Annotated in this window: 61 protein-coding genes (2 of these 61 only partly in view); 16 read left to right on the forward strand and 45 right to left on the reverse strand. The window is 62.1% G+C overall.

The genetic code is table 11. The features are described from left to right. The 20 genes from rpsQ to J2X15_RS10830 form a co-directional block, all read right to left on the reverse strand. On the reverse strand, positions 1–59 hold the start of the coding sequence (gene rpsQ, locus J2X15_RS10735; protein WP_105261715.1) for a 30S ribosomal protein S17. 211 nt of this gene lie to the left of the window's left edge; the window shows 59 of its 270 coding nt (coding positions 1–59); it begins with the start codon at positions 57–59; the stop codon falls past the left edge of the window. A 10-nt stretch (positions 60–69) separates the two neighbouring features. Beyond that, on the reverse strand, positions 70–279 hold the full coding sequence (gene rpmC / locus J2X15_RS10740) for a 50S ribosomal protein L29 (RefSeq protein WP_310342506.1): 210 nt from the start codon (positions 277–279) through the stop codon (positions 70–72). Positions 280–295: 16 nt separating this feature from the next. Then, positions 296–712, reverse strand: coding sequence for a 50S ribosomal protein L16 (rplP, locus tag J2X15_RS10745; RefSeq protein ID WP_029708121.1), 417 nt, complete (start codon positions 710–712; stop codon positions 296–298). A 2-nt stretch (positions 713–714) separates the two neighbouring features. Then, positions 715–1611: a 30S ribosomal protein S3 gene (gene rpsC, locus J2X15_RS10750; protein WP_310342522.1), complete on the reverse strand. Its 897-nt coding sequence runs from the start codon at positions 1609–1611 to the stop codon at positions 715–717. A 16-nt stretch (positions 1612–1627) separates the two neighbouring features. Beyond that, positions 1628–1957: a 50S ribosomal protein L22 gene (rplV, locus tag J2X15_RS10755; RefSeq protein WP_075585605.1), complete on the reverse strand. Its 330-nt coding sequence runs from the start codon at positions 1955–1957 to the stop codon at positions 1628–1630. 10 nt (positions 1958–1967) lie between these two features. After that, positions 1968–2246: a 30S ribosomal protein S19 gene (gene rpsS, locus J2X15_RS10760; RefSeq protein WP_094476242.1), complete on the reverse strand. Its 279-nt coding sequence runs from the start codon at positions 2244–2246 to the stop codon at positions 1968–1970. Positions 2247–2257: 11 nt separating this feature from the next. Then, positions 2258–3082 carry a 50S ribosomal protein L2 gene (gene rplB, locus J2X15_RS10765; RefSeq protein WP_105261718.1) on the reverse strand — a complete coding sequence of 275 codons (825 nt, stop codon included), beginning with the start codon at positions 3080–3082 and terminating at the stop codon, positions 2258–2260. Positions 3083–3084: 2 nt separating this feature from the next. Further along, on the reverse strand, positions 3085–3408 hold the full coding sequence (gene rplW, locus J2X15_RS10770; protein WP_105261719.1) for a 50S ribosomal protein L23: 324 nt from the start codon (positions 3406–3408) through the stop codon (positions 3085–3087). Positions 3409–3416: 8 nt separating this feature from the next. Next, on the reverse strand, positions 3417–4037 hold the full coding sequence (rplD, locus tag J2X15_RS10775; protein WP_310342534.1) for a 50S ribosomal protein L4: 621 nt from the start codon (positions 4035–4037) through the stop codon (positions 3417–3419). After that, on the reverse strand, positions 4037–4711 hold the full coding sequence (rplC, locus tag J2X15_RS10780) for a 50S ribosomal protein L3 (protein WP_310342537.1): 675 nt from the start codon (positions 4709–4711) through the stop codon (positions 4037–4039). The genes rplD and rplC overlap by 1 nt, the downstream gene beginning before the upstream one ends. 200 nt (positions 4712–4911) lie before the next feature. Beyond that, positions 4912–5226 carry a 30S ribosomal protein S10 gene (gene rpsJ / locus J2X15_RS10785; protein ID WP_068674876.1) on the reverse strand — a complete coding sequence of 105 codons (315 nt, stop codon included), beginning with the start codon at positions 5224–5226 and terminating at the stop codon, positions 4912–4914. Positions 5227–5249: 23 nt separating this feature from the next. Continuing rightward, positions 5250–6440, reverse strand: coding sequence for an elongation factor Tu (tuf, locus tag J2X15_RS10790; RefSeq protein WP_310342543.1), 1191 nt, complete (start codon positions 6438–6440; stop codon positions 5250–5252). A gap of 111 nt (positions 6441–6551) precedes the next feature. Next, complete coding sequence (gene fusA / locus J2X15_RS10795; protein WP_310342546.1) at positions 6552–8654, reverse strand: elongation factor G; 2103 nt, start codon at positions 8652–8654, stop codon at positions 6552–6554. 144 nt (positions 8655–8798) lie between these two features. Further along, the gene (rpsG, locus tag J2X15_RS10800) at positions 8799–9272 is read right to left on the reverse strand and encodes a 30S ribosomal protein S7 (RefSeq protein ID WP_310342548.1); all 474 of its coding nucleotides are present in this window, start codon (positions 9270–9272) and stop codon (positions 8799–8801) included. A 166-nt stretch (positions 9273–9438) separates the two neighbouring features. Beyond that, on the reverse strand, positions 9439–9816 hold the full coding sequence (gene rpsL / locus J2X15_RS10805) for a 30S ribosomal protein S12 (RefSeq protein WP_011466063.1): 378 nt from the start codon (positions 9814–9816) through the stop codon (positions 9439–9441). 115 nt (positions 9817–9931) lie between these two features. Further along, a complete protein-coding gene (locus J2X15_RS10810; RefSeq protein WP_310342575.1) occupies positions 9932–11116 on the reverse strand; it encodes a D-alanyl-D-alanine carboxypeptidase family protein in 1185 nt (394 codons plus the stop codon). Positions 11117–11160: 44 nt separating this feature from the next. Then, positions 11161–11790: an alpha/beta hydrolase gene (locus tag J2X15_RS10815; protein ID WP_310342578.1), complete on the reverse strand. Its 630-nt coding sequence runs from the start codon at positions 11788–11790 to the stop codon at positions 11161–11163. A gap of 69 nt (positions 11791–11859) precedes the next feature. Next, positions 11860–12210, reverse strand: a complete 351-nt coding sequence (locus tag J2X15_RS10820) for a (2Fe-2S) ferredoxin domain-containing protein (protein WP_310342580.1) — start codon at positions 12208–12210, stop codon at positions 11860–11862. A 9-nt stretch (positions 12211–12219) separates the two neighbouring features. Further along, a complete protein-coding gene (locus tag J2X15_RS10825) occupies positions 12220–13314 on the reverse strand; it encodes a VanZ family protein (RefSeq protein WP_310342582.1) in 1095 nt (364 codons plus the stop codon). Positions 13315–13322: 8 nt separating this feature from the next. After that, positions 13323–13751 (reverse strand): CopD family protein, encoded by a 429-nt coding sequence (locus J2X15_RS10830; RefSeq protein ID WP_310342585.1) that lies wholly within the window; start codon positions 13749–13751, stop codon positions 13323–13325. A 252-nt stretch (positions 13752–14003) separates the two neighbouring features. Between J2X15_RS10830 and hemB the strand changes: the two genes are divergently transcribed. The 3 genes from hemB to J2X15_RS10845 are packed head-to-tail and all read left to right on the forward strand — an operon-like array spanning position 14004 to position 16931. After that, positions 14004–15017 (forward strand): porphobilinogen synthase, encoded by a 1014-nt coding sequence (gene hemB / locus J2X15_RS10835; protein ID WP_310342587.1) that lies wholly within the window; start codon positions 14004–14006, stop codon positions 15015–15017. Between the two features lie 5 nt (positions 15018–15022). Beyond that, positions 15023–16144, forward strand: coding sequence for a magnesium transporter CorA family protein (locus J2X15_RS10840; protein WP_310342590.1), 1122 nt, complete (start codon positions 15023–15025; stop codon positions 16142–16144). 43 nt (positions 16145–16187) lie between these two features. Beyond that, entirely contained in the window at positions 16188–16931 is a 744-nt protein-coding gene (locus tag J2X15_RS10845) for a substrate-binding periplasmic protein (RefSeq protein WP_310342592.1), read from the forward strand. Positions 16932–16961: 30 nt separating this feature from the next. Here the strand turns inward: J2X15_RS10845 and J2X15_RS10850 are convergent, their stop codons facing one another. The 3 genes from J2X15_RS10850 to J2X15_RS10860 are packed head-to-tail and all read right to left on the reverse strand — an operon-like array spanning position 16962 to position 19411. Further along, entirely contained in the window at positions 16962–17636 is a 675-nt protein-coding gene (locus J2X15_RS10850; protein WP_310342593.1) for a dienelactone hydrolase family protein, read from the reverse strand. Positions 17637–17647: 11 nt separating this feature from the next. Continuing rightward, a complete protein-coding gene (locus J2X15_RS10855; RefSeq protein ID WP_409034275.1) occupies positions 17648–18631 on the reverse strand; it encodes a Bug family tripartite tricarboxylate transporter substrate binding protein in 984 nt (327 codons plus the stop codon). Positions 18632–18664: 33 nt separating this feature from the next. Then, positions 18665–19411 (reverse strand): MgtC/SapB family protein, encoded by a 747-nt coding sequence (locus tag J2X15_RS10860; protein WP_310342595.1) that lies wholly within the window; start codon positions 19409–19411, stop codon positions 18665–18667. A 43-nt stretch (positions 19412–19454) separates the two neighbouring features. Between J2X15_RS10860 and J2X15_RS10865 the strand changes: the two genes are divergently transcribed. Both J2X15_RS10865 and J2X15_RS10870 read left to right on the forward strand, forming a co-directional pair. Then, positions 19455–20201 carry an SDR family oxidoreductase gene (locus J2X15_RS10865; protein ID WP_310342598.1) on the forward strand — a complete coding sequence of 249 codons (747 nt, stop codon included), beginning with the start codon at positions 19455–19457 and terminating at the stop codon, positions 20199–20201. Between the two features lie 42 nt (positions 20202–20243). Next, complete coding sequence (locus J2X15_RS10870) at positions 20244–20876, forward strand: MarC family protein (protein ID WP_310342600.1); 633 nt, start codon at positions 20244–20246, stop codon at positions 20874–20876. A 28-nt stretch (positions 20877–20904) separates the two neighbouring features. On the opposite strand, the gene J2X15_RS10875 is transcribed toward J2X15_RS10870, so the two are convergent. The 5 genes from J2X15_RS10875 to J2X15_RS10895 are packed head-to-tail and all read right to left on the reverse strand — an operon-like array spanning position 20905 to position 25201. Then, complete coding sequence (locus J2X15_RS10875; RefSeq protein ID WP_310342603.1) at positions 20905–21561, reverse strand: LON peptidase substrate-binding domain-containing protein; 657 nt, start codon at positions 21559–21561, stop codon at positions 20905–20907. Positions 21562–21564: 3 nt separating this feature from the next. Next, positions 21565–22230 carry an ABC-type transport auxiliary lipoprotein family protein gene (locus J2X15_RS10880; protein WP_310342606.1) on the reverse strand — a complete coding sequence of 222 codons (666 nt, stop codon included), beginning with the start codon at positions 22228–22230 and terminating at the stop codon, positions 21565–21567. A 17-nt stretch (positions 22231–22247) separates the two neighbouring features. Continuing rightward, complete coding sequence (locus J2X15_RS10885; RefSeq protein WP_310342609.1) at positions 22248–23258, reverse strand: MlaD family protein; 1011 nt, start codon at positions 23256–23258, stop codon at positions 22248–22250. 12 nt (positions 23259–23270) lie between these two features. Then, positions 23271–24068, reverse strand: a complete 798-nt coding sequence (locus tag J2X15_RS10890; protein WP_310342611.1) for an ABC transporter ATP-binding protein — start codon at positions 24066–24068, stop codon at positions 23271–23273. Further along, positions 24065–25201, reverse strand: a complete 1137-nt coding sequence (locus J2X15_RS10895; protein ID WP_409034276.1) for an MlaE family ABC transporter permease — start codon at positions 25199–25201, stop codon at positions 24065–24067. The genes J2X15_RS10890 and J2X15_RS10895 overlap by 4 nt, the downstream gene beginning before the upstream one ends. A gap of 268 nt (positions 25202–25469) precedes the next feature. Between J2X15_RS10895 and J2X15_RS10900 the strand changes: the two genes are divergently transcribed. The 3 genes from J2X15_RS10900 to J2X15_RS10910 all read left to right on the forward strand — a co-directional run bounded on the left by J2X15_RS10900 (position 25470) and on the right by J2X15_RS10910 (position 29507). Further along, positions 25470–26747, forward strand: a complete 1278-nt coding sequence (locus J2X15_RS10900) for a putative Na+/H+ antiporter (protein ID WP_310342616.1) — start codon at positions 25470–25472, stop codon at positions 26745–26747. Next, entirely contained in the window at positions 26744–28459 is a 1716-nt protein-coding gene (locus tag J2X15_RS10905) for a GMC family oxidoreductase (protein ID WP_310342618.1), read from the forward strand. The genes J2X15_RS10900 and J2X15_RS10905 overlap by 4 nt, the downstream gene beginning before the upstream one ends. A 286-nt stretch (positions 28460–28745) precedes the next feature. Next, on the forward strand, positions 28746–29507 hold the full coding sequence (locus J2X15_RS10910; protein WP_310342622.1) for a TSUP family transporter: 762 nt from the start codon (positions 28746–28748) through the stop codon (positions 29505–29507). A 2-nt stretch (positions 29508–29509) separates the two neighbouring features. On the opposite strand, the gene mrdA is transcribed toward J2X15_RS10910, so the two are convergent. From mrdA to J2X15_RS10930, 4 genes are all read right to left on the reverse strand, one after another. Continuing rightward, entirely contained in the window at positions 29510–31459 is a 1950-nt protein-coding gene (mrdA, locus tag J2X15_RS10915; protein WP_310342624.1) for a penicillin-binding protein 2, read from the reverse strand. Between the two features lie 96 nt (positions 31460–31555). After that, entirely contained in the window at positions 31556–32086 is a 531-nt protein-coding gene (gene mreD / locus J2X15_RS10920) for a rod shape-determining protein MreD (RefSeq protein WP_310342627.1), read from the reverse strand. Next, positions 32083–33003, reverse strand: a complete 921-nt coding sequence (gene mreC, locus J2X15_RS10925) for a rod shape-determining protein MreC (RefSeq protein ID WP_310342629.1) — start codon at positions 33001–33003, stop codon at positions 32083–32085. Before mreC ends, mreD begins: the two co-directional genes overlap by 4 nt. 24 nt (positions 33004–33027) lie before the next feature. Continuing rightward, on the reverse strand, positions 33028–34071 hold the full coding sequence (locus tag J2X15_RS10930) for a rod shape-determining protein (protein ID WP_029709391.1): 1044 nt from the start codon (positions 34069–34071) through the stop codon (positions 33028–33030). A gap of 202 nt (positions 34072–34273) precedes the next feature. On the opposite strand from J2X15_RS10930, the gene gatC reads away from it, so the two are divergent. The 3 genes from gatC to gatB are packed head-to-tail and all read left to right on the forward strand — an operon-like array spanning position 34274 to position 37614. After that, on the forward strand, positions 34274–34573 hold the full coding sequence (gatC, locus tag J2X15_RS10935) for an Asp-tRNA(Asn)/Glu-tRNA(Gln) amidotransferase subunit GatC (protein WP_310342634.1): 300 nt from the start codon (positions 34274–34276) through the stop codon (positions 34571–34573). A gap of 12 nt (positions 34574–34585) precedes the next feature. Continuing rightward, on the forward strand, positions 34586–36124 hold the full coding sequence (gatA, locus tag J2X15_RS10940) for an Asp-tRNA(Asn)/Glu-tRNA(Gln) amidotransferase subunit GatA (RefSeq protein ID WP_310342636.1): 1539 nt from the start codon (positions 34586–34588) through the stop codon (positions 36122–36124). Positions 36125–36126: 2 nt separating this feature from the next. Continuing rightward, complete coding sequence (gene gatB / locus J2X15_RS10945) at positions 36127–37614, forward strand: Asp-tRNA(Asn)/Glu-tRNA(Gln) amidotransferase subunit GatB (RefSeq protein ID WP_310342638.1); 1488 nt, start codon at positions 36127–36129, stop codon at positions 37612–37614. A gap of 51 nt (positions 37615–37665) precedes the next feature. Here the strand turns inward: gatB and J2X15_RS10950 are convergent, their stop codons facing one another. Then, on the reverse strand, positions 37666–38319 hold the full coding sequence (locus J2X15_RS10950; protein ID WP_409034277.1) for a DUF4124 domain-containing protein: 654 nt from the start codon (positions 38317–38319) through the stop codon (positions 37666–37668). Then, on the reverse strand, positions 38316–38999 hold the full coding sequence (gene pyrE, locus J2X15_RS10955) for an orotate phosphoribosyltransferase (RefSeq protein ID WP_310342639.1): 684 nt from the start codon (positions 38997–38999) through the stop codon (positions 38316–38318). The genes J2X15_RS10950 and pyrE overlap by 4 nt, the downstream gene beginning before the upstream one ends. 11 nt (positions 39000–39010) lie before the next feature. Here pyrE and J2X15_RS10960 point away from each other — a divergent pair, with 11 nt between their 5' ends. Further along, positions 39011–39802 (forward strand): exodeoxyribonuclease III, encoded by a 792-nt coding sequence (locus J2X15_RS10960; RefSeq protein WP_310342642.1) that lies wholly within the window; start codon positions 39011–39013, stop codon positions 39800–39802. A 57-nt stretch (positions 39803–39859) separates the two neighbouring features. On the opposite strand, the gene J2X15_RS10965 is transcribed toward J2X15_RS10960, so the two are convergent. The 3 genes from J2X15_RS10965 to gntR form a co-directional block, all read right to left on the reverse strand. Next, on the reverse strand, positions 39860–40495 hold the full coding sequence (locus J2X15_RS10965; RefSeq protein WP_310342645.1) for a PEP-CTERM sorting domain-containing protein: 636 nt from the start codon (positions 40493–40495) through the stop codon (positions 39860–39862). Positions 40496–40608: 113 nt separating this feature from the next. After that, positions 40609–41457, reverse strand: coding sequence for a M48 family metallopeptidase (locus J2X15_RS10970; protein WP_310342647.1), 849 nt, complete (start codon positions 41455–41457; stop codon positions 40609–40611). After that, entirely contained in the window at positions 41454–42506 is a 1053-nt protein-coding gene (gntR, locus tag J2X15_RS10975; RefSeq protein WP_310342649.1) for an HTH-type transcriptional regulator GntR, read from the reverse strand. Before gntR ends, J2X15_RS10970 begins: the two co-directional genes overlap by 4 nt. A 173-nt stretch (positions 42507–42679) precedes the next feature. On the opposite strand from gntR, the gene J2X15_RS10980 reads away from it, so the two are divergent. The 3 genes from J2X15_RS10980 to J2X15_RS10990 all read left to right on the forward strand — a co-directional run bounded on the left by J2X15_RS10980 (position 42680) and on the right by J2X15_RS10990 (position 46187). Further along, a complete protein-coding gene (locus J2X15_RS10980) occupies positions 42680–44008 on the forward strand; it encodes an AmpG family muropeptide MFS transporter (protein WP_310342651.1) in 1329 nt (442 codons plus the stop codon). 179 nt (positions 44009–44187) lie between these two features. After that, positions 44188–44904 (forward strand): response regulator, encoded by a 717-nt coding sequence (locus J2X15_RS10985; RefSeq protein WP_310342654.1) that lies wholly within the window; start codon positions 44188–44190, stop codon positions 44902–44904. Positions 44905–44906: 2 nt separating this feature from the next. After that, on the forward strand, positions 44907–46187 hold the full coding sequence (locus tag J2X15_RS10990; protein WP_310342657.1) for a sensor histidine kinase: 1281 nt from the start codon (positions 44907–44909) through the stop codon (positions 46185–46187). Here the strand turns inward: J2X15_RS10990 and J2X15_RS10995 are convergent. The 4 genes from J2X15_RS10995 to J2X15_RS11010 form a co-directional block, all read right to left on the reverse strand. Further along, positions 46184–47443, reverse strand: a complete 1260-nt coding sequence (locus J2X15_RS10995) for an ROK family transcriptional regulator (protein WP_310342659.1) — start codon at positions 47441–47443, stop codon at positions 46184–46186. The two genes, J2X15_RS10990 and J2X15_RS10995, sit on opposite strands and share 4 nt — an antisense overlap. A gap of 104 nt (positions 47444–47547) precedes the next feature. Further along, positions 47548–48345 (reverse strand): ATP-binding cassette domain-containing protein, encoded by a 798-nt coding sequence (locus J2X15_RS11000; protein WP_310342661.1) that lies wholly within the window; start codon positions 48343–48345, stop codon positions 47548–47550. A 1-nt stretch (position 48346) separates the two neighbouring features. After that, positions 48347–49303 (reverse strand): ABC transporter permease, encoded by a 957-nt coding sequence (locus J2X15_RS11005; protein ID WP_310342664.1) that lies wholly within the window; start codon positions 49301–49303, stop codon positions 48347–48349. Between the two features lie 110 nt (positions 49304–49413). After that, entirely contained in the window at positions 49414–50400 is a 987-nt protein-coding gene (locus J2X15_RS11010; protein ID WP_310342665.1) for a sugar ABC transporter substrate-binding protein, read from the reverse strand. A 135-nt stretch (positions 50401–50535) separates the two neighbouring features. On the opposite strand from J2X15_RS11010, the gene J2X15_RS11015 reads away from it, so the two are divergent. After that, positions 50536–51186 (forward strand): nucleoside/nucleotide kinase family protein, encoded by a 651-nt coding sequence (locus J2X15_RS11015; RefSeq protein WP_409034278.1) that lies wholly within the window; start codon positions 50536–50538, stop codon positions 51184–51186. Between the two features lie 242 nt (positions 51187–51428). On the opposite strand, the gene J2X15_RS11020 is transcribed toward J2X15_RS11015, so the two are convergent. From J2X15_RS11020 to waaF, 4 genes are all read right to left on the reverse strand, one after another. Continuing rightward, a complete protein-coding gene (locus J2X15_RS11020; RefSeq protein WP_310342667.1) occupies positions 51429–53012 on the reverse strand; it encodes a methyl-accepting chemotaxis protein in 1584 nt (527 codons plus the stop codon). 9 nt (positions 53013–53021) lie between these two features. Continuing rightward, positions 53022–53513 carry an Lcl C-terminal domain-containing protein gene (locus tag J2X15_RS11025; protein ID WP_310342669.1) on the reverse strand — a complete coding sequence of 164 codons (492 nt, stop codon included), beginning with the start codon at positions 53511–53513 and terminating at the stop codon, positions 53022–53024. A 35-nt stretch (positions 53514–53548) separates the two neighbouring features. Beyond that, positions 53549–54535, reverse strand: a complete 987-nt coding sequence (locus J2X15_RS11030) for a substrate-binding domain-containing protein (protein ID WP_310342671.1) — start codon at positions 54533–54535, stop codon at positions 53549–53551. 206 nt (positions 54536–54741) lie between these two features. Beyond that, on the reverse strand, positions 54742–54812 hold the 3' end of the coding sequence (gene waaF, locus J2X15_RS11035; protein WP_310342674.1) for a lipopolysaccharide heptosyltransferase II. Its footprint extends 934 nt past the window's final position; 71 of the gene's 1005 nt are visible here — the last part of the coding sequence; its start codon lies beyond the right edge, outside the window; its stop codon occupies positions 54742–54744.

Consider the following 54812-nt stretch of genomic DNA (forward strand, 5'->3'; position numbering starts at 1 on the left):
TTGTCGCTGACCACCTTGCCAATCAAGGTGCGCTTGAGGGATTTTTTAGCTTCCGTCATTTATCGCTCCTTATTTGGCGGATTTTTCAGCGCTTTGCTTCTCGACAAGAATAGTCTTGGCGCGAGCAATATCACGGCGCGCGGAGCGCAGCGTAGCGGTGTTGTTGAGTTGTTGCGTGGCTTTTTGCATACGCAGGCCAAAGTGGGCTTTTTGCAGCTCTTTGACTTCCGTAGTTAGTCCGGCGATGTCTTTGGTGCGCAGTTCAGCAGCTTTCGTCATGTCGATATCTCCTGAATTACTGGCCAATCATGCGTGCCACGAACGTAGTACGCAGAGGCAGTTTGGCCGCAGCCAAACGGAATGCCTCGCGTGCCAGCTCTTCAGGCACACCGACGATTTCAAAAACGATCTTGCCGGGCTGGATTTCAGCCACGTAGTACTCGGGGTTACCTTTACCGTTACCCATACGCACTTCAGCAGGCTTTTGGGAGATCGGCTTGTCAGGGAACACGCGAATCCAGATACGGCCGCCACGCTTCACGTGACGGGAAATTGCACGACGTGCAGCTTCGATCTGGCGAGCCGTCAGACGGCCGCGGTCAGTACATTTGAGACCGAAGTCACCGAATGCGACCGAGCTTCCTCGGGTAGCAATACCGGTGTTACGGCCTTTTTGCTCTTTGCGGTATTTCCGGCGAGCGGGTTGCAACATGGTTATTCTCCTTTACCGTCAGCTGCTGCAGCTGGCGCGGCGATTTTACGAACGCGCTTAACGGCTGGTTTGTTTGCATCAGCACCCAGTGCTTCTGCGGGCTTGTCGCTGCCATCGGCAGGGGCTGCGTTGCCACCCACGGGGCGACGAGCACCACGGGGAGCGGCGCGGTCAGCACCTGGACGGGCACCACCGCGGTCATCGCGGCGGGGACCACGTGGACGACGTTCTTCTTCAGAACGAGGCTCCACAGCAGCGGGCAGATCGTTACGGCCCAAGGTATCACCCTTGTAAACCCAGACCTTCACACCGATGATGCCGTACGTAGTTTTGGCTTCGGAAGTTCCGTAGTCAATGTCAGCGCGCAGGGTGTGCAATGGCACACGGCCTTCACGGTACCACTCGGTACGGGCAATTTCGATGCCGTTCAGACGACCGGACGACATGATCTTGATGCCCAAGGCGCCCAAACGCATGGCGTTTTGCATGGCGCGCTTCATGGCACGGCGGAACATGATACGTTTTTCGAGCTGCTGGGTGATGCTGTCAGCGATCAGCTTCGCATCGATTTCGGGCTTGCGCACTTCTTCGATGTTCACTGCCACTGGCACGCCCAATTGCTTGCCCAGATCGCGCTTCAAGTTTTCGATGTCTTCGCCCTTCTTGCCGATCACCACGCCCGGACGAGCCGAGAAAATGGTGATACGTGCGTTCTTGGCAGGACGCTCGATCAGAATGCGCGAAACCGAAGCATTCTTCAACTTGGCCTTCAGGTACTCACGCACCTTGATGTCTTCGGCCAGCATGCCCGCGAAATCACGGTTGCTAGCGTACCAACGAGAAGACCAATTACGGCTGATCGCCAAGCGAAAGCCGGTTGGGTGGATTTTTTGTCCCATATCTTCCTGGCCTCTTTCAGTTACCAACCGTCACGTACACGTGGCACGTGGGCTTGCGGATTTGATTGCCACGGCCTTTGGCACGTGCTGTGAAGCGACGCAGAGAAGCACCTTGTTCGACGTAGATGGTTTTCACCTTCAGTTCGTCGATATCGGCGCCGTCATTGTGCTCAGCATTGGCAATGGCGGACTCCAGAACCTTCTTGATGATCACAGCAGCTTTTTTCTGTGTGAATTGCAAGATGTTCAGAGCTTGGTCAACTTTTTTGCCACGGATCAGGTCCGCGACCAGACGACCTTTGTCTACCGACAAACGGACGCCACGAAGGGTTGCACGAGTTTCCATGGTCACCTCCTTATTTCTTCTGGACTTTTTTGTCCGCAGGGTGACCCTTGAAAGTACGGGTCAGAGCGAACTCACCCAACTTGTGGCCAACCATTTGATCGGTGATATAGACAGGCACGTGCTGTTTGCCGTTGTGCACAGCAATGGTCAAGCCGATGAAATCGGGCAGGATCATGGAACGACGCGACCAAGTCTTAATCGGCTTCTTGTCCTTGGTTGCCACGGCCTTTTCGGTCTTGGCTACCAGGTGGTGGTCCACAAAGGGACCCTTTTTGAGAGAACGAGTCATTTACCTACCCCTTACTTCTTGCGACGCGACACGATCATGACCTGCGTGCGCTTGTTGTTACGGGTACGGTAACCCTTGGTCAGATTACCCCAAGGATCGACTGCATGACGGCCTTCGCCTGTCTTGCCTTCGCCACCACCGTGCGGGTGGTCAACCGGGTTCATCACCACACCGCGAACGGTTGGGCGAATACCCATCCAGCGCTTCACACCGGCTTTACCCAGGCGGCGCAGGCTGTGCTCTTCGTTGGCGACTTGGCCAATGGTTGCGCGGCAGTCGATGTGGATCTTGCGAACCTCACCGGAGCGAACGCGAACCTGGGCGTAAGTGCCTTCACGGGCCAACAGGGTGGCAGATGTGCCGGCAGAGCGGATGATCTGTGCGCCCTTGCCCACTTGCAATTCCACGCAATGGATGATGGAACCCACTGGGATATTGCGGATGGGCAAAGTGTTGCCAACGCGGATAGGAGCTTCGGAACCATTCATGATGGTTGCGCCGACTTCCAGACCACGGGGGGCAATGATGTACTTGCGTTCGCCGTCTGCGTAGCACACCAGAGCGATGTGCGCAGAGCGGTTGGGATCGTACTCAATGCGTTCCACCTTGGCGGGAATGCCATCCTTGTTGCGAACAAAGTCGACAACGCGGTAGTGGTGCTTGTGTCCACCGCCCTTGTGGCGAGTGGTGATGTGGCCGTTGTTGTTACGACCGGCTTGCTGAAATTGAGGTTCCAACAACGCAGCGTGAGGGGCACCCTTGTACAGGTGGTCACGCGAAATCTTCACCACGCCACGACGGCCTGGAGAAGTAGGTTTCATTTTAATGACAGCCATGATTACGCGGCCTCCCCACCAAGGTTCAGCTCTTGGCCAGGCTTGAGCATCACGTAGGCTTTGCGAACGTTGTCGCGACGGCCATTCGATTTGCCAAAGCGCTTGGCCTTGCCTTTTGTGTTCACCACAGAAACGCCTTGCACTTCCACCTTGAACATCAATTCCACAGCGGCCTTGATTTCGGGCTTGGTAGCGTCTTGCAGCACCTTGAACGTCACAGCATTGGATTTTTCAGCCACCATGGTTGCCTTTTCAGACACGATGGGAGCAACCAGAACCTGCATCAAACGACCTTCGTCGTACTTGACTTTCGACGTGTTGTTCATACGGGCGCTCATGCGAACATCTCCTTGAGTTTGTCCATGGCAGCCTTGGTCACCAACACCTTGCGGTAGTGCACCAACGATAGGGGATCTGCATAGCGAGGCTCAACCACCAGGATGTTCACCAAGTTGCGAGATGCCAAGTACAGGTTTTCATCCACTTCGTCAGCAATCACCAGCACGGACTCAAGGTTCATCGCCTTGAATTTGGCTGCCAATGGCTTGGTCTTGGGAGAATCCACCTTCAGGGAGTCAACCACTGCCAGACGGCCTTCGCGGGCCAGCTGAGACAAGATGGAAGCCATACCTGCGCGGTACATTTTCTTGTTAATCTTTTGACCGAAGTTTTCATCGGGCATGTTAGGAAAAATGCGGCCGCCTCCGCGCCACAGTGGCGAGGAAGTCATACCGGCACGGGCGCGGCCCGTTCCCTTTTGCTTAAAAGGCTTCTTGGTCGAGTGATGGACTTGCTCGCGGTCTTTTTGGGCACGGGTGCCTTGACGCGCGTTGGCCTGGAAGGCCACCACCACTTGGTGAACCAAGTCTTCGTTGTATGCGCGACCAAACACGGTTTCTGGCGCGTCGTATTTCGACGTAGCCTGACCTTGGTCATTCAGGAGTTCGAGCTGCATCAGTTCGCTCCTTTCGCTGTTTTAGCCTTGACTGCGGGACGGACGGTCACAAAACCACCTGCTGCACCGGGGATCGCACCCTTGATCAACAGCAACTGACGCGCTTCGTCGATGCGGATCACATCGAGGTTTTGCGTGGTTTTGGTGACATCACCCAAGTGACCAGTCATGCGCTTACCGGGGAACACGCGACCTGGGTCTTGTGCCATACCGATAGAACCGGGAACGTTGTGCGAACGGCTGTTACCGTGCGATGCACGTTGCGAGCTCATGTTGTGGCGCTTGATGGTACCGGCGAAGCCTTTACCAATGGAGGTGCCTTGCACGTCCACTTTTTGACCAACAACGAACACATCAGCAACGGGCACAGTAGCACCAGCGGTGTACTTTGCGGCTGCATCAGCGGTTACGCGAAATTCCTGGATGATTTCACCGGCTTCAACACCTGCTTTGGCAAGGTGGCCAGCGATAGGCTTGGTCACACGCGAAGCTTTGCGTGCACCGAACGTTACCTGCAAGGCAACGTAGCCATCGTTCTCCTGGGTTTTGACCTGCGTCACGCGGTTGTTCGACACGTCTACCACCGTAACAGGAACTGCATCCCCGTCATCGGTGAATAGGCGCATCATGCCAACCTTGCGACCCAGCAACCCTAAGTGATTGCTAAGACTCATTGTTTTCTCCGTAACTCCCACCGCTGCAACTTCAATTGGCTACAGCGTTTTTGCGTGAGAGACTGTTAATAAAACTCTACCCACGCGCAAAAGCACATGGAGCAGAGCCAGCGAGTATAGCGCGGGCTTGTGATTTGCACAAGCCCCCTGCTTTTCCCGCTAGTCAGAAGCCCTGGACTTGCGTCCATGGCCACTATTTCTTACTGCAGCTTGATTTCAACGTCCACGCCAGCTGGCAGATCGAGCTTCATCAGCGCGTCTACAGTTTTGTCTGTGGGGTCAACGATGTCCATCAGACGCTGGTGCGTACGAATTTCAAACTGGTCGCGACTGGCCTTGTTCACGTGAGGTGAACGCAGGATGTCAAAACGCTTCATGCGGGTTGGCAAAGGCACGGGGCCCTTGACAATCGCGCCGGTGCGCTTGGCGGTGTCGACGATTTCAGCAGCCGATTGATCAATCAGCTTGTAGTCAAACGCCTTCAGGCGAATGCGGATTTTTTGTTTGGCAGCCATCGTAATTCCTTAATGAACGCGAATTACGCGATGATTTTCGCAACCACACCGGCGCCGACGGTACGACCACCTTCGCGGATGGCGAAGCGCAGGCCTTCTTCCATGGCGATGGGGTTGATCAGCTTCACAGTGATCGACACGTTGTCACCAGGCATCACCATTTCTTTGCCTTCTGGCAGTTCGATGGCACCAGTCACGTCCGTTGTACGGAAGTAGAACTGGGGACGGTAGTTGTTGAAGAAGGGCGTGTGACGGCCACCTTCGTCTTTGGACAACACGTAGATTTCGCCAGTGAAGTGGGTGTGTGGCTTGATCGAAGCGGGCTTGCACAGCACTTGGCCGCGCTGCACGTCTTCGCGCTTGGTGCCGCGCAGCAAGATACCGACGTTGTCACCAGCCTGGCCTTGGTCCAGCAGCTTGCGGAACATTTCCACGCCCGTGCAGGTGGTCTTCTGGGTGTCAGTGATACCAACGATTTCGATTTCTTCGCCGACTTTGACGATACCGCGCTCCACACGGCCGGTCACCACAGTGCCGCGGCCGGAGATGGAGAACACGTCTTCCACGGGCATCAGGAAGGCGCCGTCCACTGCGCGCTCGGGCAGGGGGATGTAGGTGTCCAGTGCGTCAGCCAGCTTCATGATGGCGCCTTCGCCCAACTCACCCTTGTCGCCTTCAATGGCGAGCTTGGCAGAGCCGTGGATGATGGGGGTCTTGTCACCAGGGAAGTCGTACTTGTCGAGGAGTTCGCGAACTTCCATTTCGACCAGTTCCAGCAGCTCAGCGTCGTCCACCATGTCGCACTTGTTCAGGAACACGATGATGTAAGGCACGCCAACCTGGCGAGCCAACAGGATGTGCTCGCGGGTTTGAGGCATGGGGCCGTCCGCAGCGGAACACACCAGGATGGCGCCGTCCATTTGGGCAGCGCCAGTGATCATGTTCTTCACATAGTCGGCGTGTCCTGGGCAGTCCACGTGGGCGTAGTGGCGGTTGGCCGTTTCGTATTCCACGTGGGCGGTGTTGATGGTAATGCCGCGTGCTTTTTCTTCAGGTGCTGCGTCGATCTGGTCGTACGCCTTGGCAGAGCCGCCGAACTTGGCTGCCAGCACGGTGGTGATAGCAGCAGTCAAGGTGGTCTTGCCGTGGTCCACGTGGCCAATCGTGCCTACGTTGACGTGTGGCTTGGTTCGTGTGAATTTTTCTTTACCCATTTTTCAATTCTCCAAAAGAGCTATACCCGTGTGTTGGTTTTATGTCTGCACAATGTTGCTGGTTCGCTCCGCACGGGCACAGAGCGGCACACTGTCGCAGACAAATACAAATTACTTTGCGCGTGCTGCCATGATGGCTTCAGACACGTTACGCGGGGCTTCCGCGTAGTGTTTGAATTCCATCGTGTACGTGGCACGACCTTGCGACATCGAGCGCAGGGTCGTGGAGTAACCGAACATTTCGGACAGGGGCACTTCGGCCTTGATGGCCTTGCCGCCACCAACCATGTCATCCATACCCTGGACCATGCCACGGCGAGAGGACAGATCACCCATCACGTTACCGGCGTAGTCTTCAGGCGTTTCCACTTCCACAGCCATCATGGGCTCCAGAATCACGGGGCTGGCCTTACGGCAACCTTCCTTGAAACCGAAGATAGCAGCCATCTTGAACGCGTTTTCGTTCGAGTCCACATCGTGGTACGAGCCGAAAGTCAGAGTCACCTTGACGTCCACAACGGGGTAACCCGCCAGCACGCCCTGGTTCAACGCTTCGACCACACCCTTTTCAACCGCTGGGATGTATTCGCGAGGAACCACACCACCCTTGATCGCGTCGACGAACTCAAAGCCCTTACCAGACTCGTTGGGCTCAACCGTCAGCACTACGTGACCGTATTGGCCCTTACCGCCGGACTGACGCACGAACTTGCCTTCGACTTCAGTCACTTGCTTGCGAATGGTTTCGCGGTAGGCCACTTGGGGCTTGCCCACGTTGGCTTCCACGCCGAATTCGCGCTTCATGCGGTCGACAATAATTTCCAGGTGCAACTCACCCTGACCACCGATAATGGTCTGGCCCGACTCTTCGTCGGTTTGCACGCGGAAAGAAGGATCTTCTGCAGCCAAGCGGCTCAGAGCAATACCCATTTTTTCCTGGTCAGCCTTGGTCTTGGGCTCCACGGCTTGGCGGATCACGGAGTCCGGGAACACCATGCGCTCCAGCGTAATCACCGCATTGGGATCACACAGGGTTTCACCAGTCGTCACGTCCTTCAGACCCACGCAAGCGGCGATGTCGCCGGCACGGATTTCATCGACTTCTTCACGGTTATTGGCGTGCATTTGCACGATACGACCGATACGCTCTTTTTTGCCGCGCACCGCGTTGTAGACGGTGTCGCCCTTCTTCAGAACGCCGGAATACACACGCACGAAGGTCAGTTGGCCCACGAACGGGTCGGTCATCAACTTGAACGCCAAAGCGGCAAATTTTTCGTTGTCGTCGGCCTTGCGAGTGGTTTCCTTTTCGTCTTCGTCAAAGCCCTTGATGGCTTTCACGTCCAAAGGAGAAGGCATGAGTTCGATCACGGCGTCCAGCATGCGCTGCACGCCCTTGTTCTTGAACGCAGTACCGCACAACATGGGTTGAATCTCACCAGCGATGGTGCGCGCGCGCAAACCGGCGGTGATCTCTTCTTCCGTCAAGTCACCTTCTTCCAGGTACTTGTTCATCAGTTCTTCAGTGGCTTCAGCCGCAGCTTCGACCATCTTTTCGCGCCACTCTTTGGCGGTTGCCACCAGTTCAGCGGGAATCTCTTCGAAAGTGAACTTCATGCCCTGAGACGCTTCGTCCCAGATGATGGCTTTCATCTTGCGCAGATCGACCACGCCAGTGAAGTTTTCTTCAGCGCCGATGGGGATCACGATCGGCACAGGGCTGGCCTTCAGGCGCAGCTTCATTTGCTCCACAACTTTGAAGAAGTTGGCGCCAGTACGGTCCATCTTGTTCACAAAGGCCAGACGGGGCACCTTGTACTTGTTCGCCTGACGCCACACGGTTTCAGACTGGGGCTGCACGCCACCCACGGCGCAGTACACCATGCAAGCGCCGTCCAGCACACGCATGGAACGCTCCACTTCAATCGTGAAGTCCACGTGTCCGGGGGTGTCAATGATGTTGATGCGGTGCTCGGGGAAGGACGTGTCCATACCCTTCCAGAAGCAGGTGGTTGCAGCGGAGGTGATCGTGATGCCACGCTCTTGCTCTTGCTCCATCCAGTCCATGGTGGCCGCACCATCGTGCACTTCACCAATTTTGTGGTTCACACCGGTGTAAAACAAAATACGCTCGGTGGTAGTGGTTTTGCCGGCGTCAATGTGCGCAGAAATACCGATATTGCGGTAGCGCTCAATGGGGGTAGTGCGAGCCATGATGGATCCTTGGTTGATCAAATTCTGTAAACCGCCAGCTGCACAGCGCAGCATGGCGTGCGGCCTTCAAAGTGTGGTCGGCCAAAATGACAGCGCCATTGCGCTGCCAAGGCCATCCCGACACTTGAAAGCCGCGGAGTCCGCTTAGAAGCGGAAGTGGGAGAAGGCCTTGTTGGCTTCAGCCATGCGGTGAACTTCGTCACGCTTTTTCATGGCACCGCCACGACCTTCAGTGGCTTCCAACATTTCGTTGGCCAGACGCTGGGCCATGGACTTCTCACCGCGCTTGCGTGCGGCTTCCTTGATCCAGCGCATGGACAAAGCCAGACGACGGACAGGACGCACTTCCACAGGCACCTGGTAGTTGGCACCACCCACGCGGCGGGACTTCACTTCCACCATGGGTTTGACGTTGTTGATGGCCACAGTGAATGCCTCCACCGGGTCTTTGTCAGGGTGCTTCTTGGCGATCAGTTCGAGTGCACCATAAATGATGCGCTCAGCGATCGCCTTCTTGCCGCCTTCCATGATCACGTTCATGAATTTGGACAGCTCTACGTTGCCGAACTTGGGATCCGGCAGAATTTCACGTTTAGGGACTTCGCGACGACGTGGCATTTTTTCACCTCTTTGCTTCAGTTGGTGCTTTTGCAAGCACCGCGAGAGTTAATCAATAAGACTCTCACTTACTCGACCCGAACAGTGGGTCACTTCGTTCATTCACTGCGCCACGCAACAAACAAACACCTTTTATCTACTAAACCCAAGGCTTAGAAAGCCTGGATTATTTGGCCTTTGGCTTCTTCGCACCGTACTTGGAGCGAGACTGCTTGCGGTCTTTCACGCCTTGCAAGTCCAACGAACCGCGGACGATGTGGTAACGCACACCGGGCAAATCCTTGACACGACCGCCGCGAACCAGCACGACACTGTGTTCTTGCAGGTTGTGGCCTTCACCGCCGATGTAGGAAATGACTTCAAAACCGTTGGTCAAGCGCACTTTGGCGACTTTACGCAGAGCGGAGTTGGGCTTTTTAGGCGTTGTGGTGTACACACGGGTGCACACACCGCGACGCTGCGGAGAGTTCTGCATAGCAGGGCTCTTCGACTTGATGGTCTCGACCTCACGGCCTTGACGCACGAGCTGGTTAATAGTTGGCATTGAAAAACGTCCCTAAACGTTTGAAACTAAATGAAAACGTGAATCCCTTCGGAATTTCCGAAAAGCCTTCTAATGTATCAGATCGAGGGTTTACGCGCAATCGTGGGCGACAAACTCAGCGAATCCAGAGGCGCACGGCATCCCAGGCGCGCCCAAAAATGCCAGCCTGCTCCACCGCCTCCAGGGCAAGCAGTGGCACTTCAGCCACAACCTGATCCCCCGCCAACACCCGCAGGGTGGCGACGGACTGACCTTTGGTCACGGGCGCAATCAAGGGTTCAGCGCGCACCACCTCGGTTTTCAGGCGCCCACCTGTACCAGCGGGAACCGCCACGACGATGGATTGCAGGCGCCCGGCCTTGACCGTGGACGATGCACCCTTCCAGACCTTGGGGCTGACCACAGCTTGGTTGGCATCAAACAGCTTGACGGCCTCAAAGGCGGTGAAACCCCAATTCAGCAGCTTTTGGGATTCGTTGGCGCGGGAGTTTTCACTATCGGCCCCCAACACGATGGACAGCAGACGACGGCTACCCGTAGCGCCGGGCGATCCGGCCGGTGCACCGGCAGTCACGAGCTGGGGGAAATCGCGTTTGGCGGTGGCCACCATGCAGTAACCGGCGGCATCGGTGTGGCCGGTTTTCAGGCCGTCCACCGTGGGGTCGCGAAACAGCAACAGGTTGCGGTTGCTGTCGTTGGCCGCGGGGGAACCTGGGTAACGGTACTTCTTGATCGCGTAGAAGCCCACATATTCAGGAAAGTCAGCCATCAAGCGGGTGGCCAGGATGCTCAGGTCACGCGCTGTGGTCGTATGGCCCGCTTCGGTCAGGCCTTCGGGGTTTTTGTAGGTGGTGGACTTCATGCCCAGCAGCTTGGCCTGGTCGTTCATCATCTGCACAAAACGCTCTGCCGTGCCGCCCACCCCCTCGGCCAACGCCATGGTGGCATCGTTGCCGGACTGCACGATCAGTCCCTTGATCAGGTCTTCCACGGGCACCTGCATCTTGGGGTCAATGAACATGCGCGATCCGGGCATCTTCCAGGCGCGTTCGCTCACGGGCAAGGTCTGTTTGAAGTCGATTTTCTTGCTGCGCAAGGCATCAAACACCAGGTAGGCCGTCATCAGCTTGGTCAGCGAGGCGGGCTCTACCGCCATATCCATGTCTTTGGAGGCCAGGATCTGGTTCGAGGTGACATCCAGCAACAGGTAGGCGCGGGCCGCTACTTCCGGTGGCTGGGGCACCTGCGCCGCCACGGCCAGGCTCAGGGAGGCCAACAGGGCCGCAAAAAAATGTTTCATGTGGGGATGGGGCGAGAAAAGGGAGAGAAAGAAGAGCAAAAAACTCAAACGGTGCGCAAATGGCGTGCGACCAGACTGCGCAGAAGTGGCAATTGTCCATGAAAGAAGTGACCGCCACCGGGCACCACCGTCACCGGCAGGGTTTGTGGACGAGCCCAAGCCATGGCGTCGGCCAGGGGCACGGTATCGTCCTGCTCACCATGCAACACCAAGGTGCGGTCGTGCAGTTCGGCCGCAATAGGCGCCACCGTGAAGCGGCTGGCGGCCGTCCCCACCAGCACCACCGCCTCTGGCTGGCGCGGCGCCACAGCGGCTACGGCATGGCTCGTGACAAAGGCGCCAAACGAGAAGCCGGCCAAGGCCAGCTCCCCCTCTGCAGCGCTGTGCGCCACCACGGCCAAGAGGTCCTGTAACTCGCCCTTCCCCTTGTCGTAGGCACCTTCACTGGCCCCCACGCCGCGAAAATTGAAGCGAACGGCGCGCCAACCCGACTGGACAAAAGCCCGGGCAATGGTCTGCACCACCTTGTTGTCCATGGTGCCGCCGAACAAGGGATGGGGATGGGCGATCACGGCGGTGCCACGCGGTGCCACGCCATCGGCTGGCAAGTCCATCAGCGCCTCAATGGTGCCCGCATGGCCAGCCACGGTGATTTTTTGGGTAGAGGTGTTCATTCGATCACTATCAATTACATAGCTGCTCGCGCAGTATTGACGGGGGCTAGAGGCCTAAAAGGCTTTGAATCAACGGCCTAGATGCGCAGGCGTGAGCAAGCGTTCCACCACTTTGCCATTTTTCAGGTGCGACTCGACGATCTCGTCAATGTCCTGGGTGTCCACAAAGCTGTACCAAACGGCTTCGGGATACACCACGGCCACCGGGCCCGCCGCACAGCGGTCCAGGCAGCCCGCCTTGTTCACACGCACCTTGCCAGGCCCGGCCAGACCGGCCGCCTTGACCTGCTGCTTGCAGCGGTCAAACGCCTCCTGTGCCTGGTGCTGGGCGCAGCAGTCTTCACCGTTGGTGCGCTGGTTCAGACAAAAAAAGATGTGACGTTCGTAGTACGAGGTGGGGGGAGAAGTGGTGTCGCTCATGGCCCGATTTTAGTTTTCCGCGCCACGCCGCCCCACCAGCGACAGCAAATACAGCATGGCACCGTAGGGCCACAACCAGCCCAGCCACTGGGCGAGCCCATGAAAGCGGATGAAGCGGCCCTGCTCCCAGTCCTGCAGGGTCTGGGCAAAGTAGGGGCTTTCGGGCGCTTGGTTCAGCAGGCTCAGGTACACGCCCAGCGCCACCAGCGCCAGTGCCGCACTCCCCCGCCACGGCATGAAGGCAAAACCCAACGCCAGCAGCAACCCCACTATCAGCCCCATTTGTGCGGGTAGGTCCAGCCAGGCCCAGGCGTGGGCGGGGCCCCAGCTCAGCGCGGCGGACAACGCACTGGCCGCCACCGCCACCACGAGCGCCAGGAACACCAACACCCAGCGCCGCGCCAGCACCCGAACAATGCAAAAACCCAGCAAACACGGAATCAGCAGGCCCAACGCCACGCACAGCATCTCGGCACTGGGCACCAAGGCGCTGCGCCCAACATCCGGTACAGGCAACCACACTAGATACGGCGAATCGGCCAACCCCTCGACCAGGGCCTGCTGCAGGCGATCCATCACCTGCCCCAGCCCCAACGGGACCGAAGCCGGGAACAGCAGCGCTGCGGGCCACAGCGCCAGCAACACCAGCCCCCCGCGCGACTGCGGCACGAACCAGCGCGCCCGAATACGGCTCCAGCGGTCAATCGCCCCCAGTTTTTCCAGCAAGAGGGCCGCGGTCGACCCGATGGCACCGCCCAGTGTGTTGAGCACAAAGTCCTCCCTGGAAGGCACGCGCACGGGCAAGTAACTTTGCAGGCTCTCCATCAACAGCGAGATCAGGGCCACGCCCACGATGGGCGCCAGCACCGGATGGCGACTGCGCCCGGTGCGCAATGCCCCCAGGGTGAACAGCCCCCCTAGCGGCACATAGCCCACCACGTTCATGCCGACGTCAAAGCCGGTCCAGTAGCGCGCCACGGGCGCCAGCAGAAACTCCCAGGGTGCAATGCCCTGGTCGCGCCAATCGACAAAGGGGTAGAGGCTGGCATACACCACCAGCGCCGCGTACAAGAGGGCCAGGGGCCAGGCGGCGGATTTGTGCATGCTGCCGGTCAGAAGGGTTTGACCACCACCAACACCACGATCACCACCAGCATGAGCACCGGAATTTCATTGAACCAGCGAAACCACACATGGCTGCGCTGCAGCGTGCCCGCTTCCAGCTTGCGCAGCAGCACGCCACAGCCGTGGTGGTAGCCCAGCACCAGCAGCACCATGGCCAGCTTGGCATGCATCCAGCCATTGCCCGGGCCACGCCCGATGCCATAGCCCAGCCAGAGCCAGGCGCCCAGCCCGATGGCAGGCACGGCCAGCAGGGTGGTGAAGCGCATCAGCTTGCGCGCCATCAGCAGCAGGCGTGCGCGCTCGGCATCGGAACCCGGTGGCACCAAGGCGAGGTTGACAAAGATACGGGGAAGGTAGAACAGGCCAGCAAACCAGCTGGCGACAAAGACGATGTGGAAGGATTTGACCCAGAGCATGCGGTCAGTTTAGGGCAAAAAAAACCCCAGCACAGGGCTGGGGTAGTAAGCCTATTTGCTGTCACACATCAAGGCCCCGCTCAGGGAGGAAAAGCGGGGGATAGCAAGCTACCCAAGACAGAATTTACCAATGTTGCGGCCATGTGACAAGCACTTTTTTGTAAATTCCACTTTACCCCGCAGGATATTGGCCCAAACTGACCACATAGTCAGCACAAGAGTGCCCCGCAGGATTCAGGCACAATTTTCCCCATGACCTCTTACGCCCCCTTCCCCGCCGGCCGGCCCCGCCGCCTGCGCCGTGACAGCTTCACCCGCAACCTGGTGCGTGAAAACGCCCTCACCGCCCACGACCTGATTTACCCCGTGTTCGTGGTGGACGGCCAGAAGCAGCGCGTGCCGATTGCCTCCATGCCCGGCGTGGAGCGCCTGAGCCTGGACCTGCTGCTGCCCGTGGCCGAAGAATGCGTGAAGCTGGGCATTCCGGTCATGGCGCTGTTTCCTGTGGTCGACCAATCCCTCAAGACCTACGACGGTGCCGAAGCCCTGAACCCCGACGGTCTGGTGCCGCGCGTCGTGCGCGCGCTGAAAAAGGAATTCCCCAATCTGGGTGTCATGACCGACGTAGCGCTGGACCCCTTCACCACCCACGGCCAGGATGGCCTGCCCGACACCCGCCCTGAGGAAAACGGCTACATCCTCAACGAAGAAACCGTGGCCCAGCTGGTGCAGCAGGCGCTGACCCAGGCGCGTGCCGGTGTGGACATCGTGGCACCCAGCGACATGATGGACGGCCGCATTGGCGCCATCCGTGCCGCACTGGAAGCCGAAAAGCTGGTGCACACCCGCATCATGGCCTATAGCGTCAAGTACGCCAGTGCCTTCTACGGCCCGTTCCGCGACGCCGTGGGTTCGGCCGGCAACCTGGGCAAAGGCAATAAAAAGGTCTACCAGATGGACCCCGGCAACAGCGATGAAGCCCTGCGCGAAGTGGCCATGGACATTGCCGAGGGTGCGGACATGGTGATGGTCAAGCCCGGCATGCCCTACCTCGACGTGGTTCGCCGCGTGAAGGACGAGTTCAAAGTGCCCACCTTTGCCTACCAAGTGAGTGGCGAATACGCCATGCTCAAGGCCGCCGCACAAAACGGTTGGCTGGACCATGACGCCGTGATGCTGGAGAGCCTGCTGGCCTTCAAACGCGCGGGCGCAGACGGCGTGCTGACCTACTTTGCCATCGAGGCGGCCAAAGCCCTGAAAGCCTGATCGCCATGCGCATCTTCCATATCCAGCCCGGCGGCGTGACCGAGAGCCAGGAGCTGGCCGCCCTGAACACCAGCGGCCTGCCCGAGCAGGGCTTTGTGTGGATTGCCTGCGCGCGGCGCGAGTTTGAGGTCACCCAGACCGAGATCCAGGCCACGCTGCAGGCCCTGTGCGGTACCCAACTGGTGGACTTGCATGTCTCGGACCTGATCAACAACCAGTTACCTTCGCACTACGACTACACCTCACAGTACGACGTGCTGGTGTTTCGTCGCCTGGCGGCGGGCAACCGCCCTATTGACCCGGAACACCCCGGCGAGCCCCTGCACCAAGCGCCAGCGCATGGCGGGCCACCCATCCTGCGACGCATAGACACCAGTCCGGTGGGTTTTGCGGTATTCGACCGTGTGCTGCTGACTGTGCACCCCGCCGACTGCAGCGTGCGCGATGCCTATGCCGCCAAATTGCTGCAAGCCGCCACCAGCGAATCGCGCGCGGCCGGCGCACGCATTGCCACCAGCCCTGCCGACCTGATGCTGCGCATCATCAACCAGATGGTGGATGGCTACCTGGCCCTGCGCCGCGAACTCACCCAGCAACTGGACCATTGGCAGTCGGAGTTGCTGAGCCCACGCACGCGATTCAAGAACTGGTCGTCCCTGCTGGACGCGCGCATGGCCCTGCACCAACTGGACGAAACCTGCGAGGAGCAACGCTCCAGCATCCAGGATTGGATTGAAGCCGTGAAGACCTGGCCCGAACCGCCCACACCCGCCGAAGCGCGGGAACGCGAGCTTTTGCAGGTGCGCAGCCGTGACGTGCTGGAGCACATCGAACGCGTGGTGCACCACGTGCGTCGGCTGGAACAAAGCGCTGAGACCGCTGTGCAAATGCACTTCAGCGTGCAGGGTAGCCGCACCAACGACATCATGCGCACGCTGACCGTGCTGACCGCCATCTTTCTGCCCCTGAACCTGATTGCCGGCATCTTTGGCATGAACTTTGAATTCATTCCGCTAATCCACGTGCACAACGGCTTCTGGTGGGCCATGGGCACCATGCTGCTCACCGCCACGGTGCTGGCCGTGTTCTTCTGGCGCAAACGCTACCTGGCGCGGGCCGAACGCTAGCGCCGGGCCGCTACACTGGCGTAGTCGTTACAAGTACCGAAAGATGGCTTCGCAACTCCGCTTCCTGCTTGCCTTGCTGCTGACGGTCATTGGTTTGGTTGGGCATGCGCAAAGCATCGCCCCCTACCGAATCGTCAGCGGACACCTGCCTCCGTTCACCGTGGAGTCCGGGGACGCGACCCCAGGCGCTTTGGGCGCCTTGGTCCGTGAGATGGCATCACGCCTGGGCGAAGCACCTGCGATCCAGTTTTACCCCTGGCCACGTGCATTGACGCTGGCGCAATCGCAACCCCGTACGCTGATCCTGCCGCTGACCCGTACACCCGAGCGCGAGAGCAACTACCGCTGGCTGGTCAAGCTATACCGGCAAAAGTTTGTTTTCATTGCCATGCACGCCGCCGACGTCAAGCTGGACTCGATGGATGCACTGAGCGATCTGCGCATTGGTGTGCTGCGCGGCTCTCCCGAGGGACAACTGACCGGCCTCAATTTCAAACGTGTTGTACCCGCCAACTCAGTCGTGGACTTGGCACGCATGATGGAGCGCGGCATGGTCGATGCTGTGTATGGAAGCGAAGCCATCAACCTCGCGGGGCTCACTGACTACGGCATCGCCCGCGCCAACCTGCAAGTCAGCAAGCCGCTGGACGATGCGGAAATCTGGCTGGGAGGTTCGCTGGACATTCCAGAGTCCGAAGCTGCTCTGTGGCAAAACGCCATGCAACAGTTGGTGCGCGACGGCGTGGTGCGCCGCACCCTGGCCCGCTACGGCCTGCCACCGCCCTAGCCGCCCGAAAACGGCGTCGGTGCCGCCCCACTAATCCTGCAGGTGCTCCGCAAAAAACGCCAGGGTGCGCTCACGCGCCAGTGCGGCCGAGGGCGCGTCAAACGCGGCACGGTGGTCGCAATTGAAGCCGTGCTGGGCGTTATAGATCTCCACACGTACCTCGGCATGCGCTGCCTGAAAGGCCTGCACCCCTTCCAACGGAATCGCATGGTCCTGGTCGCCAAAATGAGCCAGCACCAGGCAGCGTGGCTGGCGCGCCACCTCCGCTGGCGCAGTCATGCCACCACCGTAGTAGGGCACAGCGGCACGAATGCCCGAGACCGAACACGCGGCACGCCAAGTCAACAAGCCGCCCCAGCAGTAGCCCACCACGCCTACCGGGCCAGCCTCGGCCGCCGCATGCACGGCCGCCTGCACGTCCTGCAGCACACCCGGCGGGGGCAAGCCCTCCACCGCGGCCTTGAGCTTCACGCCTGTGGCCACGTCATCCGCCGTGTAGCCTAGCTCCACCCCGGTTTGCACGCGATGAAAGGTGGCCGGGGCGATGACCAGGTAACCCTGGGCAGCATAGCCGTCTGCCACAGCGCGGATATGGGCGTTGATGCCAAAGATCTCCTGCAGCACCACAAGGCCAGCGCGGGGCGTACCCTCAGGGCGGGCCACATAGGCGGGACACACGAAACCGTCGGTCGATGTCAATTGCATGGTGTCAGTCTTCATTGCGCGACAAAGCCGCTGTCTTTGATCAGCTTGGTCCACACCTTGGTGTAAGCCTGCTCGCGCTTGGCCAACGTGGCCTGGTCCATGAAGCCCACCGTCAGCCCCATATTCGTCAGGCGATCTTTCACGTCGGGCTGGGCCACCACTTTGGCCAAGGCTTCGGAGAACTTGTCGATGGCGGCCTTGGGTGTGCCGGCGGGGGCAAAGATGCCGTAGTACGGCATATCGTCAAAGCCCGCTAAACCGAGCTCGGCCAGCGTGGGCACGTCGGGCAACGTCGCCTGGCGCTGCGCGCCCAGCACGGCCACCACACGGATCTTGCCGGCCTTGTGGTTTTCAATGAAATCGGGCACCGAGCCGGTACCCGCGGCAATCTGGTTGCCCAGCATGTCAGCCATCATGGGCGCACTGCCGCGGTAGGGCACCGCTTGCAGGTCCAGCCCGTATTTTTTTCCGATCACGCCCACCAGAAATTCGGGAGTGGAGGCTGGTGCCGGCACGCCCACGGTGCCCTTGCCGCCACCCTGGGATTTGACCCAAGCCACGTACTCGGTGACCGACTTGGCCGGCGTGCCACCGGACACGGCCAGCGCGTTCACAAAGGTGGCAAACCCAGCCACGGGCACAAAGTCCTTGGCCGGGTCAAAGCCGGGGTTCTTCACCACCTGGGGCAGGATGGAGATGGTGTGGTCGTGCGTCAAAAATACGGTCAACCCATCGGGTGCGGCCGCCTTCAGCGCCTGCGCGGCCAGCTGGCCGCCGGCGCCAGCCTTGTTCTCCACCACCACGGGCATGCCAAGCTGGTCCTTGAGCTTGTCGGCCAGCGTGCGTGCAATGGCGTCGGTGCCGCCACCGGGAGGAAAGCCCACCAGCAAATGCACCGGGCCGGTTTGGGCCTGCACCCAGCCACAAGCCAGCAGCGCGGTCACAACCCCCATCCGACGCAGAGAGCGCACCCACGGCTTCATCGACATGCCCATACTGAAACTCCTCATAAGTAAGAAACAAAGAAATCAATTGCGCGCATACGCCACGTGGAAGCGCTGCACCCCCGGAAACTGCCCCATCTCTGAGGCCAGATCCGAAATGGGCGCCATCTTTTTTCGGCTGCGCGCCACCGCCACAAAGTTCCAAGTGAACGAGCCCGCGTCCATCGAAATGACGATGGTGCCACCGGCAATGTCATAGCCCCGGTCATGCGCCATGGCGCGCAGTGCCGCTTCCACCGGTCGGTAGCCCGGGTCAAACGTAAGGCGGATGGCGACGGCCTGGCGCGAAGGCAGCCAGCTCTCCAGTTTGGACACCCAAACCATGCAAAGCGCGCTGAGCAGCGCCAGCGACATGGCCGCCACATACAGGCCCACGCCGACCAGAATGCCGATCACCGACGAGGCCCAGAGCGAGGCCGCCGTGGTCAGGCCGCTGATGTTGAAACCCTCTTTCATGATGACGCCGGCGCACAGGAAGCCGATGCCGGTCAGGATGCCCTGCATCACACGCGACAAGTCGCCGTTGCTGAACAGCGTGGTGCTCATGCCGCCGTACCAGAAGTGGGAATACCCACCCATGACGGCCAGCGCGGCGGATGCCATGCAGACCAGCCCGTAGGTGCGCATGCCCGCCGCGCGCCCGTGGTAGGAGCGCTCATAGCCCACCATGAGCCCCAGCACCAGCGCCCCCAGCAGGTGCAGCAACACAAAGATGTTGGCCTCCACCACCGGAGTGGACCAATAAGCCGCAAAGGTTTCGGTATTGAGCATGGGCGCAAACATACCCCAAAAACCGGCGCGCTACCATGGCGCCATGCAAGCTATCGCACTCATTACTGGCGCTTCCCGTGGCATTGGCGCAGCCACCGCCCTCTCCCTGGCGCAAGCCGGCTACGCCGTGGCCGTGAACTACCGCGACAACTCGCTGGCCGCCGACGAGGTGGTGCGCCAGATCCGGGCTGGGGGTGGCACCGCGATCACTGTGAAGGCTGATGTGGCAGTAGAGGCCGAGGTACTTGCCATGTTTGCCAAGGTGGATGCCAAGCTGGGCACGCTGACGGCCTTGGTCAACAATGCCGGCGTGGTGGATGTGGCCAGCCGCGTGGAGGCCATGTCGGTGGTGCGCCTGCAGCGCATGCTCGCCACCAACGTGTTAGGCAGCATGGTCTGCGCCCGCGAAGCGGTGCTGCGCATGAGTACGCGCCATGGCGGCAGCGGCGGCGCCATCGTCAACCTCTCCAGCGTGGCCGCCACGCTGGGATCGCCGGGCCAGTATGTGGACTACGCCGCCAGCAAGGGCGCGATCGACAGCTTCACCGTGGGCTTGGCGCGCGAGGTGGCAGCCGAGGGCATCCGCGTAAACGCAGTACGCCCCGGCATCATCGACACCGACATCCACGCCAGTGGCGGCCAGCCCGACCGCGCGCAACGCCTGGCGCCCCAGGTGCCCCTGCAGCGCCCGGGCACGGCGCAAGAGATTGCCAACGCCATCGTCTGGTTGCTCAGCGATGCGGCCAGTTACACCACGGGCGCGATTCTGGATGTCAGCGGCGGACGCTAAGCCGCAGTACCATGCCCCACCCACTGCACTAGGACACGCCATATGGACCTCAAACCTCTGATCACCCTGTTGGCCATCGTGAACCCGCTGGCCATCGTGCCGTTTTTCATCCACTACACCCAAGACTTCAGCCTGGAGCAGAGGCGCAACACGGTGTGGGTGTCCTCGTTCAGCGCGTTTGTGGTGATTGCCATCAGCGCCATGCTGGGCCTGCAGATTTTGGAGTTCTTCGGTATCTCGCTGGCCAGCTTCCAGGTGGGCGGGGGCATGCTGCTGCTAACCAGTGCATTGAACATGCTGAACGCCCAGCCTGCCGAGGCCAAGACCAGCACCCACGAGCTGGAAGACGGCGCCGAAAAGGCCGCCATGGGCGCCAGCATTGCCGTGGTGCCGCTGACCATACCGCTGCTGACCGGCCCGGCCACCATGTCCACCGTGGTGATTTACGCCGACAAGGCCAAGACCGTGCTGCAGCTCACCACCCTGGTGGGCTACGGCGTGGTGATTGCGCTGGCCACGGCCATCTGCTTCTCGCTAGCGCAGCCGATTGCGCGCATTTTGGGCAAGACCGGCATCAACGTGATGACCCGGCTGATGGGCCTGATCCTGGCCGCACTGGCGGTTGAAGTGATGTCCGACGGGCTGACCAAGCTGTTCCCCGCACTGGCGCACTGAGCGCCCAGCCCGGCACATAAGACCGCGTTCAGGGGCCAATGCCTGAGCGGTTCAGGACATCGCCCACCAGCTCCAGACGCAGCAGCGGGTTTTCCAGTTGCATCAGGCTTTGCTTGAGGTGGGGCGCCAACTGCAACAGCTCGCACCAGCGGTTCGCCACCCAACCCGCATCGTCCAGCCGGTAGGGTGGCTCCACGGGCAGCGCTTGGCCGTTGGGGTGATCCTTGAGGCGCTGAATCAGGTTGTCCAGCGCCTGCGCCACGGGTTGCAAATCCTCCGGCACCGGGGTCGGCACATCGGGCGGCAGTACCTGCACGTCGGCCACCCACAGCCCATGCTTGAGGCGGCTGCGCTGGGTGATGCGAAAGCGCTCGCCGGCAGTACAGCGCAGCAGCATCAGACCGGCCTGGGGTGACGAAAACTCAGTGATGGTGGCCAGTGTGCCCACATCTACGAAGGCCTCTTGTGCAAAGCCGTCGCCACTCGGTGCCTGCGGGTCGGGGCGGCGCACCTCGCTGCCTTGGGTCAGCGACACCACGCCAAATGGTGCACCGGTCTTGTGGCACTTGCCCATGAGGTCCAGGTAACGCACCTCAAAGATCTGCAACTGCAGCGTGCCACCGGGGTACAGCACCGTGTTCAGCGGGAACAGCGGCAGCGAGGTCAGCACCAATCGTTCGGGCATGGGCTAGCGCGCTGGCAGGCTGGCCTGGGTCTGCTGCACCCACTGCTCCAGCTGCTCCACCACCGCATCCGTGGCCACGGTCAGGGCGCGCACGCCACCGGCGGCGTCAGCGCTGACGCTGGGCTGCTGGGCCACAAAACTGCGCTGGGCGACCAGGCTGTCACCTCCGCCAGCCACTTGGGCCAGGGTGGCGCGCAGGCGCAACACCCCCGCGCTGCGATCGGCAGTTTCAAACAGCTGGCTGAATTCTTCCAGCTCCAGACGCAGCACCAGCGTACCTGGCGCAGGCAGCACACCATCGGCCAGGTTCACCACCGCGCGGCGCTGGCCCAGGGCCTCACGCACGCGCTGGCGCAGCAACTGGGCTGGCGGCATGCTCCAGCGCGCCTGCGCATAGGGGCGCAGCTGCTGAGAATCGCTGTAGCCCAGGCGGTAGACCACGGCCAGGTTGTCCAGCGCGGTGTTGGCCTGCACCTCACCCAGCGCCAGCGGAGGCAGGGGCGCCATGCGGTTGGCGGGTTGCTCGGTCACCATGCCAGGGCCAAAGTCGTAGACCGCGGCATTCACACCAGGTCTGGTAGAGCCACAACCCGCCAGTGCGCCCAGGAAAAATAAGGAGAACAGGCCTCTAGCCCCCGTGGAATATGCGCGAGTAGCTAGGTTTTTCATAGCAAATCCTTGATAGTTCATGGCCCCCCCGCAGCGGCAGCGGCGGGCGCCACAAAGCCATGTTCACCCGGCCCGGGGGTGGCAGTGCCCTTGCCCCACAGCAAAGACTGCGGATTGTCGCCCACCGTATCGGCCGCACGACCCACCTGGCGCACGGCGCGGGCGGTGTCGTCGGTGGCACGGCTCAGGCGCGGCAACAGCTGGGCGTTGACCTGGCGGCTGGTGTGGGCCAGCGCCTCGGTGCTCTGGGCAATCTTGTCCAGCGTGCCGCCGGGCTCATTCATGCGGCGCGAGGTGCGCTGGAACTCGGCAGCCGAGGTGCGTACCGCATCGGCGCTGACACCCAGACGGTCCGACGTGGCCTGCATGCTCTTGAGGGTGGCATCAGCCTGCGCAGCCATGCGCGGCAGGCTCACGGCATCGGGGCCGGATTTGGGGCCCAACACCTGGTCGGCGTGCTCAGTCAGCGCGGTCACACTGGCCGCAGCACGCCCCAGATTGCCAATCGCGGCCATCAGCTGTTTCTGGTTGTCCACCGCCAGCAGGCCGTTCACCCGCACGCTAGCCTGCTCCAGCTGGCTCAGCAGGTTGCCACCCTGCTCAGACAGGCGCGAGAACATGCTGGCGCGCATGGGAATGCGCGGCACCTTGTCGCCACTGCCTTGCAGCGCCGGGCTGGCAGTGTTGCTGTCGTCGAGCTGGATGAAGGCCAGCCCGGTGACGCCCTGGAAGCCCAGCGTGGCAAAGGTAGAGGTGGTGATGGGCGCGGCGTCGTTGACGGCGATGCGCACCAGCACATTGCCGCGTTGCACCGTGTCCAGCGCAATGTCGGTCACGCGCCCGACCATCACACCCTTGTAGCGCACCCCGGCTTGCGACTGCAGGCCGGTCACACCCTCGGCGCTGGAGATCTCGAACACCCGCTGCTCGGCGGTATCGCGCGTGAGCCAAGCGGCCAGCGCCGTGAGCAGGGCCGCTACCACCAGCACAAAGGCACCGGCGGCAAAGGCGTGGGATTTGTTTTCCATAAGTCTGTCTTTCTACACGGCATCCGGGGTGGGCTGCAACAGGGCCATGGCCCGGTGCCCGCGCCCACCGCGGAAAAAGTCCTGCACAAACGGGTGGTCAAAGGCCACCACCTCGCCGGGCGGGGCGTTGATCACCACATGTTTGTCCGCCACCACGGCCACCCGGGTGCTAAGTTCAAAAATCGTGTCCAGGTCGTGGGTGACCATCACCACGGTCAGGTCCAGCTCGCGGTGCAGGCTTTGCAGCAGGGTGCAAAAACCATCCGCACTGTCAGGGTCCAGCCCGGCGGTGGGCTCGTCCAGCAGCAGCAGGGGCGGGTCCATCACCAGCGCGCGTGCCAGCGCCACCCGCTTGACCATGCCGCCCGACAGATCGGCCGGCATCTTATGCGCGTGGCGTGCCTCCAGCCCCACCATCTGCAGCTTGACCATGGCCACATCGCGCACCAGACTGGCCGGCAAGGTGCCCAGCTCACGCAACGGAAACGCAATGTTCTCCAGCACGGTGAACGACGAGAACAGCGCACCGTGCTGAAACAGCATGCCCACGCGGCTGGCGGCGCCTGCGCGCCCCAGCTCATCGGCCGGGCGGCCTTGCACCATGACGCTGCCACGCGTGGGCGTTTCCAGCCCCAGCATCTGGCGCAGCAGCACGGTCTTGCCGCCGCCCGAGCCGCCCACAATGGAAAGCAGCTCGCCGCGCGCAATGGTCAGGTCCAGGTCCTGGTGGATCACGCTGGTCTGGCCCGCGGCGCGGAACGTGGACCACAGCTTCTCGATCTGCACGATGGGTTTGCGCGCCTCGGTCATACGCCCACCCCCTTGAACAGCACCGCGAACAGCGCATCCACCAAAATCACCGCGGTGATGGAGGTGACCACCGACGCCGTGGTGCCCTGCCCCAGGCTCTGGGTGTTGGGCTTCACGCGCAGGCCGTAGTGGCAACCGATCAGTGCGATCAGCACACCAAACACCGTGCTCTTGGCCAGCGCCAGCCAGAGGTTGGCAATGTCCACGGTCTTGGGCAGCGCGGTGACAAAGTAAGCCGGTGACAGGCCCATGGCCAGGTCGGCGGCCAGCATGCCGCCCAGCAGCGCGGCCAGCGTGGTCCACACGGCCAGCAGCGGCATGGCCAGCGCCATGGCCAGGGTACGCGGCATCACCAGGCGATAGCCCTTGGCGATGCCCAGCACGCGCATGGCATCCAGCTCCTCGGTCACGCGCATCACCCCAATCTGCGCGGTAATGGCCGAACCCGAACGCCCCGCAATCAGGATGGCGGCCAGCACCGGCCCCAACTCACGGATCAGCGCAATGCCCAGGATGTTGACGATGAAGGTGTCGGCACCAAACTGGCGCAGCTGCTGCGACATCAGGTAGGCCAGCACCACACCAATGAGAAAGCCCACCAGCGCGGTAATGGGCAGCGCCGTGGCGCCAATGCGGTACAGATGGCCCGAGATGTCACGCCACGGGGCGTGCAGCGGATTGCGCGCCAGGTGCAGCAGGTCCAGCCACAGCTGGCCGATCAGCCGCACCGCGCCTTCCAGGTGCGCCAGCAGGCCCAGCATGCGCCGCCCCATGGCGGCCAGCAAGGCCGTCAACGACGTACGTTGCACGGGCGGTGGTGGCACCGAAAACTGCGCCACCCGTTCCAGCATGGCGCGCTGGGCGGGCAACAACTCCAGCTGTTCCGGCCAATGGCGGCCCCAGGCATTCCACAGCACTTGGGCGCCTGTGTGGTCCAGGCGCTGCAGGCTGCGCACGTCCCACACCGGAGCGCGGCCGCCGGCACTGGCCGCCTGCGCTAGTTGCAGCCCCTGTTGCAAGGCCTGCCAGGTGGTGGGAACCGCCAGGTGGTCCGCAGTCCAACGACCATGCAATGCCACGACCGACGGTGCGGTGGCAGTGTGCAAGGCAATACGGGGCTGGGAGTCCTCCACGGGCAGGTCTGGGAGAGAGTGGCTGAGGTTCGCATCGTACCCGCTACGAATTGCAAGCAAAATAGCTATGAGGAGACACCATGGACATTCAGAACAACGCAGACAGTGCCACCGTCATCGCCAGCACGGGGTGCAGGCCCTTTTGTGCGCGGACAAATTTACGGACCTCCACGGTATTTACCGCCGACCACTCGGAGCCGCACTCGCGCCTGGCCTGGCTGCCGCTTCAGAATAAGCGCCAACGCGTCTGGACTGGGACCTAAGCCCCATGGCCGGCGAAGCTCTGCAGGGCGACCTGATGCACACCGTGGGGGCGGTGCTATTTGGCATTGCGCTGCTACACACATTTGGCGCCAAGACCTTTGAACGCCTGGCACACCGCCACCCGCGCCACGCGGGGCTGCTGCACCTGTTGGGTGAGGTGGAGGTGGTGTTTGGCTTCTGGGCCTTTGTGCTGATTGCCTGCATGGCGCTGCTGTCGGGCAGCCAGCAGGCGATTGACTATGCCGAATCGCGCCAGTACACCGAGCCGCTGTTTGTCTGCGTGGTGATGGTGGTGGCCGCCTCGCGCCCGGTGCTGGAGGCCGTGCGGGCGCTGCTGCTGGCCGTGGCGCGCGCCGTGCCCCTGCCCACCACCACGGTGCTGGTGTGGCTGGGTCTGGCCGTGGTGCCACTGTTGGGTTCGCTGATCACCGAACCCGCGGCCATGACGCTGGCCGCGCTGATGCTGGCGCCCCAAATCTTCACCCCCCAGATGCCCGAGCGCCACAAGTACGCGGCGCTGGGCGTGCTGTTTGTGAACATCTCCATCGGCGGCACGCTGACCTCATACGCTGCTCCCCCCGTACTCATGGTGGCTGGTACCTGGGGTTGGGACACGGCCTTCATGGCCCACACCTTTGGCTGGAAGGCCGCGTTGGCGGTGCTGGTGAATGCCACCGCTCTGGTGCTCTACCTGCGGCCGCAGCTCAAAGTGATCGTGCCCCACACCGCAGCCTCCACGGCTGACACGTCGGTGCCTTGGATCGTGAGCCTGGTGCATCTGACATTTCTGGCCGGCGTGGTGCTCATGGCGCACCACCCGGTGCTGTTTTTGGGACTGTTTCTGTTTTTCCTGGGTTACACGCAGGCCTATGCGCGCTTCCAGAACCCGCTGATCCTCAAAGAGGGCCTGCTGGTGGGCTTCTTTCTGGCAGGGCTGGTGGTGCTGGGCGGCATGCAGCAGTGGTGGCTGCAGCCCATCGTGTCCAGCCTGGCGCCCACGGCGCTGTTCTTCGGCGCCCTGGGCCTGACCGCCATGACCGACAACGCCGCGCTGACCTACCTGGGCTCGCTGATTGAAGGTATGTCGGACCTTGCGAAATACATGTTGGTGGCCGGTGCCGTAGCCGGCGGTGGCCTGACTGTGATTGCCAACGCCCCTAACCCCGCGGGCGTGGCGCTGTTGCGCGCGGGCTTTGCGGACAGTTCCATCGGTGCGGGCGGCCTGTTGCTGGGCGCCCTGCTTCCTACCGCGGTGTCTGCCGCTTTCTTTTTGCTGCTATGAACGACACCACCTTCGACTACATCATCATCGGCGCGGGCACGGCCGGCTGCCTGCTGGCCAACCGGCTCAGTGCCAATGCCTCCAAACGGGTGCTGCTCATCGAAGCCGGGCGCAAGGACGACTACCACTGGATCCACATCCCCGTGGGCTACCTGTACTGCATTGGCAACCCGCGTACCGACTGGCTCTACAACACCGAAAAAGAAGCAGGCCTGAACGGCCGCAGCCTGCGCTACCCGCGTGGCAAGACGCTGGGCGGAAGCTCCAGCATCAACGGCATGATCTACATGCGCGGCCAGGCCCGCGACTATGACCAGTGGGCCCAGCTGACAGGCGACGCGAACTGGACCTGGGAGAACAGCCTGCCCTACTTCAAGCTGCACGAAGACCACCACAAGGGTGCCAGTGCCCTGCATGGCGCCAAGGGCGCACCCTCACCCCTGCTGCAGGACAGCGGCACCGACTACCGCAAGGTGCTGCGCCACCACCAGGCTGGCGGCGAATGGCGTGTGGAGAAGCAACGCCTGCGCTGGGATGTGCTGGACGCCTTTGCCCAGGCTGCCACACAGGCTGGCATTCCGGCCACCGACGATTTCAACCGCGGCAACAACGAAGGCGTGGGCTACTTTGAGGTGAACCAGAAAGCGGGCTGGCGCTGGAACACGGCCAAGGCGTTTTTGCGCCCCATGTGCTACGCGCGCCCCAACTTTGAGCTGTGGACTGCCGCGCAGGTGGCCAAGCTGGTGGTGGAGCCACAGGCCGATGGCGACGTACCCCTGCGCTGCACGGGTGTGCAGGTGTGGGATGGCAAGGAGATGGTGACCGCCACCGCACGCGCCGAGGTGCTGCTGTGCGCTGGGGCCGTGGGCTCGCCGCAGATCCTGCAGCTCTCGGGCCTGGGATCGGCCGAACTGCTGCAACGCCAGGGCGTGCCCGTACAGCACGACCTGCCTGGCGTGGGCGCCAACCTGCAGGACCACCTGCAGATCCGCGCGGTCTTCAAGGTGAAGAACACACCCACGCTGAATGTCCAGGCGAACAGCTTGTGGGGCAAGGCCAAGATCGGACTGGAATACGCCTTCAAACGCAGTGGCCCCATGAGCATGGCGCCCAGCCAGTTGGGCGCCTTCACGCGCAGCGATGCCAGCCAGCCCCACCCCAATCTGCAGTACCACGTGCAACCGTTGAGCCTGGACGCCTTTGGCCAGCCGCTGCACACCTTCAACGCGTTCACCGCCAGTGTCTGCAACCTGAACCCCACCAGCCGCGGCACGGTGCAGATCCAGTCGCCCGACTTCCAGGCCGCGCCAGCCATTGCCCCCAACTACCTGAGCACCGACGCCGACCGCCAGATTGCTGCCGACTCGCTGCGCGTGACGCGCAACATCGCGGCCCAGCCCGCGCTGGCGAAATACCAGCCCGAGGAGTACAAGCCCGGCGTGCAGTTCCAGAGCGATGCCGAGCTGGCCCAGTTGGCCGGGGACATTGCAACCACCATCTTCCACCCCGTGGGCACGACCAAGATGGGGCGTGAGGACGATCCGCTGGCCGTGGTGAACAGCCGCCTGCAAGTACGCGGCGTGGCGGGGCTGCGCGTGGTGGACGCGGGCGTGATGCCGCTGATCACCAGCGGCAACACCAACTCGCCCACACTGATGATTGCAGAGAAGGCCGCGCAGTGGATTGCGGAAGACGCGGCCGCGCGCCAATGAAGGGTTTGTCCTGATGCCGCAAGCCCTGCAAGGCGGATACATTTCTTTCCAACGCAGCACCTGACAGCAACTGCGAGGTCTGCAAAGACCAAGCTTGAAACGACGCCGAGGAGACGGCTAACAACGAACTACAAACCCTGCACACCAAGATGCAGTTTTACAAAAGCACCGGCATCCCCGGTGCTTTTTTTATGCCTTTTCGGCCCCTAGCCCCCGTTAGCATTGCGCCAACAGCTAGCAAATTCATAGCAAATGAGCCATCGAACCCGGATGCGACAATTCGGGAATGGAAATGCTTTTTGTCACCTTGGCCTCGCTCCTGGCCGGTTTTATCGACTCCATCGTGGGCGGCGGCGGCCTGGTGCTGACCCCCGCGTTGTTTGCCGTCTTTCCCCAAGCCCCCCCGGCTACGCTGCTGGGCACCAACAAGGGCGCTTCGGTGTGGGGCACGGCCATTGCCACAGTGCAGTACAACCGCCGCGTCCAGCTACGCTGGCAAACCATAGGTCCGGCAGCGGCCGTGTGCTTTGTGGCGGCGCTGGGTGGGGCCTGGCTGGTCACTGTGATCTCACCGCAGTACCTGCGCAAGGCCCTGCCCCTGGTGCTGCTGGGCGTGCTGGCCTACACGCTGGCCAAGAAAGACCTGGGGCGCCACCATGTGCCGCGCTTTGTCGGCCAGCACGAAACCTTGGCGGCCTGCGCCATCGGCCTGGGCATCGGCTTTTACGACGGCTTCTTTGGCCCGGGCACGGGCAGCTTCTTTGTGTTTTTACTGGTGCGGCTGCTCGGCTATGACTTTTTGAACGCCTCGGCCGGGGCCAAGTTGCTCAACACCGCATCCAACCTCGCGGCGCTGCTGCTGTTCACGCTCAAGGGCCATGTCTGGTGGCACTTTGTGGCGGCCATGGCGGTGGCCAATGTGCTGGGCAGCCTGGCCGGCACACACCTGGCGCTCAAGCACGGCACGGGCTTTGTGCGCAGCGTCTTTATCGTGGTGGTGTCCGCCCTGATCCTGAAGACCGGCTACGACGCGTTTTTGCGCGGCTAGGCTCAGCGTGGGGCGGGGGGCCAGGCGATGTCGTCGGCCTTGCGCGGCTTGCCAATGGGCGCCGTGGCCTGACCGCGGCTGACGGCGGCCAAGTCTTCCTCGCTGGGGTACTGGCCCAACAGCCAATAGTCAAAGGTGCGGCGTGCAATGGGAGCCGCGGAGGCCGCGCCAAAGCCCGCGTTTTCCACAATCACCGCCAGCGCAATCTTGGGGTCGTCCGCCGGTGCAAACGCGATATACAGCGAGTGGTCGCGCTGGTGCTCTTCCATCGAAGACGCGTTGTACTTTTGGTTCTTGCCCAGACTCACGGCCTGGGCAGTGCCGGTCTTGCCGCCGCTAACATAACCCGCTCCGGCAAACACACGGGTCCCCGTACCACCCTGGGTCACGCCCACCATGGCGTTGCGCACCAGCGCCACGTTTTCTGGCTTGTAGCCCAGGTCCTGCGGGGGCTCTGCGGCCACGGGCGTGCGCACACGGGTCGTCGCATCCTGCGTGGCGATCACCAGCTGCGGCTTGTGCTTGACACCGTTGTTGGCCAAGGTAGACACGGCCTGGGCAATCTGCAGCATGGTGAAGCTGTTGTAGCCCTGACCAATGCCCAACGAAATGGTCTCACCGGCGTACCACTTCTGCTGTTCGGGGCGCTTGTAGTAGCGCTTCTTCCAGTCCTGGCTGGGCAGCACGCCGCGCACCTCGCCATTGATGTCGATGCCGGTGATCTGGCCAAAGCCCAGCGGTTTCATGAAGTCGTGCATGGTGTCCACGCCCAGCTCGTTGGCCAGGGAGTAGAAATAGGCGTTGCTGGACTCCACGATCGCGCGTCGCATGTCCATCACGCCACCACGCTCGTTCTCGGGGCTACCAAAGCGGTGGCCACCAAACATATAAAAGCCCGGGTCGTTGATCAGCGTGGTGGCGGAGCGCGTGTTGGTCTCCAGCGCGGCCAGCGCCATAAAGGGCTTGTAGGTGGAGCCCGGCGGGTAGGTCCCACGCAGCGCGCGGTTCAGCAACGGCTTGTCGATGGACTCATTGAGCATCTGCCAGTTTTCCTGGTCAATGCCTTCGACAAACAGGTTGGAATCAAACGTGGGCTTGCTGACAAAGGCCAACACCTCGCCGGTCTTGGGGTCCAGCGCCACCAGCGCGCCACGGCGCGTGCCAAACATGTCTTCGATGAGTTTTTGCAGCTTGATGTCGATGGACAGCACCACCACATTGCCTGGCGTGGAGGGCGTACTGGCCAGCTTGCGCACCGCGCGCCCCCCGGCCGAGGTCTCCATGCGTTCCACGCCGGTAATGCCGTGCAGTTCGTGCTCAAAACTCTGCTCCACGCCCAGCTTGCCGATGTACTCGGTGCCCCGGTAGTTGGCCTGGTCGTCGCTGTCGTCGATCTTTTCTTTTTCCGACTGGTTGATGCGGCCGATGTAGCCAATCACATGGCTGGCCAGCTCGCCATAGGGATAGCTGCGAAACAGGCGCGCCTTGATTTCGACCCCAGGAAATCGGAAGCGCTGGGCTGCGAAGCGTGCGACCTCGGTGTCGGTCAGGCGTGTACGCACCGGCAGTGACTCAAAGCTTCTGGACTCTTCCATGAGTTTCTTGAAGCGGCGGCGATCCCGCGCTGTGATGTCAATCACGCTGGACAGATCATCCAGCGTCTGCTCCACGCCCAGGCTCTTGGAGGGCGTGATTTCCAGTGTGTAGGCCGAATAATTGCTGGCCAACACCACGCCATTGCGGTCCAGGATCAGCCCGCGGTTGGGCACGATGGGGACGATGGAGGTGCGGTTGCTCTCAGCCTGCGCGCGCAAGTCTTCGTGGCGCACGATCTGCAAATAGGCCAGGCGCAGCGCCAGCAGCACAAAGCAGGTAAGTACCACCACGCTGACCACAAAGACGCGTGTGCGAAAGCGCGCCAGATCGACCTGAACATTGCGCAGTTCTGTCATGCGGGAGGCAACTGGTTCGCCGCCGGGCCGCCCCAAGGCGAACCAGCCCCCTTGGGGGGCAGCGCAGCACACGAAGTGACAAGCGTGGGGGCCATATCAGAGAGGTCGGTTGGCGTCGGGATCGGGTGCGCGGCGCTGCGGGGCCAGCAACACGATGCTGACCACTGGCCACAGTGCAGCCTCCAGCAGCGGGGCCAACACCATCCACCAACCCGGGAACGTACCGCCGCCCATCAGGCGCAGCATCAGCTCCAACCCGTGGGCCACGGCAAATAGTGGCAGCACCTGCGCGGCCTGGGAGGGCACCGAAAACCACAGCAGTCGGCGGTGCACCGTGATGGCCAGAAAGCTCAGCGCTGTGTAGGCCATGGCGTGCTGGCCCAGCAATCCACCCTGATGCACATCCATCAGCAAACCGAAGACAAAGGCCGCCCCAATGCTGACGCGCAGCGGCTGGTGCACGGTCCAGAACACCAGCACCACGGCCAGCACATCGGGCGTCCAGGCCGCCCGGCCCCACAGGCCCATGTTCTGCAGCATGTTGAGCAACAACGCCGCCACCAGGCTGATCCAGATAAACAAGGGGTTGGCCGGCAGCAGCAGTTGCTGCCCGGGACGCATGATCATTTCGCTTCGCCCCGTTTGGGCGCCACGGGCGCAGGTTCAGCCGCAGGGCGAGGAGCCATCTGGGCATTCAGCGGGTCCAGCACGATGACGTGCTCAGCGCCCGACACCATGGCCAACGGCACGCAGTAAATGCGCGCAAACACCGCGTCCACACGGCGCTCCACTTTTTCCACGCGTGCCACCGGCAGGCCCGGTGGGTACACGCCGTCCACGCCGCTGGTTGTCAGCAGGTCGCCCACGGCCACATCGGCGTTGGCGGCCATATAGCGCAGCTCCAGCGCATCGGCGTGGGTGGACGTATCGCCAAAGGCCACACCCCGTGCACCCGTGCGCGCGTTGAGCACGGGAATGGCGTGGTCACGGTCGGTGATCAACGTCACTTCGCTCACCATGGGGTAGACACGGGTAATCTGGCCAATCACCCCGAACTCGTCCAGCACCGGGGAGCCCAACGCCAGGCCCTGGGCTAGCCCTTTGTCCACGATGACTTTGCGGGTGTAGGGGTCAGCAGCGTCGTACAGCACCTGCGCCGCCTTGAACGGCGCGCTCAGGCGCGGGCTCAGGTCCAGCAGCTTGCGCAAGCGGTTGTTTTCCAACTCCAACTGCTCGACCTGGTTGGCACGCAGCGACTGGGCGCTGAGCTTGCGGCGCGATTGTTCCTGCGCGGTCTCGGCCGTACTCACGGTGGTGAAGTAGGCGCTGCTGCTTTCGACCAGGGTTACCGGTTGCAGGGCCAGCCACTGCACCGGGTACAGCACGGCAGCCAGCGCGACGCGCAGCGGTTGCATGACCTTGAAGCGGGCATCGGCCACCATCAGAAACAGCGCCAGGGCGCTGCAGACGGCCAGCTTGGACAGGGCCGAAGGGCCCTGACGGAAGAAGGGGGGAGGATCTCTGTCCAGCGTACCTAATGGCATGGTACGGGCATCGCTGACAGGGGTTTATTCGCTGGTGAAAATGGAACCCAGGCGCTCCATCTGCTCCAGCGCAATGCCGCAACCACGCACCACACAGGTCAGAGGATCTTCGGCCACCAACACCGGCAGACCGGTTTCTTCGGCCAACAAGCGGTCCAGGTCACGCAACAGCGCGCCACCACCGGTGAGCATCATGCCGCGGTCGGCAATGTCGGCGCCCAGCTCCGGTGGGGTTTGTTCCAGCGCGTTTTTCACGGCGGAGACAATGTTGTTCAGCGGATCGGTCAGGGCTTCCAGGATCTCGTTGGACGAGATGGTAAAGCTGCGGGGTACACCTTCGGACAGGTTGCGTCCGCGGACTTCCATTTCCTTGACCTCGGAGCCAGGGAAGGCCGAGCCGATTTGCTTCTTGATGGCTTCCGCAGTGGGTTCACCGATCAACATGCCGTAGTTACGGCGGATGTAGTTGATGATGGCTTCGTCGAACTTGTCACCACCGACACGCACAGAGCCTTTGTAAACCATGCCGCCCAGGGAGATCACGCCGACTTCGGTGGTACCACCACCGATGTCCACCACCATGGAGCCGCTGGCTTCCGACACTGGCAGACCGGCACCGATGGCCGCTGCCATGGGTTCTTCAATCAGGTACACGTCGCTGGCGCCGGCACCGAGTGCGGATTCGCGGATGGCGCGGCGCTCGACCTGGGTGGAACCGCAGGGCACGCAAATGATGATGCGCGGGCTGGGCTTGAACACGCCGCGTGGATGCACCATCTTGATGAACTGCTTGAGCATCTGCTCGGTCACCGTGAAGTCGGCAATCACGCCGTCTTTCATCGGGCGAATGGCTTCGATGTTGCCGGGTACCTTGCCCAGCATGGCCTTGGCTTCGCGGCCTACGGCCTGAATGGTCTTCTTGCCTTGGGGGCCGCCTTCGTGGCGGATGGCTACAACGGAGGGCTCGTCGAGCACGATGCCCTTGTCACGCACAAAAATCAGGGTGTTGGCGGTACCCAAATCAATCGCCAGGTCGGTGGAGAAGTACCGACGGAAAGCTCCAAACATTACAAGTCCTCTCAGGCACGCCGGGCACTTCGGCCCCGCATCGCCGGGTATTAGCGTTTCAAAATCGTAAGCGTGGCGTCAAAGTCCGCAGTCAACCGGCCCCCGCGCCAAAGGCAGGATAATACCCTATCGCCTGTGAATAACTCGGCCTGCCAACCGCGTTTTGACCCGAATTACCCTTGGTTTCAACTCTTCTACTTCCATGTCCCTGACATCTTCTGACATCGCCCGCATTGCCAATCTGGCACGCCTGGAACTGCAGACCGCAGAGAGTGAGCGCCTGCTGTCACAACTCAACGGTTTTTTCAGCATTGTGGAAAAGATGCGTGCGGTGGACACCACCGGCATCGAACCTCTGGCCCACCCGGTCGCCGCCATCCAGGACGTGACATTGCGCCTGCGGGACGATGTTGTGAGTGAGCCCAACCAACGTGAAGCCAACCAGAAAAGTGCCCCTGCCGTGGAGCGCGGCTTATTCCTGGTTCCCAAGGTCATTGAGTAAACCGCAGCCCCTATGACGACTCCCCTCTCCCACACCGCCTTACACGACCTCAGCGTGCAAGAACTGACCCAGGCACTGCAGACCAAGCAGGTGTCTGCTGTCGAAGCCGCCCAGCATTTTTTGCAACGCGGCCAGGCCCATGCGGCCTTGGGCGCCTATGTAGACACCAATACAGATGCCACATTGGCCCAGGCCCGTGCGGCCGACGCACGCATCGCTGCGGGCACCGCGGGTGCGCTTGAAGGCCTGCCGATCGCGCACAAGGACATTTTTGTGACGCGCGACTTCGCCACCACAGCTGGCTCGCGCATGCTCAAAGGCTACCGCTCGCCGTTTGATGCCACCGTCGTGGACAAGCTCGCCAAGGTCGGCGCGGTCACGTTGGGCAAGCTCAACTGCGACGAATTCGCCATGGGCTCCAGCAACGAAAACTCAGCCATCGCGCCCATGGGCAGCGACAGCGTGCAGCCGGTGCGCAATCCCTGGAATACCGAGCGCATCCCCGGCGGTTCGTCGGGCGGCAGTGCTGCCGTGGTCGCCGCCCGCCTGGCACCCGCAGCCACGGGCACCGACACGGGCGGCTCGATCCGCCAACCCGCTGCGTTCTGCGGCGTCACCGGCATCAAACCCACCTACGGCCGCGCCTCGCGCTACGGCATGGTGGCGTTTGCCTCCAGCCTGGACCAGGCCGGCCCCATGGCCCGCAGCGCCGAGGACTGCGCACTGCTGCTCTCGGCCATGTGCGGCCCCGACCCAGACCGTGATTCCACCTCGCTGGATGTGCCGACCGAGAACTTTGCACTCAAGCTGAACGACTCCATCGAAGGCCTGCGCATTGGTGTACCCAAAGAGTTTTTTGGCGAAGGCTTGAGTGCCGATGTGCGCGCCAGCGTGGACGCCGCGCTCAAACAATACGAACAGCTGGGCGCCAAGCTCGTGCCCATCACGCTGCCGCGTACCGAGTTGTCGATTCCTGTGTACTACATCATTGCACCCGCCGAGGCGTCGAGCAACCTGAGTCGCTTTGACGGTGTCAAGTTTGGCCACCGCGCCAAGGATTTCGCCGATCACGACTCCAAATTCCCGCTGTTAGACCAGATGTATCGCCGCACGCGCGCCGAAGGTTTTGGCGACGAGGTGAAGCGTCGCATCATGATCGGCACCTACGTGCTGTCTCACGGCTACTACGACGCCTACTACCTGCAGGCGCAAAAGATCCGTCGCATGATTGCCGACGACTTCCAGAACGCCTTCAAGGACTGCGATGTGATTGCCGGCCCCGTAGCGCCCACCGTGGCCTGGAAGATTGGCGAGAAATCCGACGACCCCGTGGCCAATTACCTGGCCGACATCTTCACGCTGTCCGGCTCCTTGGCGGGTCTGCCCGGTATGAGCATTCCCGTCGGTTTTGCCAAGGCCGATGCCGACAAGGGCATGCCCATTGGCATGCAGCTGCTGGGCAACTACTGCCAGGAGGCGCGTTTGCTCAACGCCGCGCACCGCTTCCAGCAAGCCACCGATTACCACCTGGCCAAGCCCGCAGGATTCTGAACATGAGCGAGACCGTGAACACATTTGAAGCACAACAACAGGGCCGCCCCACGGGCCCGCTGGTCCATGGCTACGAAGTCATCATCGGCTTTGAAACCCACGCCCAGCTCTCCACCCAATCGAAGATCTTTTCGCGCGCCAGCACCGCCTTTGGTGCTGAGCCCAACACGCAAGCTTGCGCGGTCGATCTGGCCCTGCCCGGCACGCTGCCCGTGATGAACAAGGGCGCGGTCGAACGTGCCATCCAGTTCGGCCTGGCCATTGGCGCCCACATTGCGCCGCGCAGCATTTTTGCGCGCAAGAACTACTTCTACCCGGACCTGCCCAAGGGCTACCAGATCAGCCAGTTCGAGATCCCGGTGGTGCAAGGCGGTGCCGTGGAGTTTTTCTTGGGCGACGAGAAGAAATCCGTGCGCCTGGTGCGTGCCCACCTCGAAGAAGACGCGGGCAAATCGCTTCACGAAGACTTCATTGGCCAGAGTGGCATTGACCTGAACCGCGCCGGTACGCCGCTGCTAGAAATCGTGACCGAGCCCGACATGCGCTCCAGCGCAGAGGCCGTGGCCTATGCCAAGGAACTGCACAAGATCGTGACCTGGATCGGCATCTGCGACGGCAACATGCAAGAGGGCTCGTTCCGTTGCGATGCCAACGTGTCGGTGCGCAAGCCCGGCGCTTCCTTGGGTACCCGCCGCGAAATCAAGAACCTGAACAGCTTCAAGTTCATGCAGCAGGCCATCGACTATGAAGTGCGCTGGCAGATCGAACAGATCGAGGACGGCCACGCCATCCAGCAGGCCACCGTACTGTTCAACCCCGACACGGGCGAGACCCGCGCCATGCGCACCAAGGAAGACGCGGCTGACTACCGCTATTTCCCCGATCCGGATTTACCGCCGCTATGTATTTCGGAGCAATGGGTGCAGGATGTACGCGGGCAAATGGCTGAGTTGCCCCGTGTCATGGCGCAGCGATTTGAAACAAGCTACGGCCTGAGCGACTACGACGCAACCCAACTCACCCAGAGTCTGGCGCTGTCCTCCTACTTCGAAACGACCGCCAAGGTGAGCGGCCAGGCCAAGCTGGCAAGCAACTGGATCACTGGCGAGCTGGCACGCCGGCTCAACGGCCAAGACCTGTCCATTGAACAGTCGCCGGTGTCTGCGCAGACGCTGGGGCAGTTGGTCACCCGCATCAGTGACAGCACCATCTCCAACAGCGCTGCCAAGCAAGTATTCGACGCGCTGTGGGACGGTGCGATCGATGTGGACGCGGTTATCGAAGCCAAAGGTCTCAAACAAATGAACGACACCGGCGCGCTGGAAGCCATCGTCGACGAGGTGATTGCCGCCAACGCCAAGAACGTGGCCGAGTTCAAGGCGGGCAACGAGAAGGCGCTGAACGGCCTGGTCGGCCAGATCATGAAGGCCAGCAAGGGCAAAGCCAATCCGCAGCAGGTGAACGACCTGTTGCGCAGCAAGCTGGCCTGACGCAGGGTGTAGAAACCCCGCCCAGAAAAAAGGCCTCTTGCGAGGCTTTTTTTATTTGGCTGCGGGACCCAACTGTGCCCAGAGCTGGCGCAAGCGCACCAACTCATCGTCAAACCGCGCATTCACGCGCTTGGACTCCGCATCCTGCTCGCCAATGAATCGCTTTTGCACCGACTGGCTTTGCGCGTTTTCGTCCGACTGACGGCGCAGATAGGCCGGGGCCTTGCTGGGGTCCTTTTTGTAGAACTCCATTTCCTCGTCAATCGCCACACGCTGGCGCACCAACTCCTCCAGCCGGGTGGTGGCCGCTTTGGTCACCGCCGCAATCTGCGCCAAGGCATCGGCACGTTCCTGGTCGTGCACGGTCTTGTTGGGATAACGCGTGAGCAACGCACGGTCACGGCGCTTTTCCTCGGCCGCACGCCCCTGCTCTTCCTGCGCGCGTTTTTCCTTTTGCTCCAGCTCGGCCTTTTCTTGCGCCGTCAGCGTGGGGCCGACCTTGGCGCGCACGGTACCACTGGGGTTCAGTACCTTTTGCTCACGGTCTACGCATTCCGGAATGGGACGGTCGGCCGTGAGTTTGCGGCCTTTGGCATCGATACAGGTATACACGCCGCCGGCTATGGGCGCGCTTTGCGCCCATGCTGCCGCCACAGTTCCAACGGCCGCCGCACACAGCAGCGCTGCCCTCATCATTCTTGTCATGCGTCTCCTTCTTCCACGCCGTAGCGCTGGCGGTAGGCCAGCACCCTTTGGTGGTCCGCATCTGTGCCGGACCCATTGCGGGACTCCAGATACTGCATTAAATCGCCCAGCTTCGCAATTGCACACACCTGCAGGCCTAGCTGGTTGCGCACATACTGCAGGGCACTGTAAGGCACATCCTGGCCGTTTTCGGTGGCCTTTTCCTGGCGGTCCAGCGCGATGCACACGGCGTGGGGCGTGGCCCCGGCGGCTTGGATGATGGCAATCGATTCGCGGGCCGCAGTGCCTGCCGACATCACATCGTCAATCACCAGCACCCTGCCTTTGAGAGGTGCGCCGACCAGAGTGCCGCCCTCGCCATGGTCCTTGGCCTCCTTGCGGTTGTAGGCAAATGGCACATTGCGGCCACGCCGCGCCAGTTCGATGGCGACCGCAGCACCCAAAGGAATACCCTTGTAGGCAGGGCCAAAGACCATATCAAACTCGATACCACTGGCCAGCAAACGCTGGGCATAGAATTCGGCCAAACGTCCCAGTTTGGCACCATCGTCAAACAGGCCCGCGTTGAAGAAGTAGGGGCTCATGCGCCCGGCCTTGGTTTTGAACTCGCCGAACCGCAGCACCCCGCAATCCACGGCAAACCGCACAAAATCCTGCGCCAACGGGTCTCGATCCGACATGGGAGTATTCCTTGTTTAAATTAACCAGCCTCAACCTCAACGGCATTCGCTCCGCTACCAGCAAAGGGCTTGAAGCCTGGCTCGCCCAGGCCCGGCCCGATTGTATTTGTGTGCAGGAAGTCAAAGCCCAGGCCGCCGATATGGCCGACAAGTTTGAGTCCCTGGCCGGGCTCAAGGGCTATTTCCACTTTGCCGAGAAAAAGGGCTACTCGGGCGTGGGCGTTTACACCCACCTGGAGCCCAGCGATGTGGTGATCGGCTTTGATGGGGGTGAATTCGACGGCGAAGGCCGCTACGTGGAGCTGCGGTTTGACACACCGGCCCGCAAGCATTCGATCATCAGCTCGTATTTCCCCAGTGGCTCGTCGGGGGAAGAGCGGCAATTGGCCAAGTTCCGGTTTTTGGGCGCGATGTACCCGCACCTGCAGACACTTAAGGCCGAGCGCGATTTCATTCTGTGCGGCGACATCAACATCGCCCACCGCGAAGCAGATTTGAAGAACTGGCGCAGCAACCAGAAGAACAGCGGCTTCACACCCGAAGAGCGGGCCTGGGTAACGAAACTGACCAGCGAGGGCGGCATTGTTGACGTCTACCGCCAACTGGAACCCAACACCACCGACACCTGTTACACGTGGTGGAGCAACCGGGGCCAAGCCTATGCCAACAACGTGGGGTGGCGACTGGACTACCACTTGGCTACACCTACCTTGGCAGCGGGTGCCCGCACGGTGGACATCTACAAGACCGAGAAGTTTTCGGACCACGCACCGATCACCATCGGCTACGACTTCGGTCTCTAACCCCAACCCGCCATAAAAAAGGGCCCTCTTGAGGGCTTTTTTTTTTCTGCGCGCTGCTTAGACGCGGTTCTTGCGGCGGCGGGCCACGGCACCCAACAGCGCCAAACCGCCCAGCATCAGTGCGTAGGTTTCGGGTTCGGAGACTGGCGTGGTGATCGAGATCTTGATGATCATGTCGTCGTAGTCTTTGTCACCGCGGTAGTTGTCATTAAAGAGCACCAGAGCACTCTTTTTGTCATGCGACAGGATGAGACCCAGGGCGTCAGCACCGTTGTGAATGGCGCCGCCGAGGTTGTTGGACTTGAACCAGAAGTCCAGTGCGCCACCAATCTTGGAGCCTGCGTCAAAGGTATACGCGCCTGCGCTGTTGGTGGTGGAGTTGATCACGGCGCCATCGCTGTTGCCAAAGTAAAAACCGTTGTTGTAGTTGGCTTCCTTGCCCACAAAGCTGAACGACAGACTGGCGGCGGAACTAAGCACCAGCTCACCGCTTTTTTGCATGTTGTGCAGGTTAAAACCGGCGGCACTAAAGCCAGCGACCCAGGCCGGATCAAAGTCGTTGCCCAAATGGGTGCTGTGGCCGCCCACGGACGAGAACGTGGGGCCCGCAGGCACCGGGGTGGCCATGGCGGCGGGGCTGACCAAAGCGGCCAACAAGGCCGACACACTGGCAAAGGCTTTGAAATTTTTCACTGAGACCCCCGTACTTGTAACTGAACGTAATTTTCGCAGTTACAAATCGAAGACATGTAGTCCGAAAGAGCTAATCCGGTGTGATATTCGTCACTTTCCGCCCGAAAACTCGGTTATTTGCCCGCGGCTGATGCTTTCTTGGCTTGCTCGTACAGGGGCATCACCTGGGGCAGCGCAGCCTGAATGTCCGCAATGCGGGAATTGCCGGACGGGTGGGTGGACAGCCATTCTGGGGGCGCCCCCTTGTTGGCCGCGGCCATTTTCTGCCACAACGTGATGCCCGCCCGCGGGTCAAAACCCGCCCGGGCGGCCAGCTCCATGCCCACCAGGTCAGCCTCGGACTCGTCTTCGCGCCCGAACTTCAGCGTCAGCAGCTGCGCCCCGTAGTGCGTCACCGTTTGCCCCACTTGGCCCAGGCCCAGCACCTGGCTTAGCAGGCTGGCCCCCAGCCCGGTGGCCGCGTTTTTTCCCATGCGCTCGCGGGCGTGCTCGCGCAGCGCGTGGGCAATTTCGTGGCCCATGACCATGGCCACCTCATCGTCGGTGAGCTTGAGCTTTTGCAGAATGCCGCTGTAGAACGCAATCTTGCCGCCGGGCATGCAAAACGCGTTGATCTGGTTGGAGCCCAGCAGATTGACCTCCCAAGTCCAGGCCTTGGCCCGGGCGTTCCAGCTCAGGGTGAACGGGATGATACGGCGGGCAATGGCACGCAGGCGTTTCACCTGCGGATCATCCTTGCCGCCCAGGGCGTTTTTGGATGCGGCGGCAGACACCATCTGGGCATATTGCTGCGCCGCTGAGCTCTCAACTTCTTCGGCCGACACCAGGTTGCTGAACGCCGAGTTGCCGCCCACATCCACCCCTTCGCGAGCGCCCGCGAGGGGCGCCGCCCACAGAGCCGTGACGAGGACTGCGACAGCACCCCAGTGGGGCCTGTTGCGTCGCGCGAGTGCTTGTTTCATGTGCTTTGCCTTACTTTCAGTTCCCATCCCACATCCACGCAGGTGGCCGCCACCATGTCGCCGCGCATGCGTTGCAGGAGCATGGCCGCGGCGCTCTCGCCAATCTCAGCCCGCGGCGTGCGGATGGTGGTCAGCGCAGGCCACATTTGGTCGCTGCCCGCCAGATCGTTGAACCCGGCGATGGCGACCCGCTGCGGCACTGCAATTCCCAGGCGCAGCGCAGCCAGCAGGCCTCCCTGCGCCAGATCGTCATTACAAAAGAAAATCGCATCCACATCCGGATGGTCGCGCAAATGGCGAGCCAGCAGCTCACCGCCCAGCGCCAGTGACGAGGGCTCGCTGCGCAGCCACTCCAGCGCGGGATCATGCAGGCCCGCGGCTTGCAGCGCCTGGCGGTAGCCGTCCAGCCGCTGCAGCACCCGGGGGTCCAACTGGGCGGCCGCAAACGCAATGCGCCGACGGCCGGTGGACAGCAGGTGCTCGGTCATGGCCCGGCTGGCGTCCGCCTGCGAAAACCCCACGCAGTGCAACGCCGGGTCCTGCGAAATTTCCATCAGGTGCACACAGGGAACGCCGCTGCCGGTCAGCAGAGCACGGCTGCGTTCGGTCCGCTCGGTGCCTGTCACCAAAATGCCGGCGGGCCGGTGCGCCAGGTAGCTGGCCAGCAGCGCCTCCTCTTCCGCGGCGTCGTAGTGGGTCACCCCAATCAGGATTTGGTAGCCCGCCGGGTGCAGGGTGCGATGCACAGCCTCCAGCAGGTCCACAAACAGGTGGTTGGAGAGCAGCGGAATGAGCACCACCACGATATTGCTGCGCGCGCTGGCCAGGGCCCGAGCGGCTGGGTCGGGCACATAGCCCAACGCCAGCGCCGCGACCTCCACCCGCGCCACCAACGCCTTGTCCACACTGCGCTCGGCCCGCAGCGCGCGCGACGCAGTGATACGGCTCACGCCCGCGGATCGCGCCACGTCGTCCAGCGTGACGCGGCCGGAGGCGCGGCTTTTGCGCACCGGGCTGGTAACGGGTTCGGGCTTGCCCTCGTTGCTCAATGGAACTCCTTGCAGTTGGCACCGCATGCCTGCGAATGTGACAGGTATTATTCCCGCATGACCCTGCCCGCACCCGAAACACCCCTGATTGCCGCCCAACCCCTATGGACAAAAACCTGGGCGGTCTATCTGGAACTGAGGTCCATGCACATGCTATTGCTGGAGTTTTCGCAATGACGTCGGCCATCGCACCCACCCGCCGCAAGCGCTCTGCGATGGAGGTGCTGCGCGAGCTTCGCCAGCCCAAAGTTGCAATCATGCTGGCGCTGGGCTTTGCCTCGGGCCTGCCCTTTTTGCTGACGGCCAATACTTTTGGCTACTGGCTACGAGACGACGGAACGAGTTTGGTAGCCATCGGGTTCATCTCCTGGGTCGGTTTCGCCTATGCCTTCAAGGTGTACTGGTCGCCGCTGGTGGACCGCATCGATGTGCCGCTGCTGGGCCGTCTGGGTCGGCGTCGCGGCTGGATGCTGCTGTGCCAGATTCTTGTCACCGTCGGGCTGCTGGGCATGGCAGCGGTAGGTACTGCGGGTGGACTTGCCGCCATTGGCGCCTTCGCGTTGTTGACGGCTTTTGCATCGGCCACGCAGGACATTGCCATCGACGCTTGGCGTATTGAGTCTGCGTCCGACGCCGACGAGGTGGGGTTGATGACCTCCGCCGCCCAGGTCGGTTACCGCATAGCACTCCTGGTCACTGACGCCTTGATCATCGCCGCGGCTGCCCGTGTTGGGTGGTCCATGTCTTACGTTGGCATGGCGGTGCTGATGACGCTGTGCACGGTTGCAACCCTGTTTGCGTCGGAACCCGCGCGCGCCGACGTGGTGCTGCACCAGAAACCGCCGTTGTGGACCTTGCGCGGCCTGGGTGATGCCATCGTCGGCCCCTTCGTCGACTTCTTTGCCAAGCACAAGGTTGCCGGACTCGTCATGCTGCTCATGGTGGCGCTGTACCGCTTGCCCGACTTCATCATGGGGCCGATGTACAACCCGTACTACCACGACCTCGGCATCTCCAAGGACACGGTGGCGTGGGTGCGCGGCACTTTCGGCCTCGTAGCCACATTTTTCGGGATTGCTGCGGCGGGCATCAGCGCTGTGCGTCTTGGCTTGTTACCGACCTTGGTCATAGGGCTCGTGCTCGAAGGCTTGGGCACGGCGGCATTCGCTTTGCTCAGCGTCAACGCAGACCCAGCAGTTTTCGCTGCGGTGATGACGCTCGACACCTTTGCACAGTGCTTCGCTGGCGTTGCCTTGGTGACCTATATGTCGAGTCTGACGAGCCTGGGCTACACCGCTACCCAGTATGCGATGCTGTCCTCCACCTATGCTTTGCTCGGCAAGTTCCTGAAAGGTTTCTCCGGAATTGCTGTCGAAACAATCACACCGACCTACGGACTCCTCGGCGCCTACGCCACAGCGTTCGTGGCCACCGGTCTGACTGCCATCCCCCCCCTGCTGCTATTGCTACTTCTTTGGCGCATGCAGCGACTGAAGGGCTGACTGGTGTGAACTATTCGGCCACACCTGGCGCGCGCCTAAGCTCACGCATCAAATCACCCTCTAGCCCCCGTAAATAATGCGCCAGCAGCTATTGTTTTGGTAGCGATTTTTACCTAACTTTACCGCTGCTTCAAACCACAGGCATGGCGGATACAGGCCTGCGGCGATAGACTGCCGCCATGCCCCAACACCTGCTATTGATCGAAGACGATGCCCGCCTGGCCTCCATGGTGGCCGAGTACCTGGAACAGTCCGGCTTTTCCGTGAACCACTGCGGCGACGGCCTGAGCGGCCTGGCCCACCTGACCCAGCCCCCGGCGGGCGCTGCACCCGAACTCGTGGTGCTGGACCTGATGCTGCCCGACATCGACGGCCTGGAAGTCTGCCGCCGCATCCGCGCCCTGCCCGCCCCGCTAAGCACCGTGCCCGTGCTGATGCTGACTGCCAAGGGCGACGCCATGGACCGCATCATCGGCCTGGAAATTGGCGCCGACGATTACCTGCCCAAACCGTTTGAGCCACGTGAGCTGCTGGCGCGTATCCGCGCCATCCTGCGCCGCAAGGTGGACAACCCCGCGCCCAACGGCAAGACGCTGCGCTTTGGCACGCTGGAAATCGACCGCGATGCCCGCACCGTGACGGTGGCCGGTGCGGCGTGCGACCTGACTTCCTACCAGTTTGACCTGCTGGTGGCGCTGGCCGAACGCGCCGGGCGTGTGCTGACACGCGACCAGATCATGGAGGCCGTGCGTGGCCGCGAGCTGGACGCCTTTGACCGCTCCATCGACGTGCACATGGGCCGCATCCGCGCCGCCATTGAGGCTGACCCTAAGGACCCCAAACGCATCCTGACCGTACGCGGCGTGGGCTACGTCTTCGCGCGCCAGCAGGACTGAAGATGTTCTTCAACAAGCTGTACGTCCGCATCTGGCTGGCCGTGGTGCTGGCCGTGGTCGTACTCACCATGCTGGTGGGCTGGGCCTGGCGCATGGCCGCCGAGCCACCCCTGCGGGAAGTGGTGGTGCGCAACGAAGCGGGCGAGGTGATTGGCAATGGCCAGGCACGCCTGCGCCGGCCGCCCTCGTCGGGCTGGCGCCTGGACCGCCCGTTTGGCGGCCCGCCCCCCTCCCCGCCAGACGACAAGCAAGTCCCCACGGGCGAGCCACCCGGTGATGGCCCGGATGACGACGCACCCGGCCGGTTTGGCCGCGGCCCTGAATTTCTGGTGCGCATGCAGGACGGCCAGACCATGCACCTGCACCTGCCGCGCCCACCGCAGTCCAGCATGCGCGCGCCGTTTGGTTTTCTGTGGACACTGGGGCTGGTCGCCGTGGCCGTAGCCCTGGGCACTTACCCCATCGTGCGCCGCCTGACACGTCGGCTGGAAACCCTGCAAAACGGGGTGGAGCGTTGGGGTGATGGCGACCTGAGCGTGCGCGTACCCATGACAGGCGACGACGAGGTGGGCTTTCTGGCCTCGCGCTTCAACCGCGCGGCCCAGCAGATTGAAACGCTGGTGAAGTCGCATGAATCGCTGCTAGCCTCCCAAAAGTCCTTGCTAGCCAACGCCTCGCACGAACTGCGCTCGCCCCTCACCCGCATCCGTATGGGGCTGGAACTCATGGGCGCCACGCCCAGCCCCAGCTTCAAACAGGAGATTTCTCGCAACGTCAGCGAGTTGGACCAGTTGATCGAAGAGATTTTGCTGGCCAGCCGCCTGGACGCCAAAGAGGCGGACCTGGGCACCATTGAGCCCGTGGACCTGGTGGGCCTGGCGGCCGAGGAGTGCGCCCGTACCCAGGCCACGCTTGACGCCACGACCGGTGAGCTGGTGGTGCCTGGTGTGGCCAAGCTGCTGCGTCGCGCAGTGCGCAACCTGCTGGAGAACGCACGCCGATACGGTGCGGGCGAGGTCAGCCTGGAGCTGGAGCAAGACGGCACCCACGCCATCGTCCGCGTGTGCGACCGGGGGCCCGGCGTGCCCGAGGCCTTACAGGGCCGCATCTTTGAGCCGTTTTACCGCCTTCCCGGTGCTTCCGAGCGCGATGGGGGGGTGGGCCTGGGTCTGGCGTTGGTCAGGTCCATCACGCTGCGCCACCACGGTGTGGTGACGTGCAGCAACCGGGTCGACGGCGGTGCGTGCTTCGAGATTCGTCTGCCGCTGTCTAACAACGCTTAGGACGCGACTTTGAGGAACAGGTCGCGGTCGGGCGCGAAGTTTTCGTGCAGCGGCAACAATGCGCCACCCAGCGCTCGCGCGTCCGAGCCAATGCTGCCCGCAATCACGGTGGCGGGCCACAGGCCTTCCCAGTTGTAGCGGCGCAGCGCAGCCCCGGTTTCATCGATCAGGCGTTGCAACATGATGCGCGAGAACGAGCCATCAATCACCACCGCATCAATGTCCAAAAACGCCGTGGCGCTGACCACGCTGTGCGCCAGCCCCAGCGCGGCGCTGGCAATCCAGGTATGGGTGTGTGCTGCGTAGGCACCGGCCATCGCGCGATCGTCATAGGCCGCACTGGGCTCCAGGCCCGCTGCCTTGAAGTGCTGCTCCAGCTCCCACAGCGAGGCATGGGCCACCAATTGCTCAGGCGGCGTGCCGCCTTCGGCCACACCCAACGGCATGGACGCCACAGCGCCCGCATTGCCGTGGATGCCGCCGTGCAGGTGCGAGTTGAGCACCAAGCCGCCCCCCACAAAGGTGTCCACAAACAGGTAGAGAAAACTCTTGAGGTCACGCCCCCGGCCGGCCACGAGTTCGGCCACGCAGGCAGCCGAGGTGTCCTTGGCAAAGCTCACGGGCGCATCGGTCATGGCCTGCACTTGGGCACACAAATCAATGTGGTTCCACTGGTCAGACACGGCCTCTGACAAGCCCAGCATCTTGTGCCAGCCGCCCAGGTTGAAAGGTGCGGCCACGCCCACGCCCACCAAGCGTGAGGCCAGTGGGCCCATACCTTCCAAAATGGTACGCATGTGCGACTGCACCATGGGCAGCAGCACGTCAGCATCCGGAAAATCATAGGCCAGCGTCTCGCGCACGCGTACCTTGCCGGTGAAGTCGACCAGCAACCAGTCGGCACTGCGTCGGCCAATCTTGATACCCATGGCAAACGCACCGTCCGGGTTCAGCGTCAGCGGCACCGAGGGCTGGCCGATGCGACCGCGCACGCGCTCCTGCTTGAGCAACAGGCCATCGTCTTCCAGGCGGGTGGTGATAAGGCCAATGGTTTGCGCCGTAAGGCCCGTGAGGCGGGCCAAGTCGGCCTTTGGCAGGCTGCCGTTCAGGCGCACCGCCTGCAACACCACACGCTCGTTGAATTGGCGCATGCCCACATGGTTGGAGCCGCGTGGCCGCAACACGGGCGGCGATACTGCGGCAGGCGGCGCACTGGCATCGCTCCGGCTGGGGGATAGGGTGTCGGCAAAGTTCATGGTGGAACGATTTTCACCCATGTCGCCGACTTGCTGAAAACATTGTGGCGCCCCGCGCACAACGGTGTTCGGGGCACATGGGCATGGGTGATCGCCCAGCCCGCCTAGGCCAAGGCCTCCGCAGGTAACTCTTCCACCAGCTTGGCCCCCGTCATCACCGCCACGGTGTCGCTCATGCTGATGACCTTGGGGTTGACCACGGCCGCACGCTTGCCCAGCCGCTGAATGTGGATGCGGTCGGCAATCTCGAACACATGGGGCATGTTGTGGCTGATCAGGATCACCGGCAGGCCCTTGTCGCGCACGCGGCGGATCAACTCCAGCACCATATTGCCCTCCTTCACGCCCAGGGCCGCGGTGGGTTCGTCCATGATGACCACGTGCTGCGCAAACGCTGCCGCGCGCGCCACGGCCACGCACTGGCGCTGGCCGCCCGACAAGGTCTCGACCGCCTGGGTCATGGAGCGGATGCCGACCTTCAGGTCGTTCATGCGCTGCACCGCCTGGGCCAACATGGCTTTTTTGTCCAGCATGCGCAGGGCACGGCCCAGCGGGTGGTCCTTGAGCAACTCGCGGCCCAGAAACAGGTTCTCGGCAATCGTCATGGCGGGGGCCACGGCCAGGTCCTGGTACACAGTTTCGATACCCGCACGGCGTGCATCGATGGGGGACTTGAAGTGCACCAGCTTGCCGTCGAGCAGCAGCTCACCTTCGTCAGGCACGGTGGCTCCGGACAGGGCCTTGATCAGCGAGGATTTGCCCGCGCCGTTGTCACCAATCACGGCGAGAATTTCTCCGGCACGCAGTTCGAAGTCGGTGCCGTCCAGCGCCGTCACCTGACCATAGCGTTTGACGATGCCCTTGGCCTGCATAACCAAGGTGTGTTGTTGAGGGGCATTCATATCAACGGCCTCCTTTGCGCGACATTTGGTCGGTGGCCACAGCCAGAATGACCAGTACACCGGTGATCAGGGTCTGCACTACCGAGGCCACGCCCATCAGCGTCAGTCCATTGCGGAACACACCCACAATGATGGCGCCCACCAGAGAGCCCAAAATGATGCCACGCCCGCCAAACAGGCTGGTGCCGCCCAGCACCACCGCGGTGATGGTGTCCAGGTTTTCGGTCTGGCCCGCTTGTGGATCGCCCACGCCCGTGCGCGCAATCGACAGCAAACCCGCGATGCCGTAGAAGAAGCCCGCCATCACGTACACACCGATCAGCACGCGGTCCACATTGATACCGGTGAGGCGCGCGGCCTCGGTGTTGTTGCCCACAGCGTACAAGTGCCGGCCCGGGGCCGTGTCAGACAGGGTGCGCCAGGCCAGCAGATACAGGCCCACCATCAGCAGCGTGCCCACGCTGACTTCGGTGCCGCCCACGGTGAAGGTGTTGCCGATGTCGGTCAGGAAGGTTGGGAGGTGCGTCACCGTTTGCGATTTGGAATAGAGCTGGGTCACGGCGAACGCGATGTTCATGGTGCCCAGGGTCACGATGAAGGACGGCAGTTTGGCGCGTGTCACCAGCAAGCCGTTCAGCAGGCCAAACAGGCTGGTCACCGCCACGCCGCAGACCATGGCCAGCGCGGGGTGCAAGCCGTTTTCCACCGCCAGCTTGGTCACCACCATGGAGCCCAGGGCCATCACCATGCCGCAGGACAGGTCGATACCGGCCGTCAAAATAATCAGGGTTTGGCCAATGGCCAGCACACCCACCACCATGACCTGTTGCACCACCAGCGACAGGTTTTCACCGGTCAAAAAGCGGTCGGACTGGGTGGCAAAGAAGAGGCATGCGGCCGCCAGGGCCAGCCAGGGCCCCAGCGCACCCCAAGGAATATGGCGGGTGGATGTATTCATAGCGAAATACCGTAGTTGCAGGAAACGAATAAAGCAAAGAAGAAACAGAAAGAAAGGCGCGCCGTGGCACGCCTTTCTTCTCAGAGGATCACGCGGATACGCAGGTCAGATTACTTGTTACCCCAGCACAGGTCCAGGCCCACCTTGGTGTCTTTGCTGTCCACACCAGCGACCGACTTGCCAGCGATCAGGGTCACGCCGGTGTCCACATAGCCAGAGGCTTTTTTGCCGCCCTTGGCGTAGTCAGCACCCGCGGCCACGCCCATGGCAGCCATCTTCAGGGGGTACTGCTGCGACGTCGCAGCAATCACACCGGCTGTGGTGTCCTTGATGCCCTGGCAACCGCCATCCACCGACACGATGGTCACGCCTTTTTCCTTGCCAGCCTTCTTCAGTGCGTTGTAGGCACCGGCGGCAGCGGGTTCGTTGATCGTGTAGACCAGGTTGATGTCAGGGTTCTTTTGCAGGCAGTTTTCCATGGCGGTTTGACCCTTGGCGGCGTCGCCAAAGCTGTCGGCCATACAGACCACAGCCGCGTCTTTCGACAGTTCGTTGGACTTGGCGTCCATTGCGGGCAGGCCGTAACCCTTCATGAAACCGTTGTGGCGCTGGGCACCCACGGGGTGGCCTGGAAACAGGTCCAGCGTAGCGATTACGGCTTTTTTACCACCCAGGGCGGCCTTGGCGTACTGGCCAATCAACTCACCAGCTTTGTAGTTGTCGGTGGCAAACAGTGCATCAGCACCTTCGAAAGGGCTGTCCAGCGCAATCACTTGCACGCCCTTGGCCTGCACTTTTTTCACGGTGGGGATGATGGCATCACCGCTGGAGGTGATCAGGATGGTCTTGGCGCCAGCGGACACCATGTTTTCGATGGCGGCGATTTGCGTGGCGGTATCTCCGTCTTGCTTGCCGGCGGCTGTCAGCAGCTTGGCGCCAATTTTCTTGGCTTCGGCTTCGGCGCCTTCCTTCATCTTCACGAAGAAGGGGTTGGTCTCGGTTTTGGTGATCAGGCCAATGATGGGCTGGTCAGCGGCAAACGCGACATTGGTGGCCAGGGCCACGGCGGTCAGGATCAGGGTGGTGGACTTTTTCATGCGGTTGCTCCTCGGTCTGTACGACCTTGTTTTGGCTGAATACCGAGGGCTTGGCCCCCGGGGAATTACGCTGTCGGTCACGGCGTGGAATGGACTATAGTTCTTTTCATCTACTTAAATCAAGTTGCTTTAGTTATGGAAAACCCTAACCCATCGGTACTTTTTTCGCCCCCTGTTGATACCGTGCAGCGCATGGCCGGGCTGCTGGCCGCGGGTCGGCGCAAAGTGGTGGGCATCGTGGCACCACCGGGGGCTGGCAAGTCCACCCTGGCCCAAGGGCTGGCCGCGCATTTCGCCCCGCACAGCCAGTACCTGCCCATGGATGGCTTTCACTTGGCCCAGGCACAGCTGGAGCGCTTGGGGCGCGACCAGCGCAAGGGCGCACCGGACACGTTTGACAGCGCAGGGTTTGTGGCCCTGCTACAGCGCATTCGCCAACAGGTGCTGGGCGATGCCACCGTCTATGCGCCAGACTTCCGCCGCACCCTTGAGGAGCCGATCGCGGGGGCAATTGCCATTGAGGCCCATATTCCGCTGGTGATTACCGAAGGCAACTACCTTCTGCTGGAGGATGACGGCTGGGCTGGCGCACGCGCGCTGCTGGATGAGGTGTGGTACCTGGACGTGGAGCAAGAGGTCCGACACGAGCGTCTGCTGACGCGCCATATGCAATTTGGCCGCAGCCGCGAACAGGCGCTGGCATGGATGGCGCAGACCGATGAACCCAATGCAAAACGCATTGCGGCAAACCGACACCGGGCCGACTGGGTGATTTCGGAGGGTTGAAAACCCGAAAAAACTGGGGAGGCCCCAAAAAATCGTGATTTATTTACAAAAAAGATCGCAAATTCACCCGAATGGGGGATACCGCTTTCGGTTTGTAACGCCTAAAGTTCAACCCAGCTGCTGTCACAGTTCACAAGGATCGAAGAGAAACCACCCAATAGGTTTCCTTCAACAGGTTCCAACGACGTCCCTTCGGGGACTTTACAAAGCCACCCTCGGGTGGCTTTTTTTTGTGCGCGGTTTTACGCCGCCAGCAAGCACGGCATTTCCTGCAGCATACCCGTAACGCCCGGCAGCTTGAAAACGCTAACCGATTCCACCAACGCGGTGGACTGGTGGCGCAAATCCATGGCCGCAGCCGCCATTTGCTCTACCAGGGCCGCGTTTTGCTGCGTTACCCGGTCCAGCTCGCCAATCGCATCCCCCACCTGGGCCACGCCGTCGCTCTGCGCCTGGCTAGCGGCGCTGATTTCGCCCACCAGATCGGTCACATGCCGGATAGAGCTGACCACGTCACCCATGGTGGCGCCCGCCTGGTCCACCAAAGCCGAGCCCTGCTGTACGCGCTGCATGCTCTCGTTGATGAGTTTTTTGATCTCCTTGGCGGCGTCGGCACTGCTGCCAGCCAAAGAACGCACCTCGCTGGCCACCACGGCAAAGCCGCGGCCGTGCTCGCCCGCACGCGCCGCCTCCACCGCCGCGTTCAGCGCCAGGATGTTGGTCTGGAAGGCAATGCCATCGATCACGCTGATGATGTCTCCGATCTTTTTGGAGGACTGGTTAATGCCCTCCATGGTCTGGATCACCTGGGTTACGGTCTTGCCGCCGGCCATTGCCACCTCAGTGGCTTTGAGCGCCAGCTGGTTGGCCTTTTTGGCGTTGTCGGCGTTCTGGCGCACCGCTTCGTTCAGCGCCGCGGTAGACGCCGCTGTTTCTTCGAGCGAGCTGGCCTGGCGCTCGGTGCGCGCCGATAGGTCGTTATTGCCCTGGGCGATCTCCGCGCTCACCGTGGCCACGCCCTCGGAGCCACTGCGCACCGTGGCCACCACCTGCACCACACTCGCCTGCATGGCCTTGAGCGCGGCCAGCATCAGAGCGGTTTCGCTGCGGCCTTCGCATTCAATGTCCTTGCGCAGATCGCCTTCGGCCACATCGCGCGCGATCTCCACCGCGCGGTTGATCGGGTGGGTGATGGCCTTGGTCATCAGCCAGGCCGCCACGCTGCCGGCCACCAACGCCAGCACCACAGTGACGAAAAACACCGCGATGCTGCCCTCATAGCGCTGGTTAGCCTCGGTGTACTGACCCTCCACATGCTGCAGCTGCAGCGCCATCAGCGCGTTCAGCTCTTTCACTACCGGGGTCACCATGTCATCCAGGTTCAGCATGACCAGCGACACCTTGTAGCGGTCGCCCTTGTCCAGCGCCTCCACCAGTTCGGCCAGCGTGGGTTGGGCCTTCTCCACCAGCGCGTTAATGCTGGCTATGCCCTTGCGCTCGTCGTCGGTTTGGGCGTGCGCTGTGTAGGTGGTCCATGCCGTAGCCGCCGCGGCCAGCCCCTGGCTGACCTTGGTGTGCGCGGCCTTGGGCTCCAGGCCACCCAGTGCGACCTTGTTGGCACTGTCCAGCACCTCCACCTTGTAAGTGTCGGCAATGCTGGTGAGCTGACGCAGCGGGATCAGGCTGCCGGTGTAGATGGCGCGGATGGACTGGTTGGTGTTTTTGGCGATGTAGGCACCAAACAGCGCCACCATGGCCACCACGGCGATCAGCGCGCCAAACGAGAGGGCCAGCCGGGTGGCGATACGGATGTTGTTGGCTTGCATGGGGTTCCTTCAGTCGGCAAAGCGCACCAGCCGGGCCTGGAATTCCTCGACCTTGCTGTCATAGATGATTTCGCCGCGGGCGTACTTCAGGCCCCAGGCATAGTCGGCGAGCTGCTCGTAGCTCGAGCTGGACCAGAGGTAACTGGCGTCGCTGTCTCCAAACCAGCGCGCGTTGACCGCAGGGCCGCTGCAGTTCAGGTCCACCAAGGTCAGCAACTCGATATAGCTAGGCAGACGCCAACGTGACGCCACGCCCTGCCCCGCCGAGGGGGGCAGGGTCATGGCCGCCTGCCAGCTCATCTTTTTGGCGGCCCCCGTGCACTGCTGGGCGGCGGCATCCCACTGCTTGCCAACCAGGCAGCGCTGCCACACCAGGTGTGATGTTGGGTCTCTGACCTCCGCCCCCTGGCTGCCCGCCACCTCCTGGTACAGCGTGTCGGGCTTGGTGGGTTTTTTATCGCACTTGGCCCAGGCAGCCAGTGGGGTAACGCCTGTCAACATGGCGAGCGCGACGGTCGAAACAACATGGTGGCGCATCATTTTTTCCCCCAGCAAAGTTGGGTGCCCGCCGCGACGTCCTTGCTTTCTATGCCGGCCACGGCGGTGCGTGTGATCAGGTTGACGCCGGTGTCCACATAGCCCGTGGTGCGGCGCCCCGTGCGGGCGTACTCCACACCAGCACTCACACCCTTGGCCGCCATGCGCAGCGGGTACTGCTGCGAGGTGGCGGCAATGTGACCCTGTGCCACATCGGCCACGCCACTGCAGCCGCCGTCGACCGATACCACGAGCACGCCCTGCGCCTTGCCCGCGGTCACCAGCGCCGTATGCGCACCGGCCGCCGCAGGCTCGTTGATGGTGTACACCACGTTGATATCTGGGTGCTTTTTCAGGCAGTTTTCCATGGCGGCCTGGCCCTTGGCGGCGTCACCAAAGCTGTCAGCCTGGCAGACCACGGCCTTGTCGGTGCCCAGCTCCAAGCTCACGGCGTCGGGCGCCGGCAGACCAAACCCACGCATGAAGCCGTTATGCCGCTGTGCGCCCACCGGGTGACCAGGGAACAAGTCCAGCGTGGCAATGCGCGCGGGCGTGGCGCCCAGCGCAACTTTGGCGTACTGGCCAATCAGCACGCCGGCCTGGTAGTTGTCGGTGGCAAACAGCGCATCGGCGCCGTCGATAGGGCTGTCCAGTGCGATCACCTGCACACCGCTGGCCTGCACCTTTTTGATGGCCGGAATGACCGCATCGCCGTTGGAGGCGATCAGGATGGTTTTGACCCCGGCCAGCGCCATGCGCTGGATGGCGGCAATCTGGCTGGCCGTGTCGCCGTCCTGCGTGCCGGCCGCGACCAGCAGACGGGCGTCCAGCTTGCGGGCCTCGGCCTTGGCGCCCTCTTTCATCTTCACGAAGAAGGGGTTGGTGTCGGTTTTGGTGATGAGGCCGATGAGAACCGAGGTTTGCGGTTGAGCCGGGGCCGTTGCCAGCCCAAGAACGGCCAGCAGGCAGAGTGTTTTGTAGTGCATGTCTTCCGTCCGAATACGGTTGCCAACGGGTCCCAAGGCACGCTGGCCTCAGGGAATCTGCGGGAAAGTGTAGTTCGGCGAAAAAGTAAATCAATAGGTTTTAATTAATACAAACCCTTAGATTGGGGCAAAAACTGGTGCTCACGAATGTCCGAGCGCTTACCTATGAAAATGGGCTCTAGCCCCCGTAATCATTGCGTGAAAAGCTACAAATACGATAGCACTTTGGCAGGTGCAATATCGACCAGGCAGCGCGTGTGGCCTAGCGGACACTCCC

This window comes from Rhodoferax saidenbachensis (genome assembly GCF_031457975.1).
GTDB lineage: Bacteria > Pseudomonadota > Gammaproteobacteria > Burkholderiales > Burkholderiaceae_C > Allorhodoferax > Allorhodoferax saidenbachensis_A.

Coding starts and splice junctions, on each gene's coding strand:
- fusA (WP_310342546.1), bottom strand. CDS start 8,654: ATGGCTCGCACTACCCCCATTGAGCGCTACCGCAATATCGGTATTTCT.
- J2X15_RS11010 (WP_310342665.1), bottom strand. CDS start 50,400: ATGAAAAAGTCCACCACCCTGATCCTGACCGCCGTGGCCCTGGCCACC.
- J2X15_RS11030 (WP_310342671.1), bottom strand. CDS start 54,535: ATGCACTACAAAACACTCTGCCTGCTGGCCGTTCTTGGGCTGGCAACG.
- J2X15_RS10890 (WP_310342611.1), bottom strand. CDS start 24,068: ATGACCGAGGCGCGCAAACCCATCGTGCAGATCGAGAAGCTGTGGTCC.
- J2X15_RS10815 (WP_310342578.1), bottom strand. CDS start 11,790: ATGAACACCTCTACCCAAAAAATCACCGTGGCTGGCCATGCGGGCACC.
- tuf (WP_310342543.1), bottom strand. CDS start 6,440: ATGGGTAAAGAAAAATTCACACGAACCAAGCCACACGTCAACGTAGGC.
- J2X15_RS10970 (WP_310342647.1), bottom strand. CDS start 41,457: ATGAAACAAGCACTCGCGCGACGCAACAGGCCCCACTGGGGTGCTGTC.
- J2X15_RS10880 (WP_310342606.1), bottom strand. CDS start 22,230: ATGAAAAACCTAGCTACTCGCGCATATTCCACGGGGGCTAGAGGCCTG.
- mreC (WP_310342629.1), bottom strand. CDS start 33,003: ATGCCATTAGGTACGCTGGACAGAGATCCTCCCCCCTTCTTCCGTCAG.
- J2X15_RS11020 (WP_310342667.1), bottom strand. CDS start 53,012: ATGCAAGCCAACAACATCCGTATCGCCACCCGGCTGGCCCTCTCGTTT.
- rplW (WP_105261719.1), bottom strand. CDS start 3,408: ATGAACAACACGTCGAAAGTCAAGTACGACGAAGGTCGTTTGATGCAG.
- J2X15_RS10990 (WP_310342657.1), top strand. CDS start 44,907: ATGTTCTTCAACAAGCTGTACGTCCGCATCTGGCTGGCCGTGGTGCTG.
- J2X15_RS10950 (WP_409034277.1), bottom strand. CDS start 38,319: ATGACAAGAATGATGAGGGCAGCGCTGCTGTGTGCGGCGGCCGTTGGA.
- J2X15_RS10870 (WP_310342600.1), top strand. CDS start 20,244: ATGGACCTCAAACCTCTGATCACCCTGTTGGCCATCGTGAACCCGCTG.
- rplB (WP_105261718.1), bottom strand. CDS start 3,082: ATGGCTGTCATTAAAATGAAACCTACTTCTCCAGGCCGTCGTGGCGTG.
- J2X15_RS10810 (WP_310342575.1), bottom strand. CDS start 11,116: ATGAAACATTTTTTTGCGGCCCTGTTGGCCTCCCTGAGCCTGGCCGTG.
- J2X15_RS10860 (WP_310342595.1), bottom strand. CDS start 19,411: ATGCTCAATACCGAAACCTTTGCGGCTTATTGGTCCACTCCGGTGGTG.
- J2X15_RS10865 (WP_310342598.1), top strand. CDS start 19,455: ATGCAAGCTATCGCACTCATTACTGGCGCTTCCCGTGGCATTGGCGCA.
- J2X15_RS10830 (WP_310342585.1), bottom strand. CDS start 13,751: ATGCTCTGGGTCAAATCCTTCCACATCGTCTTTGTCGCCAGCTGGTTT.
- J2X15_RS10820 (WP_310342580.1), bottom strand. CDS start 12,210: ATGAGCGACACCACTTCTCCCCCCACCTCGTACTACGAACGTCACATC.
- J2X15_RS10930 (WP_029709391.1), bottom strand. CDS start 34,071: ATGTTTGGAGCTTTCCGTCGGTACTTCTCCACCGACCTGGCGATTGAT.
- rpsC (WP_310342522.1), bottom strand. CDS start 1,611: ATGGGACAAAAAATCCACCCAACCGGCTTTCGCTTGGCGATCAGCCGT.
- J2X15_RS10850 (WP_310342593.1), bottom strand. CDS start 17,636: ATGCAATTGACATCGACCGACGGTTTCGTGTGTCCCGCCTATGTGGCC.
- J2X15_RS11025 (WP_310342669.1), bottom strand. CDS start 53,513: ATGTTGACAGGCGTTACCCCACTGGCTGCCTGGGCCAAGTGCGATAAA.
- gatB (WP_310342638.1), top strand. CDS start 36,127: ATGAGCGAGACCGTGAACACATTTGAAGCACAACAACAGGGCCGCCCC.
- gatA (WP_310342636.1), top strand. CDS start 34,586: ATGACGACTCCCCTCTCCCACACCGCCTTACACGACCTCAGCGTGCAA.
- rpsS (WP_094476242.1), bottom strand. CDS start 2,246: ATGACTCGTTCTCTCAAAAAGGGTCCCTTTGTGGACCACCACCTGGTA.
- J2X15_RS10845 (WP_310342592.1), top strand. CDS start 16,188: ATGGCTTCGCAACTCCGCTTCCTGCTTGCCTTGCTGCTGACGGTCATT.
- rpsL (WP_011466063.1), bottom strand. CDS start 9,816: ATGCCAACTATTAACCAGCTCGTGCGTCAAGGCCGTGAGGTCGAGACC.
- rplC (WP_310342537.1), bottom strand. CDS start 4,711: ATGAGTCTTAGCAATCACTTAGGGTTGCTGGGTCGCAAGGTTGGCATG.
- J2X15_RS10910 (WP_310342622.1), top strand. CDS start 28,746: ATGGAAATGCTTTTTGTCACCTTGGCCTCGCTCCTGGCCGGTTTTATC.
- J2X15_RS10985 (WP_310342654.1), top strand. CDS start 44,188: ATGCCCCAACACCTGCTATTGATCGAAGACGATGCCCGCCTGGCCTCC.
- J2X15_RS10905 (WP_310342618.1), top strand. CDS start 26,744: ATGAACGACACCACCTTCGACTACATCATCATCGGCGCGGGCACGGCC.
- J2X15_RS10825 (WP_310342582.1), bottom strand. CDS start 13,314: ATGCACAAATCCGCCGCCTGGCCCCTGGCCCTCTTGTACGCGGCGCTG.
- rplD (WP_310342534.1), bottom strand. CDS start 4,037: ATGCAGCTCGAACTCCTGAATGACCAAGGTCAGGCTACGTCGAAATAC.
- J2X15_RS10900 (WP_310342616.1), top strand. CDS start 25,470: ATGGCCGGCGAAGCTCTGCAGGGCGACCTGATGCACACCGTGGGGGCG.
- J2X15_RS11000 (WP_310342661.1), bottom strand. CDS start 48,345: ATGAATGCCCCTCAACAACACACCTTGGTTATGCAGGCCAAGGGCATC.
- J2X15_RS10995 (WP_310342659.1), bottom strand. CDS start 47,443: ATGAACTTTGCCGACACCCTATCCCCCAGCCGGAGCGATGCCAGTGCG.
- J2X15_RS11005 (WP_310342664.1), bottom strand. CDS start 49,303: ATGAATACATCCACCCGCCATATTCCTTGGGGTGCGCTGGGGCCCTGG.
- pyrE (WP_310342639.1), bottom strand. CDS start 38,999: ATGTCGGATCGAGACCCGTTGGCGCAGGATTTTGTGCGGTTTGCCGTG.
- hemB (WP_310342587.1), top strand. CDS start 14,004: ATGACCTCTTACGCCCCCTTCCCCGCCGGCCGGCCCCGCCGCCTGCGC.
- J2X15_RS10875 (WP_310342603.1), bottom strand. CDS start 21,561: ATGCCCGAACGATTGGTGCTGACCTCGCTGCCGCTGTTCCCGCTGAAC.
- rplP (WP_029708121.1), bottom strand. CDS start 712: ATGTTGCAACCCGCTCGCCGGAAATACCGCAAAGAGCAAAAAGGCCGT.
- mrdA (WP_310342624.1), bottom strand. CDS start 31,459: ATGACAGAACTGCGCAATGTTCAGGTCGATCTGGCGCGCTTTCGCACA.
- rpsG (WP_310342548.1), bottom strand. CDS start 9,272: ATGCCACGTCGTCGCGAAGTCCCTAAACGTGAAATTCTGCCGGATCCC.
- mreD (WP_310342627.1), bottom strand. CDS start 32,086: ATGATCATGCGTCCCGGGCAGCAACTGCTGCTGCCGGCCAACCCCTTG.
- rpmC (WP_310342506.1), bottom strand. CDS start 279: ATGACGAAAGCTGCTGAACTGCGCACCAAAGACATCGCCGGACTAACT.
- J2X15_RS10855 (WP_409034275.1), bottom strand. CDS start 18,631: ATGGGCATGTCGATGAAGCCGTGGGTGCGCTCTCTGCGTCGGATGGGG.
- rpsJ (WP_068674876.1), bottom strand. CDS start 5,226: ATGGCTGCCAAACAAAAAATCCGCATTCGCCTGAAGGCGTTTGACTAC.
- J2X15_RS10885 (WP_310342609.1), bottom strand. CDS start 23,258: ATGGAAAACAAATCCCACGCCTTTGCCGCCGGTGCCTTTGTGCTGGTG.
- J2X15_RS11015 (WP_409034278.1), top strand. CDS start 50,536: ATGGAAAACCCTAACCCATCGGTACTTTTTTCGCCCCCTGTTGATACC.
- rplV (WP_075585605.1), bottom strand. CDS start 1,957: ATGGAAACTCGTGCAACCCTTCGTGGCGTCCGTTTGTCGGTAGACAAA.
- J2X15_RS10840 (WP_310342590.1), top strand. CDS start 15,023: ATGCGCATCTTCCATATCCAGCCCGGCGGCGTGACCGAGAGCCAGGAG.
- J2X15_RS10980 (WP_310342651.1), top strand. CDS start 42,680: ATGACGTCGGCCATCGCACCCACCCGCCGCAAGCGCTCTGCGATGGAG.
- gatC (WP_310342634.1), top strand. CDS start 34,274: ATGTCCCTGACATCTTCTGACATCGCCCGCATTGCCAATCTGGCACGC.